At 72.9% G+C, this 55873-nt stretch carries 51 protein-coding genes and 1 tRNA gene (1 of these 52 cut by a window edge); 22 read left to right on the forward strand and 30 right to left on the reverse strand.

From position 1 onward, the window contains the following. The coding region (locus ABT160_RS29000) for a polysaccharide deacetylase family protein (protein ID WP_351650825.1) at positions 1 to 572 on the reverse strand (572 nt) is incomplete at its 3' end. A gap of 205 nt (positions 573 to 777) precedes the next feature. Between ABT160_RS29000 and ABT160_RS29005 the strand changes: the two genes are divergently transcribed. Continuing rightward, the gene (locus ABT160_RS29005) at positions 778 to 975 is read left to right on the forward strand and encodes a hypothetical protein (RefSeq protein ID WP_351650826.1); all 198 of its coding nucleotides are present in this window, start codon (positions 778 to 780) and stop codon (positions 973 to 975) included. Between the two features lie 50 nt (positions 976 to 1025). Here the strand turns inward: ABT160_RS29005 and ABT160_RS29010 are convergent, their stop codons facing one another. Beyond that, positions 1026 to 2075: an aldo/keto reductase gene (locus ABT160_RS29010; RefSeq protein ID WP_351650828.1), complete on the reverse strand. Its 1050-nt coding sequence runs from the start codon at positions 2073 to 2075 to the stop codon at positions 1026 to 1028. Positions 2076 to 2289: 214 nt separating this feature from the next. On the opposite strand from ABT160_RS29010, the gene ABT160_RS29015 reads away from it, so the two are divergent. Then, positions 2290 to 2841 (forward strand): TetR/AcrR family transcriptional regulator, encoded by a 552-nt coding sequence (locus tag ABT160_RS29015; RefSeq protein ID WP_351650829.1) that lies wholly within the window; start codon positions 2290 to 2292, stop codon positions 2839 to 2841. Between the two features lie 73 nt (positions 2842 to 2914). Here ABT160_RS29015 and ABT160_RS29020 read toward each other — a convergent pair whose 3' ends face one another. Both ABT160_RS29020 and ABT160_RS29025 read right to left on the reverse strand, forming a co-directional pair. Continuing rightward, positions 2915 to 3418 (reverse strand): DUF4232 domain-containing protein, encoded by a 504-nt coding sequence (locus ABT160_RS29020; protein ID WP_351650831.1) that lies wholly within the window; start codon positions 3416 to 3418, stop codon positions 2915 to 2917. Between the two features lie 208 nt (positions 3419 to 3626). Beyond that, positions 3627 to 4955, reverse strand: a complete 1329-nt coding sequence (locus tag ABT160_RS29025) for an alpha/beta fold hydrolase (RefSeq protein ID WP_351650832.1) — start codon at positions 4953 to 4955, stop codon at positions 3627 to 3629. A gap of 231 nt (positions 4956 to 5186) precedes the next feature. Here ABT160_RS29025 and paaI point away from each other — a divergent pair, with 231 nt between their 5' ends. The 8 genes from paaI (at position 5187) to tatC (ending at position 10694) form a co-directional block, all read left to right on the forward strand. Beyond that, positions 5187 to 5564 (forward strand): hydroxyphenylacetyl-CoA thioesterase PaaI, encoded by a 378-nt coding sequence (gene paaI, locus ABT160_RS29030; protein ID WP_351650885.1) that lies wholly within the window; start codon positions 5187 to 5189, stop codon positions 5562 to 5564. A gap of 582 nt (positions 5565 to 6146) precedes the next feature. Beyond that, positions 6147 to 6977, forward strand: coding sequence for a tat (twin-arginine translocation) pathway signal sequence (locus ABT160_RS29035; protein ID WP_351650833.1), 831 nt, complete (start codon positions 6147 to 6149; stop codon positions 6975 to 6977). Between the two features lie 152 nt (positions 6978 to 7129). Further along, positions 7130 to 7819: a ferritin-like domain-containing protein gene (locus ABT160_RS29040; protein WP_351650886.1), complete on the forward strand. Its 690-nt coding sequence runs from the start codon at positions 7130 to 7132 to the stop codon at positions 7817 to 7819. After that, entirely contained in the window at positions 7816 to 8592 is a 777-nt protein-coding gene (locus ABT160_RS29045; protein WP_351650834.1) for a ferritin-like domain-containing protein, read from the forward strand. The genes ABT160_RS29040 and ABT160_RS29045 overlap by 4 nt, the downstream gene beginning before the upstream one ends. Before the next feature lie 106 nt (positions 8593 to 8698). Further along, positions 8699 to 9058, forward strand: a complete 360-nt coding sequence (locus tag ABT160_RS29050; RefSeq protein WP_351650835.1) for a cupredoxin domain-containing protein — start codon at positions 8699 to 8701, stop codon at positions 9056 to 9058. After that, the gene (locus tag ABT160_RS29055) at positions 9048 to 9458 is read left to right on the forward strand and encodes a DoxX family protein (protein ID WP_351650836.1); all 411 of its coding nucleotides are present in this window, start codon (positions 9048 to 9050) and stop codon (positions 9456 to 9458) included. Before ABT160_RS29050 ends, ABT160_RS29055 begins: the two co-directional genes overlap by 11 nt. Before the next feature lie 76 nt (positions 9459 to 9534). Further along, positions 9535 to 9843 (forward strand): Sec-independent protein translocase subunit TatA, encoded by a 309-nt coding sequence (tatA, locus tag ABT160_RS29060; protein ID WP_351650837.1) that lies wholly within the window; start codon positions 9535 to 9537, stop codon positions 9841 to 9843. 29 nt (positions 9844 to 9872) lie between these two features. Then, positions 9873 to 10694 carry a twin-arginine translocase subunit TatC gene (gene tatC, locus ABT160_RS29065; protein ID WP_351650839.1) on the forward strand — a complete coding sequence of 274 codons (822 nt, stop codon included), beginning with the start codon at positions 9873 to 9875 and terminating at the stop codon, positions 10692 to 10694. A 26-nt stretch (positions 10695 to 10720) separates the two neighbouring features. Here tatC and ABT160_RS29070 read toward each other — a convergent pair whose 3' ends face one another. Then, positions 10721 to 11575: an NPP1 family protein gene (locus tag ABT160_RS29070; protein WP_351650840.1), complete on the reverse strand. Its 855-nt coding sequence runs from the start codon at positions 11573 to 11575 to the stop codon at positions 10721 to 10723. Positions 11576 to 11758: 183 nt separating this feature from the next. Beyond that, a complete protein-coding gene (locus tag ABT160_RS29075) occupies positions 11759 to 13054 on the reverse strand; it encodes an alpha/beta hydrolase family protein (protein ID WP_351650841.1) in 1296 nt (431 codons plus the stop codon). Between the two features lie 242 nt (positions 13055 to 13296). Between ABT160_RS29075 and ABT160_RS29080 the strand changes: the two genes are divergently transcribed. Then, a complete protein-coding gene (locus ABT160_RS29080) occupies positions 13297 to 13824 on the forward strand; it encodes a TetR/AcrR family transcriptional regulator (protein ID WP_351650888.1) in 528 nt (175 codons plus the stop codon). A gap of 125 nt (positions 13825 to 13949) precedes the next feature. Here ABT160_RS29080 and ABT160_RS29085 read toward each other — a convergent pair whose 3' ends face one another. The 3 genes from ABT160_RS29085 to ABT160_RS29095 form a co-directional block, all read right to left on the reverse strand. After that, entirely contained in the window at positions 13950 to 14663 is a 714-nt protein-coding gene (locus ABT160_RS29085) for a M15 family metallopeptidase (RefSeq protein WP_351650842.1), read from the reverse strand. Positions 14664 to 14824: 161 nt separating this feature from the next. Continuing rightward, positions 14825 to 16906, reverse strand: coding sequence for an NAD-dependent DNA ligase LigA (gene ligA / locus ABT160_RS29090; protein ID WP_351650843.1), 2082 nt, complete (start codon positions 16904 to 16906; stop codon positions 14825 to 14827). Between the two features lie 98 nt (positions 16907 to 17004). Continuing rightward, positions 17005 to 17853, reverse strand: coding sequence for a helix-turn-helix transcriptional regulator (locus ABT160_RS29095; protein ID WP_351650844.1), 849 nt, complete (start codon positions 17851 to 17853; stop codon positions 17005 to 17007). A gap of 190 nt (positions 17854 to 18043) precedes the next feature. Between ABT160_RS29095 and ABT160_RS29100 the strand changes: the two genes are divergently transcribed. Further along, positions 18044 to 18847 (forward strand): alpha/beta fold hydrolase, encoded by an 804-nt coding sequence (locus tag ABT160_RS29100; protein WP_351650845.1) that lies wholly within the window; start codon positions 18044 to 18046, stop codon positions 18845 to 18847. Positions 18848 to 18897: 50 nt separating this feature from the next. On the opposite strand, the gene ABT160_RS29105 is transcribed toward ABT160_RS29100, so the two are convergent. Beyond that, complete coding sequence (locus ABT160_RS29105) at positions 18898 to 19701, reverse strand: NAD(P)H-dependent oxidoreductase (protein WP_351650846.1); 804 nt, start codon at positions 19699 to 19701, stop codon at positions 18898 to 18900. 309 nt (positions 19702 to 20010) lie between these two features. Between ABT160_RS29105 and ABT160_RS29110 the strand changes: the two genes are divergently transcribed. The 3 genes from ABT160_RS29110 (at position 20011) to ABT160_RS29120 (ending at position 21397) form a co-directional block, all read left to right on the forward strand. Further along, positions 20011 to 20922, forward strand: coding sequence for a helix-turn-helix transcriptional regulator (locus tag ABT160_RS29110; protein ID WP_351650847.1), 912 nt, complete (start codon positions 20011 to 20013; stop codon positions 20920 to 20922). A gap of 116 nt (positions 20923 to 21038) precedes the next feature. Continuing rightward, positions 21039 to 21221 (forward strand): hypothetical protein, encoded by a 183-nt coding sequence (locus ABT160_RS29115; RefSeq protein WP_351650848.1) that lies wholly within the window; start codon positions 21039 to 21041, stop codon positions 21219 to 21221. A 101-nt stretch (positions 21222 to 21322) separates the two neighbouring features. After that, a tRNA-Trp gene (locus ABT160_RS29120) sits at positions 21323 to 21397 on the forward strand. A 53-nt stretch (positions 21398 to 21450) separates the two neighbouring features. On the opposite strand, the gene ABT160_RS29125 is transcribed toward ABT160_RS29120, so the two are convergent. The 3 genes from ABT160_RS29125 to ABT160_RS29135 all read right to left on the reverse strand — a co-directional run bounded on the left by ABT160_RS29125 (position 21451) and on the right by ABT160_RS29135 (position 24121). Further along, positions 21451 to 22869 carry an aminotransferase class V-fold PLP-dependent enzyme gene (locus ABT160_RS29125; RefSeq protein ID WP_351650849.1) on the reverse strand — a complete coding sequence of 473 codons (1419 nt, stop codon included), beginning with the start codon at positions 22867 to 22869 and terminating at the stop codon, positions 21451 to 21453. A 156-nt stretch (positions 22870 to 23025) separates the two neighbouring features. Next, complete coding sequence (locus ABT160_RS29130) at positions 23026 to 23250, reverse strand: DUF7489 domain-containing protein (protein WP_351650850.1); 225 nt, start codon at positions 23248 to 23250, stop codon at positions 23026 to 23028. 118 nt (positions 23251 to 23368) lie between these two features. After that, complete coding sequence (locus ABT160_RS29135; protein ID WP_351650851.1) at positions 23369 to 24121, reverse strand: SDR family oxidoreductase; 753 nt, start codon at positions 24119 to 24121, stop codon at positions 23369 to 23371. A 129-nt stretch (positions 24122 to 24250) separates the two neighbouring features. On the opposite strand from ABT160_RS29135, the gene ABT160_RS29140 reads away from it, so the two are divergent. Further along, positions 24251 to 25240, forward strand: a complete 990-nt coding sequence (locus tag ABT160_RS29140; protein WP_351650852.1) for an ADP-ribosylglycohydrolase family protein — start codon at positions 24251 to 24253, stop codon at positions 25238 to 25240. Between the two features lie 33 nt (positions 25241 to 25273). Here the strand turns inward: ABT160_RS29140 and ABT160_RS29145 are convergent, their stop codons facing one another. From ABT160_RS29145 to ABT160_RS29160, 4 genes are all read right to left on the reverse strand, one after another. After that, positions 25274 to 27079, reverse strand: coding sequence for a cytochrome c biogenesis protein DipZ (locus ABT160_RS29145; protein WP_351650853.1), 1806 nt, complete (start codon positions 27077 to 27079; stop codon positions 25274 to 25276). Positions 27080 to 27216: 137 nt separating this feature from the next. Next, positions 27217 to 27603, reverse strand: a complete 387-nt coding sequence (locus ABT160_RS29150) for a cupin domain-containing protein (RefSeq protein WP_351650854.1) — start codon at positions 27601 to 27603, stop codon at positions 27217 to 27219. Positions 27604 to 27685: 82 nt separating this feature from the next. Then, positions 27686 to 28084 (reverse strand): cupin domain-containing protein, encoded by a 399-nt coding sequence (locus ABT160_RS29155; RefSeq protein ID WP_351650855.1) that lies wholly within the window; start codon positions 28082 to 28084, stop codon positions 27686 to 27688. A gap of 7 nt (positions 28085 to 28091) precedes the next feature. Next, positions 28092 to 28805 carry a helix-turn-helix transcriptional regulator gene (locus ABT160_RS29160; protein WP_351650856.1) on the reverse strand — a complete coding sequence of 238 codons (714 nt, stop codon included), beginning with the start codon at positions 28803 to 28805 and terminating at the stop codon, positions 28092 to 28094. 295 nt (positions 28806 to 29100) lie between these two features. Here ABT160_RS29160 and ABT160_RS29165 point away from each other — a divergent pair, with 295 nt between their 5' ends. From ABT160_RS29165 to ABT160_RS29180, 4 genes are all read left to right on the forward strand, one after another. Next, positions 29101 to 29745, forward strand: a complete 645-nt coding sequence (locus ABT160_RS29165) for a dihydrofolate reductase family protein (protein WP_351650857.1) — start codon at positions 29101 to 29103, stop codon at positions 29743 to 29745. A 476-nt stretch (positions 29746 to 30221) separates the two neighbouring features. Further along, complete coding sequence (locus ABT160_RS29170) at positions 30222 to 31736, forward strand: amidase family protein (protein ID WP_502984323.1); 1515 nt, start codon at positions 30222 to 30224, stop codon at positions 31734 to 31736. 124 nt (positions 31737 to 31860) lie between these two features. Continuing rightward, positions 31861 to 32601, forward strand: a complete 741-nt coding sequence (locus ABT160_RS29175) for a TetR/AcrR family transcriptional regulator (RefSeq protein ID WP_351650858.1) — start codon at positions 31861 to 31863, stop codon at positions 32599 to 32601. Between the two features lie 164 nt (positions 32602 to 32765). Next, a complete protein-coding gene (locus tag ABT160_RS29180) occupies positions 32766 to 33947 on the forward strand; it encodes a helix-turn-helix domain-containing protein (protein ID WP_351650859.1) in 1182 nt (393 codons plus the stop codon). On the opposite strand, the gene ABT160_RS29185 is transcribed toward ABT160_RS29180, so the two are convergent. Next, positions 33934 to 34539: a peptidase inhibitor family I36 protein gene (locus ABT160_RS29185; RefSeq protein ID WP_351650860.1), complete on the reverse strand. Its 606-nt coding sequence runs from the start codon at positions 34537 to 34539 to the stop codon at positions 33934 to 33936. The two genes, ABT160_RS29180 and ABT160_RS29185, sit on opposite strands and share 14 nt — an antisense overlap. Before the next feature lie 182 nt (positions 34540 to 34721). On the opposite strand from ABT160_RS29185, the gene ABT160_RS29190 reads away from it, so the two are divergent. Further along, positions 34722 to 35363: a class I SAM-dependent methyltransferase gene (locus ABT160_RS29190; protein ID WP_351650861.1), complete on the forward strand. Its 642-nt coding sequence runs from the start codon at positions 34722 to 34724 to the stop codon at positions 35361 to 35363. A 106-nt stretch (positions 35364 to 35469) separates the two neighbouring features. Here the strand turns inward: ABT160_RS29190 and ABT160_RS29195 are convergent, their stop codons facing one another. Further along, the gene (locus ABT160_RS29195) at positions 35470 to 42069 is read right to left on the reverse strand and encodes a DUF7927 domain-containing protein (protein WP_351650862.1); all 6600 of its coding nucleotides are present in this window, start codon (positions 42067 to 42069) and stop codon (positions 35470 to 35472) included. A gap of 108 nt (positions 42070 to 42177) precedes the next feature. Beyond that, positions 42178 to 42426, reverse strand: a complete 249-nt coding sequence (locus ABT160_RS29200; protein WP_351650863.1) for a hypothetical protein — start codon at positions 42424 to 42426, stop codon at positions 42178 to 42180. Between the two features lie 304 nt (positions 42427 to 42730). Here ABT160_RS29200 and ABT160_RS29205 point away from each other — a divergent pair, with 304 nt between their 5' ends. Further along, the gene (locus ABT160_RS29205; RefSeq protein ID WP_351650864.1) at positions 42731 to 43078 is read left to right on the forward strand and encodes an STAS domain-containing protein; all 348 of its coding nucleotides are present in this window, start codon (positions 42731 to 42733) and stop codon (positions 43076 to 43078) included. A gap of 16 nt (positions 43079 to 43094) precedes the next feature. On the opposite strand, the gene ABT160_RS29210 is transcribed toward ABT160_RS29205, so the two are convergent. From ABT160_RS29210 to ABT160_RS29255, 10 genes are all read right to left on the reverse strand, one after another. After that, positions 43095 to 43814 (reverse strand): hypothetical protein, encoded by a 720-nt coding sequence (locus ABT160_RS29210; RefSeq protein ID WP_502984321.1) that lies wholly within the window; start codon positions 43812 to 43814, stop codon positions 43095 to 43097. A gap of 135 nt (positions 43815 to 43949) precedes the next feature. After that, positions 43950 to 44438, reverse strand: coding sequence for a GNAT family N-acetyltransferase (locus ABT160_RS29215; RefSeq protein ID WP_351650865.1), 489 nt, complete (start codon positions 44436 to 44438; stop codon positions 43950 to 43952). 124 nt (positions 44439 to 44562) lie between these two features. Next, positions 44563 to 45834 carry an MFS transporter gene (locus ABT160_RS29220; RefSeq protein WP_351650866.1) on the reverse strand — a complete coding sequence of 424 codons (1272 nt, stop codon included), beginning with the start codon at positions 45832 to 45834 and terminating at the stop codon, positions 44563 to 44565. Positions 45835 to 45923: 89 nt separating this feature from the next. Continuing rightward, positions 45924 to 49031 (reverse strand): S41 family peptidase, encoded by a 3108-nt coding sequence (locus ABT160_RS29225; RefSeq protein ID WP_351650867.1) that lies wholly within the window; start codon positions 49029 to 49031, stop codon positions 45924 to 45926. After that, positions 49031 to 50986, reverse strand: a complete 1956-nt coding sequence (locus ABT160_RS29230; protein WP_351650868.1) for a phenylacetate--CoA ligase family protein — start codon at positions 50984 to 50986, stop codon at positions 49031 to 49033. The genes ABT160_RS29225 and ABT160_RS29230 overlap by 1 nt, the downstream gene beginning before the upstream one ends. Beyond that, positions 50983 to 52188, reverse strand: coding sequence for an ATP-grasp domain-containing protein (locus ABT160_RS29235; RefSeq protein ID WP_351650869.1), 1206 nt, complete (start codon positions 52186 to 52188; stop codon positions 50983 to 50985). Before ABT160_RS29235 ends, ABT160_RS29230 begins: the two co-directional genes overlap by 4 nt. Then, a complete protein-coding gene (locus tag ABT160_RS29240; RefSeq protein WP_351650870.1) occupies positions 52185 to 53141 on the reverse strand; it encodes a 3-oxoacyl-ACP synthase III family protein in 957 nt (318 codons plus the stop codon). Before ABT160_RS29240 ends, ABT160_RS29235 begins: the two co-directional genes overlap by 4 nt. Next, on the reverse strand, positions 53141 to 53983 hold the full coding sequence (locus ABT160_RS29245; RefSeq protein WP_351650871.1) for a TauD/TfdA dioxygenase family protein: 843 nt from the start codon (positions 53981 to 53983) through the stop codon (positions 53141 to 53143). Before ABT160_RS29245 ends, ABT160_RS29240 begins: the two co-directional genes overlap by 1 nt. 125 nt (positions 53984 to 54108) lie before the next feature. Then, on the reverse strand, positions 54109 to 55323 hold the full coding sequence (hemA, locus tag ABT160_RS29250) for a 5-aminolevulinate synthase (protein ID WP_351650872.1): 1215 nt from the start codon (positions 55321 to 55323) through the stop codon (positions 54109 to 54111). Between the two features lie 365 nt (positions 55324 to 55688). Further along, positions 55689 to 55873, reverse strand: partial view of a hypothetical protein gene (locus ABT160_RS29255; protein WP_351650873.1) — the 3' portion only. It continues 64 nt past the right edge of the window; only the last 185 of its 249 coding nucleotides appear in the window; its start codon lies beyond the right edge, outside the window — the gene reads right to left on this strand; its stop codon occupies positions 55689 to 55691.

Below are 55873 nucleotides of genomic sequence, written 5' to 3' on the forward strand. Positions count from 1 at the left end.
TTCCAGCCCAGCGGGCGCATCCCGCGCGAGGCCGCGAGCTTGCGGCTGTACGGGGTGAACGCGCCGCCCGGGGCCCGGTAGTACATCGGCCGCACCCCACCGGACGCCTCGGTGATCATCCGCTCCGCGTCCAGGATCTGGCGCCGCTGGTAGTCCTGCGACTGCTTGTCCATGGCCGTGTCGTGCGACACCGAGTGGTCGCACAGCCGGTGACCCTCGGCCACGACCCGCTTCACGAGGTCGGGGTGCGCCCGGGCCTGCGTACCGACCATGCAGAACGTCGCCTTCACACCGAACTGGTCGAGCAGTTCGAGCATCCGGGGCGTCCAGCGCGGGTCGGGACCGTCGTCGATGGTGATGTTCACGCCGCGCGGGCCCGCCTCCGACGCGTGCGCGATCGACTCCGCCACCGGCACCGCCTTCACCACGGGCTTCCTGGCCGCCGGCGCGGCGGACTCCGCGTCACCGGCCTGTGCCGTCCACACCGACGCACCCGTCGCGAGCAGCGCGACGCCCAGCGCGGACCCCAGCACCTTGCCGTACCAACCCCGCCCACCGCTGTGCCGTGCCATGTCCGCCCCTTTACGCGTCTTCACTCAACTCCGGTCACTGTGCGACCACCTGAGTGGACAGGGAACGGACGCCGTTGGATGCCTCCGTTACGGATCACGGACAATTCCGGGGGAGTTCGCGGACATCTCGCGCCGGCCGGTTCAACCACCCCGCGGCTGGAAAGCCTCCAACTGGCCAAATGGGGAGGTATCTGTGCTATCCGTCATGATCGACGTGATGTGGGGACTCATCGCCCTGTTCGTACTGGCGTCGGTCACCGACTACGTCTTCCAGGTGCGCAAGTCCCGCACCGGCGGCCCCGACGCGCCGCGCCCGAGCCTGCGGGACGTGAGGGAGACGGTTGCCCTCGCCGTCGTCGCGGTGCTCGGCGTGCTCGCGACGCGTTACCTCTGGAGCCAGTGAGCGGGAGCCAGTGAGCCGCGCCCTGTGGACGCTGGGCGCCGGACGCGGCGTCACACGTTCGCGTAACCCGGGATGCTCGCCTTGATGCGCTCCAGCTCGCGCTCGTCGGAGACGCCCTGGAAGTCGTGGCGGGGGGTGTACGGGGCCTCCAGGCGGCGGGCCTCCTCGTCCGTGAGGTCCAGGTCGAGCGAGGCGACGGCGTCGTCGATCTGCTGGATCGTGCGGGCCCCGACGAGGGGCGCGGCGACGACGGGGTTGCGGCGCAGCCAGGCGAGGGCGACCTGGGCGCGGCCGACGCCGCGGGCCTCGGCGACCGCGCCGACCTCGTCGATGATCAGACGGTCGCTGTCGGCGTTCGCCTTGTAGAGCAGGTCGGCGAAACCACCGTCGGTGGCCGCGCGCGCCCCGGAGTTGGCCTCGTCGAAGGGGCGGGCGAGCCGGCCGCGGGCGAGCGGGCTCCAGACCATGGTGGCGACGCCCTCGTCGGCGCAGAGCGGGAGCATCTCGCGCTCCTCCTCGCGGGCCAGGAGGTTGTAGTGGTCCTGCATGGTGACGAACCGGGCCCAGCCGTTGCGCTCCTGGAGGTGGAGTGCCTTGGCGAACTGCCAGGCGTGCATGGAGGAGGCGCCCAGGTAGCGCGCCTTTCCGGCCTTGACCACGTCGTGCAGGGCCTCCAGGGTCTCCTCCAGGGGCGTGTCCGGGTCGAAGCGGTGGATCATGTAGACGTCGACGTGGTCGGTGCCGAGGCGGCGCAGGCTGGCGTCGATCTCGGCCATGATCGCCTTGCGCGAGAGGCCGCCGCCGTTGGGGCGGCCCGGGCGCATGGCGTGGCGGACCTTGGTGGTGATGACCACGTCGTCGCGGCCCGCGAAGTCCTTGAGGGCGCGCCCCAGGATCTCCTCGCTGGAGCCGTAGGAGTACATGTTCGCGGTGTCGAAGAAGTTGACGCCCGCTTCGAGGGCGTGCTTGATCAGGGGGCGGCTCGACTCCTCGTCCAGGGACCAGACGGGGTGGCCGCGGTCGGGCTCCCCGTAGGTCATGGCGCCGATGGCGATCGGGGACACGTCGAGGCCGGTGCGGCCGAGCTTGATGTAGCGCACGGGAAACTCCTGGGGCTCCTACAATGGGGACCGAGAGCAAGTGGAGAGCTCTCCGATTGACTCTTCGAAGGTAACGGAGAACTCTCCACTTCGCAATCGGACGCCCGCGCGCACGACCGGACCCGCAGTACCGAGGGATCCGCGTACGCACCACCGACCCCGCCCGCCCGCACCTGTACGCACGACCGGACCCGCCCGCACCACCGGAGGACCCATGCCCGACGCCGCCCGCCAGCGCTCCGACGCGCTCAAGAACCGGGAGGCGATCCTGCGGGTCGCCCACGACGCGCTCGCCGAGTCCCCGGACGCCTCGCTGAACTCGATCGCCAAGCGCGCGGGGGTCGGCCCCGGCACGCTCTACCGGCACTTCCCCACCCGCGAGGCGCTGATCCTGGAGGTCTACCGCAGCGACGTGGACCGCCTGGTCGCGTCCGTGCCCGACGTCCTGGCCGCGCACGCGCCGCTGGACGCGCTGCGGCACTGGTTCACCGCGCTCACCGGTTACGTACGGATCAAGCACGGCATGGGCGAGGCGCTGCACTCGGCGGCCGCCGCGGAGGTCATCAGCGCCTCCTGGCCGCCGGTGACCGAGGCCGTGCGCCGCCTCCTCGACGCGTGCGAGGAGGCCGGGGAGGTACGGGCCGGGATCGACCCGGTGGACGTGATCATGCTGCTGAGCTGCCTGTGGCGGACGCCCGGCACTCCGGAGGGCGCGGCCCAGGCGGACCGGCTGCTCGACCTGGCGATCGCTGGCTTGCGGCCGTAGGCCGAGGCCGGGTCGCCGACCCCCGCTCTCACTGCGGGGCGGGGGCCGCCCGGCCGGGCCCGGGCGGGCGAGGTCAGGCGCCGGGCTGGACCGGGCCGACGAGGGTGCCCCTGGCGACGGCGAAGCCTCCGTCCACCGACGACTGGCCGGGGACGGTGCCGCCGGGCGTCCTGAGCGTGAAGGACGCCCCGTCGGCCCGCGTGGTGCGGCCCAGGTCGGGGACCTGGATATCGAAGTGGACCGGGTGGCCCGGGCGGAGGACCGCCTTGGCGCGCTGGTCGCCGTAGTGGCCGGCGGTGACGTCGATCCGCTTGCCGTGCGCGAAGAACGCCACTCCGGTCGGGGAGCCGGACAGCGTGCAGGACGCGTACCCCTTGGGCGTGCTGAGCGTGACCCGGTAGTGCTGGTGTCCCGCGCTGGGGTGGTCGGCCTTGATCGTCGCCGTGTGGTTGGCCGGCCTGCACGCGGACGGAGCCGGTGCGGCGGACGGAGCCGACGCCTGGGCGGCTCCCGCACCGAGCGTGCCCACCAGGGCGGCGGCGGCGAGGGCGGCGACGGTCTTGCGGGTGGTGCGCATGGACTCTCCTTGTTTCGTTGCCAGGTGCGCAGGTGCGGGTGTGCACCGCTCAGGGATGTGCGGTGTGTGCGGGTGTGACGATTCGACGTCTTCCCGTACGGAGATCAACCACACCACCGTTCGAGGCAAATGTCCGGTAAACGCCGTCGGCTTCCGCGGGCGAACAAGGCATCCACCAAGGCATTTACCGCGGCGTCCACCACGGCATCTACGCCTGCTCGCCGAGCAGTTCGAGGAGGCGCTCCAGGACGCGCCCGTTGCTCGTGCGCAGCCCGTCGTGCTGGTACTCGTCGGTCAGCCAGGGCCGCAGGCCGCGGATGGTCCGGGCGGTCCCGAGCGACAGGTCACGGTCGACGTACATGTCACCGTCGTAGATCGCCGCGGCGACGGGCACGGTGTTCTCCCGCAGGCGGCCGGTGTCGTAGAGCGCGGGCCAGACCGGGCGTTCGGCGATCAGAGCGGCGGCGTCGCGGAACGGCCGCAGCGCCGGGTCCGTCTCGAACATCCAGGGGTAGGTCATCTCCCCGGTGAACAGCACGGGCGCGCCCGAGTCGAGCGCGGTCGCGGCGTCGAAGGCGGGGAACGCGCCCCGGACCCGCTGGGCCGACCAGCGCGTGGCCCCCGGCCCCTGCGCGTACGTGGCCTCGTGCAGCAGGTGGAACAGTGGCCCGCCGGCCGCGTCGGACAGTGCGTGGTCCGCCTGGAGCAGGAACGCGTCCGACAGTTCGGTCCCGCCGGTGAAGGGGTCTTCGAGCAGGTGGTGCAGGCGGAGGCTGCCGTCGGTGCCGCCCAGCACGTTCCCCAGGGACTGGAAGGCCTCGACGGTCAGGCGCCTGCCGCTCGGCAGCGTCACCCGCCGGTCGCGCAGGTGCCGGGCCACCGCCCGGGCCCGCTCCACGTCGCCCGGGAGCCGGTCGTAGTGCTCGGCGTTCCTGGCCGCGACCCTGGGGTACAGGGCGCGGTACACCTCGTCCGCGGTCGCGCCGACGCCCGGGAGTCCTCCGGCGATGAGGACCCGGGCGAGGCCGTGCGGGGCGAAGGACAAGTAGGTGGTCGCGCACAGGCCGCCGAAGCTCTGGCCCAGGACGCTCCAGGGCCGGTCCGCGGCGAGGACCCGGCGGATCGCCTCCGCGTCCCGCACGATCGCGTCGGCGCGGAAGTGCGACAGGTACTCCGCCTGGGCCCCGGGGTCCGGCAGCCGGGTCAGGACGCGCCGGTCGACGGGCGTGGAACGGCCGGTGCCGCGCTGGTCGAGGAGCAGCACGCGGTGGTCGCGGAGGGCACGCGCCAGCCAGCCCCCGGTGGCGTACGGGCGCGGACTCGCCGCGCCGGGGCCGCCCCCGAGGAAGAGCAGCCAGGGCAGCTCCCGCGCCGCCCGGCCCGCCGCCCGCACCTCGCGCGCGTACACCCGGATCCGCGGGCCGCCGGGCCGGTCGTGGTCGAGGGGGACGGTGAACTCGTGGTCGACGTGCACGGTGTCGGCGTCGCGGTACTCGATCGCTTCCCGGTGGTGGGCCGTCTCCTGGTGCTGGGTCATGCCGTCATCCTCGGGTCCCCGCGCCCGGTGGCCCAGCGGTTTTCGCGGCGGCGGGGTACGGGTGCGGTGCGCGCTCCTTGACAGGCGGCGCGGTGGCTTGGTTACGTGATCGCCACGCGCCGGACCGAATGGTCGGTCGGCACACGGGCGGTCGAACCCGGCGCCCGACGACCGGACAAGGTGGTGGTACCCGTGCCGGAATCCCCGGCGGAAGCCTCCCCGGCGGAGCGGATGTTCGCCGCGGACGAGGCGTCCCGGGCCCTGGGCATCGAGCTCGTCGAGCAGGGCCCCGGCTCCGCGACCCTCCGCATGGCCGTGACGGCCGCCATGGTCAACGGCCACGGCATCGGTCACGGCGGGTACGTGTTCCTGCTCGCGGACACCGCGTTCGCCTGCGCCTGCAACAGCCACGGGCCCGTCACGGTCGCCTCCGGCGCCGACATCACCTTCGTCACCCCCGCCCGCGAGGGCGACGTCCTGACCGCCACCGCCCACGAGCTGACCCGCTTCGGCCGCAGCGGACTGTACGACGTGACCGTCACCCGCGGGGACGAGGTGATCGCCCAGTTCCGCGGGCGCAGCCGCAGCATGCGGGGCACGGACGGCTGACTCTCCCGGGGGCCTCAGGTGCGGAAGTACGCGGAGGTACCACGAAGGCCCGGCACTCCCGTGCCGGGCCTTCTCCGCGCGAGTCCACCCCCGTGGGTCTCGCTCTGGTGGTGCCGTAGTCGTCAGGTGACCGCGCATCCCGAGACGGGCGCGACGCACCGCGCGTCCAGTGGACGGTCCGTACGCGACTCGCCGGCCGGTCCGTCCTCGTACGCCCTCTCGGTCGGCACAGGACGACGCTACGGTCGCGCGGGCCGGTGGGCGGAGGACCTGACGCGCCACGTGGGGGACCGAAGGCGCCACGTGTACGTCATCCGTCGCACGCGCCCCGCGTGACATGTCTCCTCGGGGTCGCCGCCCGTCGTACGCGACCCACCGCACGGCACCTGGCAAGCAGCCTGGGCGGGGTGGGGTTCTCCCCACCCCGAATTGACCGGCGGCCACCAGGGCCGTGCCCCGGGACCGCGGGATACGTTGCGTCGGCGGGCCTTCGGAACCGACGGCCGTGCGCGAGGGCGGGCGTGCGCCGACGGCTCCTCGTGCGCACCGCGCACGGGAACCGCTCACGGGACAGGGGAATCCATGCATCGCGCCGTCGGCGTTCCGGGACCGGGCGACCACGCGGAACGCCGGTTCCTCCTCCCGCTCGCCGGGCTGACCGGGCTGCTCCTCGCGGCGTTCTTCTTCGTGCCTGACGTGCTCGTCCGCACCCCGGTGGACTCGGACAGCGTCGGCGGGGCGTTCCGCCGGGCCTTCGTCCGCTACTGGGAGTCCGGCAGCGCCGACTTCGCGCGGGACCTCGACGGCATCGTGGACTTCTGGTTCCGCTACCACCTGGTGAAGGCGGTGGTCTCGGCGCTCCTGCTGGGGAGTGCGGTGGCCCTCGGCACGGTGATGCGGCGCCGCGGCCGGGCCGTGCCCCGCTCCCGTCCCCTGCGCGCGGCGTCGTGGACGGCCGTGGGACTGGTGGGGGCCTTCGCCCTGGTGGCCCTGATGGCCAACGTGCAGGGCGCGGCCGCTCCGTTCGCCTCGCTCCTGCCCATGCTGACGGGCGGGCACCAGGACCCGGCGCTCGCGAGCACCCTGGCCGACGTACGGTCCCGCTTCGACGGCGCACCGGGCTCGGGCGCCGGAACGCCCCCCGCCCTGGCGGTGATGACCGAAGACTTCGCCCTGTACCACGTGGTCCTGGCCGGCCTCGCCGCCGTCGTCACGCTGGTCCTCGGCGCGCTGACCGTCGTCCTCCTGCGGCGGCTTCGCCGACGCGCGCCCGGCACGTCACCCCGGGCCCTGGCCTTCGCCGCGGCGGGCTCCGCCGTCGCGGCGGCGCTGACGGCCGTGCTCGCCGTCGCCAACACCACCAACGCGGTCCACGCGCACCAGGGGCTCGCACTGTTCTTCAACGGCGGCTGAGCGCGCGTTCAACGCCCCGCGCCCGGGCGCCGGGACCCGCACGCGACCATTCGGGTGACATCCGGACTTCCGGGCAATCCTTCGCGAACCGCGCCCCGAATCCCCCGCAGATCGCCCGCGACGGTGCGGGCGCGAGGAAGAGATGGGGCGTGATGGGCGTACAGCGCATCGATACCCGGCTGCTGGACCAACTGAGCGAACAGTCACAGGACTTGAACAGCGACGCCATGCGCCTGACGCACGGCGGGCTGACCGGTGTGGACCGGTCCGTGTCCCGGGACGACATCAGGGCGCTCCAGACCGCCGCGTCCCTGGAGAACCTGGCCGTCAGCGTCTACCGGACCGCTGCCGGGCTGCCGTTCATCAAGAACGGCAACAAGACCGTCGCGGCGTTCATCGCCACGACCATCACCCAGCACTCGGCCCACGCGCGGGCCTTCAACGCCGCCGCGGTCAACGCGGGCGGCGCCGCGCAGATGTCGGTCAACCCGAAGTACGCGGCGGTCGTGAAGAAGGCGCTGCCCGGCATCAAGGGCCCCGCCGACGTGGTCGCGCTCGCCGTCACGCTGGAGGACGTCGCCACCCAGACGTACGTCAAGAACACCGGCGAGGTCCGCGACGTGCAGCTGCGCAAGCTGTTCGCGAGCGTCGCCCCCGTGGAGGCCCAGCACCGGGCGACCCTGCTCGCGGTGCAGGCGCTGCTCGGCGCGGGCCGGCCGGAGCTGATCGCGATCCCGACCGACGCCGCCGCGCTGCCCGCCGCGGCCGGTGCCGTCGCCTTCCCCCACGCGTTCTACCCGAGCCGGAACGCCTCTCCGGTCACCGAAGGAGCCGTCAAGTGAGCACCCGCCGCCAGGACGAGGACCTGCACATCAGCGAGCACGACCTGCTGCGGCTGACCCGCGACATGGAGGACGCCCACCAGTCGACGCTGCCCGCCATGCACGCGGGCACCGCGGACCTGGTCGAGGAGGTGCGCGCGACGGACGTGCGGCGCCGCGGGTTCCTCGTCGGCATCGGTGCCGCCGCCGCCGCGTTCGCGCTGGCCGGACGCTCCGGTACGGCTCCGGCGTACGCGGCCGAGTCGTCGCCGCTCGCCGCGCCGAGCCCGTACGTCGGGGACCTGAAGGTCGTGGCGCTCGCGGTGGCCCTGGAGAACCAGGCCGTCTGCGCCTACGGGGCCGCGCTCAAGGCGGCGAAGGCCGGCAAGCTCGGCAAGGTGCCGCCCGCCGTGGCGACCTTCGCGGTGACCGCGATGAACCAGCACGCCGCCCACGCCAAGGCCTGGAACGCGGTGCTCACCGGCGCCGGGCGCCCGGCGATCAAGGGCGTGCCGCTGTCCAACCAGGCCGCCACGCTCAAGGCGCTCGGCAAGGTCGACAGCGTCGCGGGCGTGGCCCGTCTGGCGCTCTCCCTCGAGGAGCAGGCGGCGCAGACCTACAGCTTCGCCACCACCCACGTCACCAGCCCGGCCGGGATCCGGACGGCCGCGTCCATCGCGCCGGTGGAGGCGCAGCACGCGGCGATCCTGCACTTCGTGCTGGGTGAGTACCCGGTGCAGGACACCTTCCTGCCGCTGGACAAGGCGGCGAGCCCGGCCCTGCTCACGGTCTGATCCGGGCCGACACCGTGCGGGCGGGCCCGCAGCGCCACTGCGGGCCCGCCCGTTCCCCCTCCTGGTCCCCGTCCCTCGTTCCTCTGCGCCGAAAGGCAGTTCAGCCATGCCCTTCCCGATCCGCAGGGCCGCGCTGGTCCTCGCGTCCTCGCTCGCCGTCCTCGCCCCCGGCGCCGCGAGCGCCGCCGGTCCCACTCCCCCGCCGCACCGCGCCCCGGCCCGCCTGGTGGTCGAGAACTTCGGCTTCAGCCCGGCCGTGCTCAAGGTCTCCCCCGGCCAGCAGGTGACCGTCGTCAACCACGACGACGCCCCGCACACCGTCACGTCCGACGGCCCCGCCGCCTTCGACACCGGCAGGATCGCCCCCGGTGGCACGGCCACGTTCACCGCGCCGGTGCGCCGCGGCAGCCACCCGTACGTCTGCGACATCCACCAGTTCATGTCGGGCCGCCTCGATGTCCGCTGACCGTACGGGACTTCGGCCACGCGTCGATCCGGCGGTCCTGCTCGGGCTGTTCCGCGTCGTCATCGGCCTGCTCTTCGCCTGCCACGGCGTGGCCAAGCTGTTCGGCGTGCTGGGGCACGACACCGTACCGGCCGGGCAGTGGCCCTACTGGTGGGCCGGACTGATCGAACTCGCCGGCGGCTCCCTGGTGGCCCTGGGGCTGTTCACCCGCCCCGCCGCGCTGCTGTGTTCGGGGGCCATGGCGTTCGCGTACTTCACCGAGCACCAGTCCCGCGGCCTGCTGCCCCTGCAGAACGACGGCGAGAGCGCGGTCCTCTTCTGCTGGTCCTTCCTGGCGCTGGCCGTCCTCGCACCCAGGGCGCTGTCCGTGCGCGCGGGCCGCGGTGCGCCTTCGAACTGACCGCGTGCCGGTCTTGGTCGCCCCCCTCCCACCCCCTGCTCCCCCTTCGCCCCGAACCCCAAGGAGTGGCCCGTCCATGCTGCGTCAGCTCGGACCCACCGAAATCCTCCTGGTCGTCCTCGCCCTCGTCCTCCTCTTCGGCGCCAAGAAGCTTCCCGACATGGCCCGTTCGCTCGGGAAGTCGGCCCGGATCCTCAGGAGCGAGGCGCGGGAGCTCAAGGGCGAGGCACAGGCCCCGAAGGGCGAGTCACAGGTCTCGAAGGGCGAGTCACAGGTCTCGAAGAACGGGGCACAGGCCCCGACGAGTGAGGCACAGGCCGTCGCCTCGCCGGAGCAGCGGCCCGGCCGTACGGGCGTGGCGCCCGGCGGGCTCGCCGGCCGGTGAGGGGGGCGGGCGCGGACCCGGAGGGCCGCATGCCGCTCGCCGGCCACCTGCGGGAACTGCGCGACCGGCTGGCGAAGGCTCTGCTGGCCGTCACCGCGTGCACCGTCGTCGCGGCCTGCTACAGCGAGCGGTTGGTGTCCCTGCTGCTCGGTCCGGTTCCCCGGTGCGCGCAGGGACGGCTCGGGCGGGGCGGCGCGTGTGCCGTGGTCGCCTTCCAGGACCTGATGTCACCCTTCGGCACGACGGTGAAGGTCTCGGTGGCCGCCGGGGTCGTGGCCGCCTCCCCGGTGTGGCTCTACCAGCTCTGGGCGTTCGTGGCCCCGGGCCTGCACCGGCGGGAGCGGCGGTACGCGTACGGGTTCGTCGCACTCGCCGCGCCGCTCTTCGCCGGGGGCGCCGTCCTGGCCTGGCTGATGCTGCCGGTGAGCATCCGGGTGCTGCTGAGCATCACCCCCGAAGCGGCGTCCAACATCCTCGCCCTCGACGACGTCCTGGACTTCGCCACCCGCATGGTGCTGGTCTTCGGACTCTCCTTCCAACTCCCCGTGCTGCTGCTGATGTTGAACGTCGCGGGCGTGGTGTCCGGGCGCCGCATGGCCGGTTGGTGGCGGGGCGTGGTGATGGGGATCCTGCTGTTCGGGGCCCTGGTGACCCCCACCACCGACCCGGTGGGCATGTGCGTGATGGCGGGCCCGGTGATCCTGCTGTACTTCCTGGTGGTGTGGGTGGCCCGCGCCAACGACCGGAGGCGCGCGAACCGGGACGGGCGGGACGGGGCGGACCTCGACCCGACGGCGTACGACGACGAGATCGCGGCGCTGCTCGACCCGGTCCCGGTCGTCGGTGCCTGAGCCCGCTCGCTCCGGCGCCCGGCGGCTCAGGCCCAGGGGTCGAAGGGGATCCCGCCGGGCTTGGAGTTGTTGAGGAGCTGGCGGAAGCGGTCGTCCTTGTCCGTGATCTTGATCGTGGCCGATCCGAAGTCCGCGTTCATCAGCCGGTCGCGCAGGGCGGTGCTCGGGTAGCCGTTCCAGTCGACCAGCGGGGGGTAGCGCCACGTGTGGTAGTGGTTCTCCGGCGGCTCGTCGTTGCCGTTGGCCAGCCGGAAGAAGTGGGTGCTCGCACCGTCCTTGTGGTAGACGGCCTTGGGGTGCGAGCCGTCGAAGCGGACCTGGGAGCGCGGGTAGGTCTTCACGGTGGAGTGCTGGGTCGTGGAGACGTAGTCCACCTGGTTGGACGCCTGGTTGACCCAGGAGATCACGTGCTCCCAGTCGTGGCGGTGGCCGCCGAGCCCGCTGCCGTGGACGGCCTGGTCCTTCTCGAAGTAGCTCGCGTAGACGATCCCGCACCAGCCGTTGTTGCACTTGGCGCGTGCGTACGTCTGGGAGTTGTCGAGGTCGGACTGGTCCCGGCAGCTGCCGTTGATCGCGCCCGTCGTGTTGAGGCCGGGGGCGAGGGTGCCGTCGGGGCCGATGGCGGGCGTGGCGTAGCAGCCGTCGCCGTCGTAGTCGTACGCGGGCGAGAAGGACTGCTCGTAACCCCCCGCGTTCTGCGGCAGGTTGTGCGGCGGCTCGGCGTGGGCGGTCGCGGCCGGGACGAGTATCGCCAGGGACGTGGCCGCCAGGAGTACCGAGACGCGGGAGGCCCGCTGGGCCAGGGAGGGGCGTTGCGGGGAGGGGCGCCGGGTGGGGTGTTGCGGGGTGGGGCCTTGCGGGGCGGGGGACTTGTTCGCCATGGTTCCTCGTCCTCACGGTGCGGCGGTGCGCGAAGGGGGGAGACGGAGCGGTGCGTTCCGAGCCTGCCGAAGCCTAGGGGACGGTGCCCGAGTGCGGTACCGGGCCGGCTGAGGCGGAGGTGAACGTTGGCGGACGGGTACCGGTCGTCGTGGTGGGCGCCGCCGTGACGGCGCCCGTCGGGGTCAGTGCGCGGCCGTCGGACCCACGGCGGCCGGACGCTCGGCCAGTACGTCGTCGAGCCAGTCGTGGACGCGCGCCATGGCCAGTCGCTGGGCGCCGGACTGGCAGTGCTCGGCGGCCCCTTCGGCCGCGGTGAAGACCATCAGGGTCTTCTCGCACTCCAGGTGGTCGTACAGCTTCTCCGGCTGCCCCTTGAAGAAGCCGTCGTCGTCGCCAGCGCAGACCAGCACGGGGCACTCGATCCGCTCCGCGAGGCCGTCGCGCAGGTGGTAGTCGAGGTAGGACGCGGCGAACGCGCGCGGGGTGGCGGCGCCCATGACGAACATGCCGTGCTCCATGGCCCACTTGACGGTCGGGCTGGCGGCCATGGCGGCCTCCAGCATCGCGTCCAGCTCCGGGTCCTGGGGCGCGCGCAGCCTCCGCTCGGCCTCCTCGCGGGGCATCGGGAGGTTGGCGGTGCTGATGTCCCCGAGGTCGTACACGCCGTCGAGGGCGACGACGGCGGCGATGCGGGAGTCGAAGGCGGCGGCGCGGGGGGCGAGGTAGCCGCCCATGCTGACGCCGAGGACGGCGATCCGCCGGGGGTCGACCTCGGGCAGGGCCGACGCGAAGTCGAGCACGGGCGTGACGACGTTCTCCCAGTCGGGGCGGAAGGTGAGGCCCTGGTGGTGGCGGGTGCCGGGCTGGCCGGGGCCGTCGAAGGCGAGGACGGTGTAGCCGCGCTCGACGGCGGCGGCCGCGCCGAAGAAGTACAGCTCCTCGGCCGTGCCGTCGAAGCCGTTGAACATGACGACGGTCGGGCGGCGGGTCGCCTGCGTCCCGGCTGCTCCCGCGTCGTCGGCGGCCGGTGCCGGGCGGTAGAGGTAGCCGGGCAGGGTCGTCCCCTCGTACGGGATGCGGACCGGCTCGACGGAGGGCGTGAGCAGCGCGGCGGCTTGGCGGAAGCAGTCGACCGAGGCGTCGTACGCGTGCAGGATCCGCGGGTCCTCGCTGTCGCCGTGCAGGAAGAACTCGGCGCTGCGGTAGTAGTTCGAGGCGCGCAGGAACCCGTCACGGGCGCTGACGCGGTGGCCGCCGGCCAGGGAGTCGCGCGCCTGGCCCGCGACGCGGTCGGCGGTGGCCAGCCACTCGTCGTGCCAGCTGTCGTAGTCGCCGGGGGTGATGCGCTGGGCGGTGGTGGCGACCTCGGCGAAGTCGGCGCCGCCGTAGGCGATGTGTCCGAGGACGCGCAGCGTCTCGTACCAGAAGGAGGGGTTGCCGGGGAAGAAGAGCGGCTCCATGACGGACTCCTGACTCATGCGACTCATGTGACCCACTGAGCTCACTGGGCTCACTGAACCCGCTGGCCCTAACGCAGTGGATTACTGCGTTAGGAATACGGTAGACCCGCGCCGCCGCAAACGCAATCGAGCACTGCTTTAAGGTGGTGGGTGTGAACGAGAACGAGACACCTCCGGCCCCGCGTACGACTCCGGCCGCGACCGCGGATCCGGCTGCGGCTCCGCCCGTCGCCCGGCGGCCCGGCGGGCGGAGCGCCCGGGTGCGCGCCGCCGTCCACCGCGCGGTCACCGAGCTGATCGCCGAGCGCGGCTACGGCTCCTTCGCGGTCGCCGACGTGGCGGCCCGCGCCGAGGTCGCCGACAGCAGCGTCTACCGCCGCTGGGGCAACCTGGAGGCGCTGCTGATGGACGTGGTGGTCAGCCGGCTCACCGAGGAGTCGCCGATGCCCGACACCGGCACGCTCGAAGGGGACCTGCGCGCGTACGCCGCCAAGGCCGCGGCCGACGTGTCCGGGGCCGACGGCCTGGCGCTGCTGCGCACCGTCGTCACGGTGCTGGCCGCCGGGGAGTCCGGCACGGAAGCCCGCGACCGGTTCCTGGCGGCCCGCTCCGAGCAGATCGAGTCCATGCTCGACCGGGCCCGCGCACGGGGCGAGTCGGCACCGGACGTGCTGGAGGTGGTGGACGTGGTGCTCGCGCCGATGTACGTCCGGGTGCTGTTCGGCGCCCAGACCCTCACGGCGGAGTACGTCGACGTCCTGGTGCGGCGGCTGCTGCGCAGGGGGTGAGACGCGGCACCGGGCCGGTCACGGGCGCCCGACGACCCGTGCGCCCGGTACCGCCCGTCACCCGCTGACGGCCGGTGCCGCCTGCCGACCCGTCACCCCTGCCACCGCCCGTCTCCCGGTGCCGCTCAGCGGCCGTTCGCGGAGAAGTGCTGGTAGTCCGGCATCCACCAGCGGCCACCCCACTCCCAGCCGACCTCCCGCATCGCCCGGCTGATCACGTCGCCCCGCTTGATCATGCCGGGCGCCTTCCGGCTACGGTCCAGGAAGCGGTGGCCCGCCGCGGGGTGGACCCGGCCGTGCACGTCCACGTACGGGTTCTCCAGGGTGTTGATGTCCACCGCGTCGCCGTACGCGTGCTGCGAGATGCGACCGGGATCGCCCGTCACGTCACGGCAGTTGAAGGCAGAGGTGTTGTCCGCCGCCATCGCCTTCTCGTCGTCCCCGCCGAACTCCGCGAGCACCCGCATCTGCCGGATCGGGAACTTCGCCGCGAACGCCTTGCCGAAGACGTGCAGCATCGGCCGCACCGCGGAGTCCCGCACCACCATCTCGCCCGTGTGGCGGCGCCCGTCGAAGCCCCAGTGGTCCATCGTGATCAGACGGAGCCGGCGCAGTGCCACCGGGCACCCCGGATGCCAGCTGCGGCCCAGCTTCGCCATGGGCACGGCACCGACCCGGGCCCGGAAGGCCGGAGCCGGAGCGGGAGCCGGGGCGGGAGCCGCGACGGGCGGGGGAACGGGACGGGCGGTCGCGGCGGCGGCCGGGCCCCCGGGCGCGCAGAACACCTGGAGCGCGGCGGTCGCCGCGAGGGCGGTGGCGTACGTACGAAGTGAGGTCACCGCACCTACCAAACCCGGTACCACCGCACCGACCGGTATGAAGAGCCGACCGCACGGCCAGGTTCACCCGATCGTCGGGCCCCGCCCGGACCGCGCGGGTGTCACGGTCACGCGGCAGCCCTTCGGACCGTTCGGGTGCGACCGGCCCGGTCCGGCCACCGTCACTCCAGGTACTCGGCGACCAGCGCCGCGAAGTCCTCCGGGGTCAGCACCTTCACGCCCAGCTGCTCCGCCTTGGCCGCCTTGCTGCTGAGCTTGCCGCCCGTGGCGGGGGCCGACACCAGGTAGGCGGTGTGCGCGGTGACGCTGTCGCTCGCCTTGCCGCCCGCCCGCTCGATCAGGTCCTTCACGCCGGTACGGCTCAGCTCGGCGAGCGGGCCGCTCATCTTGCCCGTCACCACCACCTTCATCGGCTTCCCTTCCTCGTCGACCAGCGGACCCTCCCCGGCGGCCGTGGTGTCGACGGGCTCGGTCATGGTGGCGCCCGCGGCGATCATCTTGTCGATGACGGGAGCGAGTTCGGCCAGGGCGGCGACGATGCCGGGGGCCTTCTCGGGGCCGATGCCCTCCACCTCCAGCATGGCCTCGACGTCCGCGGCCCGCACCGCCTCCATCGTCCGGAAGTGCGCGGCGATGCGCTGGCTCAGGCGGCGGCCGGTGTTGAGGATGCCCAGGGCGCACAGCTGGCGGCTGAGCGGCTTGCCCCGGGCGGCCCCGATCTGCTCGACGAGCTTGACCCCGCGCTTCTCGCTGCCCGCCGCGGTGGTGAGCGTGTCCAGGTCGAGGGTGTAGAGGTCGGCGATGTCGGTGACGGCCCCGGAGGCCACGAGCGCGTTGACGTACGTCTGGCCGAGGCCGTCGATGTCGAGGCAGTCGCGCTGCGCGGCGTACGTGATGAGGGCGGGCAGGCGGCAGGCCGCGCCCTTGACGCACCGCCAGCGCTCCTGGCTCTTGTCGATGTCGCTGCCGCAGTTGGGGCAGACCTCGGGGAAGGGCACCTCGACCGCGTCGGCCGGGCGCAGGCCGACGACCGGCGCCTGGACGCGCGGAATGATGTCACCGGCCTTGTAGACGGTCACGGTGTCGCCGAGGTGCAGGTCGCGGCGGCGGATGTCGGCGGGGTTGTGCAGCGTGGCGTACTCCACGGTGCTGCCGTCCACCTCGACCGGCTCCAGCTGCGCGCGCGGCGCGATCACCCCCGTACGCCCCACGTTCCACTCCACGGCGAGCAGCCGGGTGGTGCGCTCGACGGCGGGCAGCTTGTACGCGATCGCCCAGTGCGGGTAGCGCGAACCGAAGCCGGCCTTCTGCTGCTCGGCGGCGCTGTTGGCCTTGATGACCACGCCGTCGATGCCGAACGGCAGGGCCGGGCGCACCGCCTGGATCGCGTCGACCCGCGCCTGCGCCTCCTCCAGGGTGGCGACCACGCTCATGCCGTCGGCCTGGTCCAGGGTGGTGCGCACCCCGGCGGCGGAGACGGCGGCCAGGACCTCGGAGTGGAGGGCGTCGTCGGGCACGAACACCTCGCCCGGCAGGTTGACCGCGCCGTACGCCCAGAAGGTGAGCTCCAGCTTGTACGGGCGGTTCTTGGCCCGCAGCGTGCCGGAGGTGCCGTTGCGCGGGTTGGAGAACACCTTCTCGTTGTGCTCGGCGCGGATCACGTTGGCCCGCTCGAACTGCTCCTGGGTGAAGAGGACTTCGCCCCGGACCTCGAAGGTGTGCGGCGCCTCCAGGCGCTCGGGCAGGCCGACGACCTGGCCCGCCACGTGACTGATGTCCTCGCCGAAGCGGCCGTCGCCCCGGGTGATGACCCGCACCAGGCGGCCCTGCTCGTAGCGCCCGGCGATCGCCGCGCCGTCGAGCTTGAACTCGGTGGTGAAGCCGCCCTCGACGGGGCCGCCGAGCCGGCGCTGCAGCCCGGTGCCCCACTCGACGAGCTCCTCCGGCGAGAAGACGTTGTCCAGGGACAGCAGCGGCGTGGTGTGCGCGACGTCACCGACCGGAGCGCCACCGGCCGCGACCTTCTCCGTCGGGGAGTCGGGCGACAGCTCGTCGGGGTGCGCCCGCTCCCACTCGGCGATGCGCCGCAGCAACTGGTCGTACGTGGCGTCGTCCAGGACGCTCTCGGTCGCGAAGTCCCCGTCACCGCCGTAGTAGGCACGGGCCGCCTCGCCCACGCGCACGATGGCTTCCTGGTACTGGGCAGGGGTCGTCAACGCCGCAACGGCGGGAGTCGTGGTCATGGAGACCATCCTTGCCCATGGGTCTGACAATGCCCGGGAGGCGAGATGGGGGTGCCACTCGCCCGCGGTGCGCACCCCGCCGCGCACGGCCCCGCACGTCAGAGCGCCGGGCTGAACCGCCCCGTCCCCGCCACCTGGAGCAGGCCCAGTCGTTCCGCGGTGTCGCTGCCCGCCGGTGGCGTGTGCAGCACCACCCGCTGGTCGCCCTCCGGGGCCAGCAGTACCTGGCAGTCCAGTTCGACCGCGCCGATCAGCGGGTGCAGCACCCGCATGCGCGAGGCGCGGCGCACGGACACCTCGTGCAGCTCCCACAGGGCGGTGAACTCATCGCCGAGGCCCAGCAGGCGCTCCACCAGGCGCGTCGAAGCCGGGTCACCGCCGCGCCGGGCCACCGCGGCCCGCAGGTCGGCGACGTGCACCCGGCTGTGGTGCGCGTGCTCCTCCGGCGGGTACGCGGCGCGCTGGGCCGGGTCGGCGAACCACCGCCAGACGACGTTGCGCCCGTGCTCGGAGACCGTGCACACGCCCCCGAGGAGCGCTTCGGCCATCGCGTTCTGCGCCAGGACGTCACCGAGGTCGCCGAGCACCTGCACCGGCGTGCCCGGCATCTGGTCGAGCAGGTGCAGCAGTCCGGGGCTGACGTGATCCCCCGGCGCGCCCAGCGGCGGGCGGCGGCCCGCCAGGAGGTACAGGTGGTCGCGCTCGTCGTCGGACAGGCGCAGGGCGCGTGCCAGGGCCGCCAGCATCTCGGGCGAGGGGTGCGGGCCGCGCGCCTGCTCCAGGCGGATGTAGTAGTCGGCGGACATGCCGGCGAGCTGGGCGACCTCCTCGCGGCGCAGGCCGGGGGTGCGCCGCCGGGGTCCGGCGGGCAGGCCCGCGTCCTGCGGGCGCACCCGGTCGCGGCGGCGGCGCAGGAAGTCGGCGAGGGCGACGCGGTCGATCTTCATGCGGCCATTGTGCAGGGGGTGGTACCGCACGCTGACCGGGGCCCAGGGAGGGACTGCCGATCCCAGGGTGAGGAGGTCTCTCCCGGCGGTCGCGGCGCGGCGGCAGAGTTGCTCTGGCCGGGGCGGTGAAGCCCCCGGCGCCACCGGGGAAGCGTCCCCGGACCGTCCTCGACCACGCAGGGAGCACACCATGGCCACCGTCACCGTCGGCAGCGCGCAGGTCCACTACGACACGACCGGTTCGGGCCCCGCGCTCGTCCTGGTGCACGGCACCGGTTCGGGCGGGGCGGGCGTCAACTGGGGGCAGACGCTCCCGAAGTTCACGCCGCACCGCACCGTCATCACCCCCGACCTCTCCGGCGCCGACGCGACCGTCGACGACGGCGCACCGCTGACCGCCGAGGGCCTGGCCGCACAGGTCATCGCGGTCATCGAGGAAGCGGCCGACGGCCCGGTGGACCTGCTGGGCTTCTCGATGGGCTCGACCGTCGCCGCGACGGTGGCCGCCCTGCGCCCCGACCTGGTGCGCCGGCTGGTCCTGGTCGCGGGCTGGGCCCACACCGACGGCGACGAGTACCTGCGCAGCCTGTTCGCCCTCTGGCGGGACCTGGGCGCGAGCGACCCGGCCTCCTTCGGCAGGTCCGTCGCGATGACCGGGTTCAGCCGCGGCTTCCTCAACGCGATCGGCCGCGAGCAGTTCGAGGCGCTGATCCCCAACATGCCGCCCACCCCCGGGACCCTGCGCCACGTCGACTACGACCTCACCGTCGACATCCGGGACCTGCTCCCGCGCATCGAGGCGCCCACGCTCGTCGTCGGCGGCACCCAGGACATCACCGTCCCGGTCGAGCACAGCCGCGCGCTGCACGCGGCGATCGCGCACAGTGCGTACGCCGAGATCGACGCGGGGCACGTGATGTTCTTCGAGAAGGAGGACGAGTTCGTGAAGCTGGTGACCGACTTCACGGACGGGGAGTTCACGGACGGGGAGTGACGTGGCCGACCGGCGGCACGCCCGTCCCCCGCTCCCGCGCCACCGCCCCGTCAGGCGTCCACGTGCAGCGCGAAGCCGGAGCGACCCGTGCGCTCCAGGCCCGGCTTGAGGTGCAGGGAAGGGATCTCGTAGTCGCCGAAGTTCTGGCGGCGGAACGGGATCGGCGCCGTCTCGTCCAGCGTCCGCAGGCGCTCCTGCCAGGCCGCCGCCACCGCCGGGTACTCCTCGGCGGTCATCCGGTCGGTGCCGTACAGGACGAATGGCGGGAGCACCTCGATGCCCGGGTAGTAGAGGATGCCGTGCTGGATCGGGAACAGCAGGTCGTCGATCGGCCCGTTGATGCCGCGCGCCGAGTAGTGCGACTCCGGGCCGCCCGTGGTGACCGAGAGCAGCGCACGCTTGCCCGCGAGGGTGCCCTCGCCGAAGCGCTCGCCGTACTTGGTGTCGCTGTGCTCGCCGACCCCGTACGCGAAGTGGAAGGTGAACACCCGGTCCACCCAGCCCTTCAGGATCGCGGGCATCGAGTACCACCACAGCGGGAACTGGAAGATGACCGTGTCCGCCCACAGCAGCTTCTCCTGCTCGGCGCGCACGTCCGCGCCCAGCGTGCCGGCGTCGAAGGCGCGGCCCGAGTCCCGGGCGACCTGGAGGGGGCTGGAGGCGTCGGGGCCGTAGTCGTCGGCGTCGACGGCCGCCTTCCACTTCATGGCGTACAAGTCGCTCACCCGCACCTCGTGCCCGGCCTCCTCCAGCGTGGAGACGGCGAGGTCCTTCAGCGAGCCGTTGAGGGACTCGGGCTCGGGGTGGGCGTGGACGATCAGGATCTTCTTCGGCGACTGCGGGGTGGAGGACATCAGGATTCTTCCCATCGGGTGTCGGGACCATCGGGCGTGAGGGCCACCGGGCGTCGGGACCATCGGGTGACGGCCACCGGGTGTGAGGGCCACCGGCTGTCGGGACCATCGGGTGTCGTGCGTGCGGTGCGCGGCCGGGGAGCCGGGGCTCCGCCGCCGGGCTCCGCGTCCCGGACCGGCCGACACCGATTCTTCGCCGCGCGGCCCGCGCTGTTCAGGGACGCCTCGACCATCGGTCCGGACTTCCTGGTACCGGCAGGACCACCCTCACCCGCTCCCGGCGGCGGGCCCGCGCCCATACTGGGAGCCATGGACGATCTCGCGGGCTTCCTGCGCACCCGGCGTTCCCGGGTGGACCCGGCCGCCGCCGGCATACCCACCGACAGCCGCCGCAGGGTGGCGGGGCTGCGCCGCGAAGAGGTGGCGCACCTGTCCGGTGTCAGCGTCGACTACTACGTACGCCTCGAACAGGGCCGCGCCACCCAGCCGTCCGAGCAGGTCCTCGACGCGCTCGCCCGCGTCCTGCGCCTGGACGGCACCGAGCGCGAGCACCTGTCCCGGCTCGCCGGGCAGCGCCGCCACCGCGCGAGGACCCCGGGCAACCGGGTCAGGCCCGAGCTGCTGCGCGTGCTCGAACTCACCGTCGGCGCACCCGCGCTGATCACGAACCACCGCATGGACGTGCTCGCGGGCAACCGCCTCGCCGGGCTCCTCTACGGACGCGCGCTGCCGGGCCTCAACACCGCGCGGCACATCTTCCTCGAAGGGGAGGAGCGGGGGCTGTACGCGGCCTGGGAGTCGTGCACCCTCGACGTGGTCGGTCACCTGCGCCTGTCGGCGGGCAAGTACCCCGACGACCCCGGACTCGCCTCGCTCATCGGCGAGTTGTCGATGGGCAGCGAGCGGTTCCGCCGTCTGTGGGCGCGCGCGGAGGTACGGGCCCGCACCCACGGCCGCAAGTGCTACCAGCACCCGCTGGTGGGGCTGCTCGAACTGCACCAGGAGAACTTCTCGCTGCCCGACGACTCCGGCATGGAGCTGATCGTGCTGTCGGCGCCTCCCGGCAGCGCCACCGAGGACGGGCTGCGCCTGCTCGCGTCGCTCGGCGCCGACGCCGACGACGCGCGTACGACGGCGGAGGGCGCCTGTAAGGCGGCGGACGGTGCACGTCCCGCAGTGGACGGTGCGCGTACGGAAGCGGACGGCCCCGCGCGGAGGTGACGGCCGACGGCGCGCGGCCCCTGCTCACTCCGCAGGCCGGCCGACGGACCGTCAGGAGTCCGTCAAGACTCCGCCGGAGGCCGTCCACGGCCGCGGTGGCCGACTAGGGTCGCCGCATGAGCCGACCCGTCGGACGGATGGCCGCCGACCACCGGGTGCGCCGCGCTTGCGTGACGCTCGCGGTCGGTGCCGTGGCCCTGTGCGCCGCGGGCACGGCGGACGCCAACATCTGGCTGCTCGGCGCCGGGGCGTGGCTCCTGATCGCGGCGGTCCTCCTTGAGCTGGTGTACCGGCCCTGAGCGCCTGCCGCGGCCGCCGGTCCCGGCGTCCGTGTCCGCGTCCGCGTTCGCGCGGAATGCACTCGGCCCGTCGCGGTCGGATCGGTACGATCGCCACGGCGGCGGGTGTAGCGCAGAGGTCGACGCGCGCGGTCTCCACAACTGCGAGGACGCCGGTTCGAATCCGGCCACCCGCCCCCGGGCGCACGGGTCGTGTGATCCCGTACGCCACCGGTTCCCCGACCGGCCCTCAGCACCCCGTCCGCGGCGCCGTGGGGTCCGCCGGGGCGCGGCTGAGCAGGTCGGCGCAGGCGTCCACCAGGCGGTCGACGTCCCGGGCGTCGGTGGCCGCGCCGACCGAGGCGCGCACGGAGCCCTGGGCGTGGCTGCCGAGCAGCCTCACGTACTCGTCGACGTCCGCGGGATTGCCCCGGGCCAGTGCGCGCCGGACCTCGTCCGGGCCGAGCGCGTTGACCTGCTCGGCGACCCCGGGGTTGCAGAAGCAGCCGGTGCGCACGCTGACGCCCGCGGCGGCCGTGGCCTCCTGGCAGAGCCGTTCGTCGAAGCGGGTGCCGTCGGGGCGCAGCAGGTCGAAGGCGACGGTGGGGCCGCGCCGGGCGGCGCCGGAGGGGCCGAGGACGCGGACCGCGGGCGTGCCGTCGCGGTGCCGCAGGGTGGCGAGCCCGGCCAGGAGCCGCTCGGTGAGGGCGGTGGTGTGGCGGTGCAGGGCGTCGTGGCCGATGCGGGTGTGCCACCGCACGGCGGCCGTGACGTCGGGGAGGCTGAGGAAGGGCGGCGTACCGTCCTCGAAGCCCTCGGGGGGCGGGGCGGGGATGTACCAGTTCTGGTGGGAGGTGGCGGCGCGTACCGTACCGCCCGCGAACCAGGGGCGCCTGAGCTCCGCGAGGGCGTCGTGCCGGGCGATCAGGGAGCCGACGCCCGAGGGGTATCCGGTGATCTTGTACCAGGACAGCGCGACGAAGTCGGCCGGTACCCGGGCCAGGTCGAGGCGGCCCGTGGGGAGGTGGGCGGCGGCGTCGAGCAGGGTGCGCCAGCCGCGTCGGTGCGCCAGGGACACCCAGTCCAGCGGATGGCGCACGCCGGTGGTGTTGGACTGCGCCGGGTAGCAGAACAGGCCGGGCCCGGCGCTCCGTTCGGCGTCGTCCAGGCAGCCGGTCACCCGCTCGGTGCGCGTGGTGAGGTCGGCGTCGAGCGGTACGACGGAGGTGCGGGCCCCGGCCCGCTCGGCGTAACTGCGCGCGCCCAGTACGGAGTTGTGGTCGTCGCCGAGCAGGACCAGCGGGCGGTCGGCCGCGAACGGGAACGCCTCGGCCACCAGCCTGATCGCGGCGGTGGCGTTGGGCGTGAAGACGACCGTGTACGCGTCGGGCGGCGCGCCGCAGAAGGCGAGGACCGCCTGGCGCGCCTCCTCGACCAGCCGGGTCGACGCCATGGAGGTCGGGCTCGCGCTGTGCGGGTTGCCGAACGCGCCGCCGCCCAGCCGCTCGGCGTGCCCCCGCACGAGCGACAGCGGGGGCAGCGCGGCGCCGGTGTAGTCGAGGTACGCCTGTCCCGTGGCGTCCAGGTAGGGGAATTCGGCGGCCCGCAGGCCGTCGACGGTACAGGGGCCGGTGTCGTCGGCCGAGCGGGTTAACGAGTCCTGGGGCATCGCAGTGGTCCTTGGTGTCCTCTTCGGTGCGGGCGTCGCGCACGGCAGCGCAACGTCCTGACCTGCCAGAGTACGTCCAACGGACCTGCGGGCACCGCCCCTTGCGCGAGCCGCCGGACCCCCGCCCGGACGGCCCGGGGCACGGGGCCGGGACGGTCAGGCCTTGACCGGGGCCTTGGTGCCCGCTTCCTTGACCAGGCGGTCGCCTTCGGAGAGGGACTCCCAGAGGGTCCCGTCGATGCGGGCCTTCTTGGTGGTGCCGTCCTGGAGGCGCACCTCCACGTAGTGGTAGAGGCTGGAGCCGTCGGTCATGCCGCGGGACTTGTCGACGACGACACCGTCCCAGACGTCTCTTTCACGCACTTTGTGGGATTTGAACATGCTTCCACGGTAGCCCCGGCCCCGATCCCGCGACCATCCTCCGCCGGGACGAAAACGGGATGAGTCGGCCTCCACCCTGCGGTGCACCGGCTCCTCGGGGCCATCCCCGGGACCGCCCTCAGGCCAGCGAACCGCCCGTGGCGTCGATCCACTGCCCCGTGACCCAGCGCCCGTCGTCCGAGGCCAGGAAGGCCACGACGTCCGCGATGTCCTCGGGGGTGCCGACCCTGCCCAGCGCCGACATCGCGGCGGCGCCCGCCCACGCCTCGGCGTCGTCACGCAGCCAGTCCGCGTTGACGTCCGTGTCGACGATGCCGGGCGCCACCGCGTTCACGGTGATCCCGCGCGGGCCCAGGACCTTGGAGAGGTAGCGGGTGAAGACGTCGAGGGCGCTCTTGCTCATGGCGTACGCGATCGCGTCGGGCATCATCGCCGCGCGCGAGAGGCCCGTCGAGACGTTGACGACGCGTCCGCCGTCGCGCAGCCGGTCCGCGCCCGACTGGGCCAGGAAGAAGGGCGCCTTGGTGTTGACCGCGAAGATCCGGTCGTACTCCTCCTCGCCGATGCCCGCGAAGGAGTTGGCCGCGCCGATGCCGGCGTTGTTGACCAGGACGTCGAGCCCTTCGGCGTGGGCGTCGAAGGCGCGCCAGAGCGCTTCGGCGTCCCCGGGGACGCCGAGTTCCTGCCGCAGCGCGAAGGCGGAGCCGCCCGCCTCCTCGACGGCGGCGACGGTGCGCGCGGCCGCCCCGGCGTCGCTGCCGTAGTGCACGGCGACGCGGGCGCCCTCGCGCCCGAGCCGTTCGGCGATGGCGCGTCCGATGCCCCGGCTGCCGCCCGTGACCAGTGCCGTCTTGCCCGTGAGCGTGCCCATGGCGATGTCCCCCGCTTTTCTGTAGTGCTTGTTACGGAACTGATGACGACCCTAGCCCATGTTCTTTATCGCTCGCTACAGAAATGGTGAAGGGTGCCGCGCGCGACCGGTCTGCCACACTGCTCCGCCATGGACACGTCTGCGCGCACCGGCCGCCACGGCCACCAGGACGCCCGTACCGACCGGGCCGTCGGGGCCGTCCTGGGCTCCGCCGTCGGCGACGCCCTCGGCGCCCCCTTCGAGTTCGGACGGCCCGGCGGCTACCGCGCGCGCTTCCCGGACGGCTCGGGCGAGATGTGCGGGGGCGGCGGCTGGGACCCGGGCGAGGCCACCGACGACACGCAGATGGCCGTGCTCGTCGGGGAGTCACTGCTCGAACGCGGCGGCCTCGACCTGCCGGACGTCTTCGACCGGTTCCGGCGCTGGGCCGCCGCGGAGCCGAAGGACATCGGGCTGCAGACCGAGGCCGTCCTGGGCAGCGGCGACCCCTGGGACCTGGCGGCCGCGCTGCACTTCCAGGTCAACTCCCGTGCGGCGGGGAACGGTTCGCTGATGCGCGCGGCCACGTCCGCCGTGTACTGCGCGGGCGCGGGGCGCTCCGCCACCATGGACGCCGCCCGCCGCCTCGCCGCGCTCACGCACGGGGACCGCGCCGCCTGGGAGGGCACGGCGGTCCTGCACGAACTGGTCCGGGTCGCGCTCGACGGTGACGACCCCCTGGCGGCGGTGCCCGCGACGCTGGACGCGGTCCACGAGGACCACCGGGCGCGCTGGGCGGTGGTCCTCGCCCCGGACTGGCACCCTGACCTGGCCACGGAGTTCAACGGCGCCGTCTGGCCGTGCCTGGGCTCGGCGCTGTGGGCGGTGCGCACGACCGGTTCGTTCGAGGCGGCGCTGGGCGCGGCGGTCGACCTGGGCGGTGACACCGACACCGTGGCCGCGGTGACGGGCGCGCTCGCGGGCGCGGTGTACGGCGCGGGGGCGGTCCCTCACCGCTGGACCGCCCCGCTGCACGTACCGCTCCCGGGCTTCGGCGACCGGGTGCTCGACGCGATCGCCCTTGCGGAGCTGGGGAGTTCACTGCTCGCCGCCGGGGACCCCGGGCGGGACGCGCCGTGACGTCCGCCCGGATCTCCGGACCGGCCTGTCGGCCTACCCGAAGGTGAAGGCGTACGCCTGGAGTCCCGGGTCGAGTCGCAGCTCCAGGCGCGCGGTGCGCTCCTGCGCGTCGTCCGTCAGGCGGTACAGGGTCGGGGCGCCGGACACCGTGAGGGTGCGCTGCGGACGGCCGTCGACGAGGACGGTCACCCGGCCCGTGCCGGCGAGCACCAGGTTGGCGTTCTTGGCGCGGTACGTGAAGGCGAGGCGGGCGTCCGGCCCTGCGGTGAAGTACTCGTACCCGGCCGTCCAGGTGCCCGACAAGGAGAGCCGGTTGAGCGGGAGTTCACCCTCGGGGAAGCGGTAGACGGCCGGCTCGTAGTCCACCAGGGGGGTGCCGACGTAGCCCCGGACGCGGAGGTTGCTCAGGTACGTCTCCGGGGTGCGGTCCGCCGCCAGCTCGTCCATCGCCCGGCCGGTCGGCGCGGGCAGCGTCACACCCGGGTCGGCCTGGCGCAGCAGCTCGCGGATCATCTGCTCGGTGCGGTCGTACTGGCCCTCGCCGAACTTGAGGTAGCGGACCGTGCCCTGGGCGTCCACCAGGTACTTCGCGGGCCAGAAGCGGTTGCGGTAGTTGTCCCAGGTGGTCAGGTCGTTGTCGAGGGCGACCGGCCAGTCGACGCCCAGCTTGCGGGCCCCGGCGATCACGTTGGAGCGCTTCTTCTCGAAGGCGAACTCCGGTGAGTGCACGCCGATCACGCGCAGCCCCGCGTCGCGGTAGGCCCGGTCCCAGTCCTTCAGGTGCGGCACCGCGCGCTGGCAGTTGATGCAGGAGTACGTCCAGAAGTCGACCAGGACGACCTTCCCGCGCAGCGACTTCAGGTCGACGGGCCGGTCCCCCGGGGTGTTGAACCACGACGCGATGCCCTCGATGGCCGGGGCAGCGCCGCACGAGGCGAGTTCGGCGGCACCGTCCTCGCAGCGGGAGAGCTCCTTGTTGGAGTCGTCGTAGAGCCCGGAGAGCTGTTGCCGGGCCGCGTCGCTGTCCTCGATCCGCTTCTGCACGCCCGCGGTGTAGTCGGGCAGCGTGCGCTGGATGGCCGCGGTGACGTCGAGGGCGAGCCCGGCCGCCAGCGCGATCATCAGGCACCCGGCCGCGATGCGCAGGCCCCGCGCGCGCCTGCGGAAGGCGGCGACCCGCTCGGCGACCCGGCGCCCGGCGAGGGCGAACACCAGGAGCGGGGCGGCCGTGCCGAGGGCGAAGGAGAGGGTGAGTACGACGATGTCGGCACTGATCTCGCCCCGGGCGCCCGCCACGGTGATGGCCGCGAGGACGGGCCCCGCGCACGGCACGTACAGCAGGCCGAGCCCCAGGCCGAGGGCGAAGGCGCTGCCCTCCTTGTTGACCTGCCGCTGCGGCAGCCGGGCGAAGGGCTTCTCGATGAGGCGCTCGACGGGCGGGAAGATCAGCCCGAGGCCGATCAGGACGAGCAGCCCGAGGCCGATGTAGCGCAGGATGTCGTCGGGCAGGCCGAGCGCCGAGATGAGGGTGACGCCGAGCAGGGTGAAGAAGGCGAAGCTGACGACGAGCCCGGCGACGACGGCGTAGGGACGCCGGTTGCGCCGGCGCGGGGCGGCCGGGGGCGGGGCGGCCGATTGCGGGGATGCCGGAGGCGCGGCGGCTGCGGGCGATGTGGCTGAGGGCGGGGCGCCTGCGGACGGGGCGGCTGAGGGCGGTGTCCGGTCCTCGCCCTCGCCCGTTCCTCCCGCCAGGAAGACCACGGGGAGGACGGGCAGGATGCAGGGTGACACCGCCGTGATCAGCCCTCCGAGCACCCCGATCAGTGCCAATGTGAGCATGGCCCGTCACCCTTCGGTATCGCGGTGCGGTGGACCGCACGCGCTCCAGCGACTATTCGTCGCAAAACGGGTGTCCGGATTGGGTGGTTCCGGGGCTGACGGCTCCGGGGCCGGCGGTTCCGGCCGGGCGATCGGGCTCAGTGCGCGGCGTGGCCCTGGCAGCCGCAGCCGGCCGCCCCGGCGCGCGGGAGGCCTTCGGTGAAGGCGCTCTGCGAGAACACGGCGAGCAGCGTCGCGTCCTCGGCGCCCTCGTTGGTGAGGGTGATCTCCTTGCCCGCCGGGAGCATGGCGAACGCACCGGGCTCGACGGTCTTGGCGCCGCACCCGCAGGCCGCCTGGACCACGCCGGAGACGCCGGTGAGCAGCAGCTCGGAGTCGCCGTGCGCGTGGGCCGGTATCCGGCCGCCCGCGGGCACCTGGATGCGCACGGCGGCGAGGTGCCGGAAGGGGCCGCCCTCGGGGTCGAGCCGGAGGGCGTGGCGGCCCTGGTCCCGTACGGCGTCGGACGCGGTGTCGATGGTCATGCCGAACATGCTGGTTCTCCTGGGGGAGTTGGGGATGGGGAGGATGGTGGCGCGTACGGAGGGACCGCTACGGAGGAGCCGCTCACGCCACCGCGTGCAGCGCGCGTCCCGTGCGGCGGCGGGCCCGGGTGGGACGCGGGCGCGGGAGTCCGTCGACGACGGCGCCGCGCGAGAAGACGGCGAGGGCGGTCGCGGGGAGGTCGGTGCGGTTCTCCAGGGTGAACAGCTCTCCCCGGGGCACCATCACGCAGGCGCTCGGCGTGAGGGTGACCCGTTCGCGGCCGGGACAGCCGACCTCCAGGGCGCCGACGACGCCGGTGAGGACGAGTTCGGAGTCGCCGTAGGCGTGGGCCTGCATGGCGCTGTTGCCGGGGAGCTGCACGCGCGCGGTGGCGAGGTCTTCGAGCGCGCCCGCGGGGTCGATGCGTACGACGGGCATGTCGCCCCGGACGTGGTGCGGGTCGATGGAGGTGGCGAACACGGTTCTCCTAGCGGGGCTGTACGGGGTCGGGCCGGGTGAGGCGTACGGGCGCGCCGCCGGGGTGGATGTCGGCGCGGCACAGGTCGGGGGCGGCGAAGGGGGTGAGCACGGCGGCCGACCCGGTGCCGTCGAGGAGTCCGTCGAGGACCCCCTGGTGGACGGCGCAGACCACGTCCGGGCGGGCGCGGGCCAGTGCGCGGTACGGGCAGGCGTGCAGCAGCAGGCGTCGTCCGCCGTCGGGCCGGTGCGGGGCCTGTTCGGGGCCGAAGCCCATCCGGGTGGCGTGGGCGAGCACCCGGTCGGCGGGGGACGCGTCCGGGTCCTGCGCGGCCAGGGTGCGGCCCCACTGCCGTCCGGCGGTGCGGGCGTCGGCCCCGGCCGTGGTGACCGCGTCGACGAGCACGGCCGCGAGGTCGCGGTAGGCGGCGTCGGCGGCCCGGGCGTCCTCGTCCGCGGTGCCGCGCGCGGCGGCGTACCGCAGGCGCGGGCGCCCGCGTCCGGGCCCGGCGGTGGTGGTGGCGCGCACGAGTCCGGCCTCGGCGAGGACGGCCAGGTGGTGGCGGACGGTGGCGACCGAAAGGCCCGCCCCGGCGGCCAGCTCGTCGACCCCGAGCGGGCCGTCCGCTTCCCGCAGCTGGGACATCAGACGCCGCCTGGACGGAACGGCCAGCGCTCGGTGCAGGTCGTCGGCGGGGTCCGCCTGGGCGGGCATTTCGGTCATATGGCGAATATAGATGATCGGGGTCGCGTTAAAAGGAGAGGCGAAGGTCCTGGAAGGGCGGTGCTTTGGTCGCGAGGTTGCTGCACTCTCGTGGTCACGGGGTGGGTGGGCCCTCGTGGTCGCGGGGTGGGATCGTGGCGCGGGACGGGCGCGCCGTCGCGGTGACGGGGTTCCGTCGCGGTCAGAGGGTTCCGTCGTGGTGCGGGACGGGCGAACCACCACCGCCACCGATGAGTACGCGCGCGGCCACGGGTCTACCGTGGTGACCGGACCACCTCCTCACCGGGAGCACGCCATGGGCCAGATCCACATCGAAGTCTTCGCCACCCTCGACCTGGTCGGGCAGGCGCCCGGCGGGCCCGAGGAGGACCCCGAGGGGTTCCCCTTCGGCGGCTGGCAGGTGCCCCTGCTGCACGAGGTCTCGGGGGCGCAGGTCGCCGCGGCGTACGAGGGCACGGACGCGCTGCTGCTGGGCCGCCGTACGTACGACATCTTCGCGGCCTACTGGCCGCACCAGAAGGGCGGCCCGGACGACGCGTTCGCGGACCTGTTCAACAGCATCCCGAAGTACGTCGCCTCGCGCGGCACGCCCGACCTGCCCTGGGCCGGGTCGACGCACCTCGGCCCCGACCTGCCCGCCGCGGTGCGCGAGGTGCGCGACCGGCACGAGCGCGTGAAGGTGGTCGGCAGCCTGGACCTGGTGCAGACCCTCCTGCAGGAGAAGCTCTTCGACCGGCTGGACCTCTGGGTGCACCCGATCGTGCTCGGCGTCGGCAAGAAGGTGTTCGACGGCGGCGCGGTGCCCACCAACCTCACGCTCCTCGAACCCCCGGCCACCAGCCCGAAGGGCACGGTCCACCTCCGCTACGGCCTCGCCGACGGCACCCCCGCCACCGGCGACATGGGCGCCCCGGACCGGGGCCTGGGCGACACCGCCTGAGCCGGGGCCCGAAGCGACCGGGCCCGGCGGGACGGGGTCGGGCCGGCGGGACAGGGTCGGGCCCCGGCGGGACAGGGGTTCCGGCGCGTGGGACGGGGTCCGGGCGCGGCCGGGTCAGCGTGTCCAACGTGGCCCCCTTGCGTGCGACTTGGCGCTGTAGTCGCATGAAGCCCATGCGGCACACCGAGACCTCCCGGGGCAGCGCGTCCCCGTCCCCCTCGTCCCCGAATCCCCTCACGCCCCACACCCCCGTACCCTCCCTCCACTCCGCGCCTTCCGTACGTCGGACCGGCCCCGGCGCCCGTCGACGGCGCACCGCGGCCCTCGCCGTGGCCTTGGTCGCCACCTCCCTCTGCGCGGCCTCCCCGCTCGCGTTCTCGCCCGGCCGGGCCTCCGCGCAGGAGCGGTACGGATCCGGAACGGCGACGGGCGGCGGCAGCAAGCCCCACGACCTCGACCGCCTCGACCTCGACACCGTGACGATCCCCCAGCTCCAGCTCCGCATGGCGTCCGGCTCGCTCACCGCGACCGGGCTGACGCGCGCGTACCTGCGGCGGATCGCGGACATCGACCCGAAGATCCACGCCGTACTGCGCACCGACCCCACCGCACTGGCCCAGGCCGCCGCGAGCGACGCACGGCACCGCCGCGGCACCACGCGCGGCCCGCTCGACGGCATCCCGGTCCTCATCAAGGACAACGTCGACACCAAGGGCTTCCTCTCGACCGCCGGATCGCTCGCGCTCGCGGGGAGCCCGCCCAGGAGCGACGCCGCCCTGGTGACGCGGCTGCGCCGGGCCGGTGCCGTCGTCCTGGGCAAGACCAATCTCTCCGAATGGGCCAACTTCCGCGCGGCGAAGCCCACTTCCGGCTGGTCCGGGGTGGGCGGGCAGACGAACAACCCGTACGTCCTCGACCGCAACCCGTGCGGTTCGTCGGCGGGTTCGGGCGCCGCGCTCGCCGCCTCGCTCGCGCAGGTGGCCATCGGCACCGAGACCGACGGCTCGATCGTGTGCCCGGCCGGCATGAACGGCGTGGTCGGGCTCAAGCCGACGCTGGGCCTCGTCAGCGGGGCGGGCGTGGTGCCGATCTCGGCCGAGCAGGACACGGCCGGGCCGATGGCCCGCAACGTCGTGGACGTGGCCCTGACCATGTCCGTACTGATGGAACCACCGGCGGAACGGCCGTCGACGTCAGCACGGGCGGATGCGTCCTCGCACGCCGCCGTACCGGCCGCTCCCCCTGGGCCGACGGTCGACGCGGCCGCGGTCGAGTCGGCCGCGCGGGGCCACGGCGGCGGGCTGCGCGGCAAGCGCATCGGCCTGTGGCGACTGCCGTCCCTGGGCGAGGACACCGACGCGGTCATGACCCGCGCCGCCCAGCGGCTGCGCGCGGCCGGGGCCGTGGTGGTCGAGGTGACCCCGCCGTACCAGGACCGGCTGGCCGAGCTGGAGTTCCCCGCGCTGCTCAGCGAGTTCCACCGGGACATCGACGCGTACCTGGCCGCGCGCGGGGCCGGGCCGCGCGACCTGGCCGACCTGATCGCGTTCAACCGGAGCCACCCGGCGGAGCGGACCTGCTTCGCCGGGCAGGAGCTGTTCGAGCAGGCGCTCGCGGCCCCGCCCACGACGGACCCGGAGTACCGCGCGGCACGGGCGGAACTGCGTGACCTGTCGCGCCGCTCGATCGACGAGACCATCGCCGCCCACCACCTGGACGCGATCGCCTCGCCGACCAATCCGCCCGCCTGGACGACGGACTGCGCGCGCGGCGACAACGACGTGATCCCGTCGTCCACCCCGGCCGCCGTCGCCGGCTACCCCTCGCTCTCGGTCCCCGCGGGCAGCGTGGGCGAGCTGCCCGTGGGCCTGCTGCTGATGGCGGGCGGCCACCAGGACGCACGGCTGCTCGCCCTGGGGGCGGCGGTGGAGCAGCGGCTCGCCGCGTGGCGCGCGCCGCGCTACCTGCCGACGGCGGGGAGCGCGCGGTAGCGGGACCGCACGGGGCGGCGGGGTGGGGAGCAGTCGCCCGGTGCGGGTCCTCCCGCACCCCGCCGCTTCGACGCCTCCTGCCGTCACGGAACGTTTCGTAACGTCAGCCAGTAGGCTGGCGGCCATGACTCCGGCGTCCAGCACTCCCGTCCCCGCTCCCGGGCCCGCCCCCACCCCCGTCGCGGGCGGTCCCGTGGCGGGCAGTCCCGTGGCCGGCGGTCCCGTGGCGGGCAGGCCGGTCGCGGGCAGCCGCAGCGAGCGGGTGCGCCGGGCCATCCTGGACGCCGCCTTCGACCTCATCGCCGAGCGCGGCTACGGCAAGGTCACCATCGAGGCCATCGCCGCGGCCGCCGGTACGGGCAAGCCCACCATCTACCGGCGCTGGACCTCGCGGGGCGAGATCGCGCTGGCCGCCATCAGCGACCGCGTCGGCGACGTCCTGGCCTTCCCCGACACCGGGGACGTCACGGCCGACCTCACCGCCCAGATGACCCGGGTGGCGGACCTGCTCGACGGGGACGTCGGAGCCGTGTTCCGCTGCGTCATCGCCGAGGCGCAGGCCGACCCGGCCGTCTCCGCGGGCCTGCGCGCCGCCGTCATCGAGCCCCACACCCGCGCCTGCCAGCAGCGCCTCGAACGCGCCGTCGCGGCGCGCCAGCTGCGCGACGACGTCCCCGCGCGGCTGATGGTCGAGATGATCTACGCGCCGCTCTACTACCGCTTCCTGCTGCACACCGACCCGATCGGGCCCGGCCTGGTCCGGGAGGGCGTCGTCCGCGCCCTGGACGGCCTGCGCCCTTCAAGACCGCCCGTCCCCGCCCCCGCCCCCGTCGCAGCCCCGGCCCCAGCCCCAGCCACGAACTGAGCCCCCGGAGTTTTCCGCGGACAACTCCCCTTGTCCGGCCTCCTCCACCCCGCTGACCTGTGCGGACGCACATCAGCGCGCGCGGTCAATCCCGCGCCGTGGCCAGGATGACCTCCAGCCGGGCGGCATCGCGCCGACCCGCCGACACCCATCGGAGGCTGCTCATGGCGCATGAGAACGGCGGAAACGGCCTCGGGGACCGCAAACGGACCGACCACGGACGAACTGACCACGAACAGACCGGCCACGAACAGACCGGCCACGGACGAACCGACCGCGGACGGACCCGGCCGACGCAGCCCCCGGACGACCGCACCGCGTCCCGCGGGCCGACCGTGCACTCCGTCTTCCGCAGCGACGTCGCGCCGCCCGCGGACCGCTACGAGCTCTGCCGGACCGTCGTGGCCGAGGGCGCCGCCCCCACCCGGTTCCTCGCCGAAGCCACCCATGACTTCCCCGTAGTCGCATCGCGCACCGGAATGGGATCCTCCCATCTGGTGGCAATGGATTTTCCGCGCGTACGGATGGTGCGCACCGGCGCTCTCATCCGACGATCCGACCCAGAACTTTTCCAGATCGCCTACGTACGAGGAGGGGAACTGCGGGTGAGCCAGGGAGACAACGACGCGGTCGTACGCCGGGGCCAACTGGCCTTCTGGAGCACGTCACGGCCCTTCGACACCGAGTGCGTCCCCGAGGGCCCGGACCGCTCCTCGCGCGTCCTGATGCTGCACGTGCCGATGGCCGGGCTGCCCCTGTCGGCGGCCGGCACGGACCGCCTCGTGGCCCGGGCCATCCCCGCGGACGAGGGACTGCCGGCGGTGCTGCGCACCGTGCTGCGCGGCATCTCAGCGCAGGCCCCGACCCTGACCGAGTCCGAGGCCACCCGGCTCGGACGCGTGGTGACGGACCTGGCGGGGGCCTTCCTCACGGACGGCCCGGACGCGCGCCGCCCGGAGGCCCCCACGGCCGTACGGCGCAGGGCGCTGCTCGCCAGCATCGACGGCTTCATCGACGGCAACCTCGCCGACCAGGACCTGACCCCCGGCGTCATCGCCGGGCACCACCACATATCGCTGCGGACCCTGCACAACCTCTTCGAAGGGCGCGAACGCGGCGTCGCCGCCACCGTGAGGCAGCGGCGACTCGAGCGGTGCCGGGCGGACCTCGTCGCGTACCCCGAGGCCACCGTTCAGTCGGTGGCGGCCCGTTGGGGCTTCCCCGACCCCGCCGCGTTCAGCCGGGCGTTCCGCAGCGCGTACGGGACGACCGCGACGGACTTCCGGCGCGCGGCGGCCGAGGAGCGCCGCCGGGCGCCGGCGCTGCGCGGGATCAGCAGGGGCTGAGGTTGTACACCCAGCCCCACGGCGCGTTCGGGTCCTTGGAGCCGCCGGGCGCCGAGTAGCCGACGTTGCCGTTCCCGTCGTAGAACCTGGCGATGAGGTCGGCCCGCTGGTTGCTGAACCACGACCCCGTCCCGCTCCAGGGGATCGGGGTCTTCACCCCGCAGTCGAAGAGCATGAAGATGTCGCCGGTGTAGTTGGGCTTGGAGTAGGCGCAGAGGTACGTGTACGGGCAGGCCACGGCCGCCAGCTTCGCGCTGCCGCCGGTCAGTTCGCGCGCCCGCTGCTCCCCGGGCAGGGCGAGCAGCAACTCGGCGTTGCCCAGGTCGATCTTGTTCGCGGCCACCTGCCGGCCGCCCCGCCCGGCCAGGTAGCCGTCGACCCTGGCCTGGAGGGACTTGGCCTGCGCGGCGGTGAGGCCCGCGCCTCTGGCCTGGGCCGTGAAGTCACGCTGTGCACGGCCGTCCTGGACGGCCCGGGCGCCCTGAGCGGCGTGGGCGTCGCCCACGGCACTGCCCACGAGCACGAGGAGCATCATGGTCAGGGCGGCCAGCGCCTTGCCCCACGCGGTCGACCTGAAGGTTGCATTGCCCATCTCGGAGTGTCGCCTCTCTGGTCGTCGTCACTCATGTGTGCGTTGCGCGACGACTATCGCGTGGGGAACCGCTGATCGGGTTGGCCCTGCGCGCGGGGTTCCTTGGCGCGTGGCGCAGGCGGCGGGCGCTGTGCCTCACCCCCTGATGAGCCGGGCGACGAGGTCCCCTACGGTGGTGCCGCATGAGTGACCTGTCTTCGCAGCACCGCACGACCGCAGCCGCCTACGACGCCATGGCCGTCCTGTACAACGGGCTCGCCCGCGGTGAGCTCAGCGGAGCCCTCCCCCTGGACCGCGCGGTCCTGGAGGCGTTCGCCGCGTGCGTACGGGCGGCGGGGCCCGGGCCCGTGGCCGAGCTGGGGTGCGGGCCCGGACACCTGACCGCGTTCCTGCGGGACCTGGGCCTGGACGCCTTCGGTGTCGACCTGTCCCCGGTGATGGTCGGGCTCGCCCGCGAGGCGTACCCGGACCTGCGCTTCGAGGTCGGGTCGATGGACGCGCTGGAGGTGGCCGCCGGCGCGTTGCGGGGCGTCCTGTCCTGGTACTCGGTCATTCACGCCGAACCGAACCAAGTCCCCGTATACCTCGCGGAGTTCGCGCGCGTGCTCGCCCCCGGCGGCCATCTGCTGCTCGGCTTCTTCGAGTCGGAGGGCGGTCCGGTCACCCCGTTCGACCACAAGGTGACGACCGCGTACCGCTGGCCGGTCGACGAGGTCGCCGCACTGGCGCGCGCGGCCGGTTTCGCCGAGGTCGGGCGGATGCTGCGGGAACCGCTCGAAGGGGAGCGGTTCCGGCGCGGGCACCTGCTGATGCGGCGGGAGTAGGGACGGCTCACCCGCCCGGACGCGCGGCGAGAACGGCCGGTGCCCGGCCGCCCCTCGCGGGACGGCCGGGCACCGGCACGTGCACGTCTCGTGCACCCCTCGGTCGCTACTTCTTCCTCGGCTCCCCCTTCCGGTTGGTGAGGCGGACGTCGAGCGCCGTGGTCTTCCCGGTCACCCGGTAGGGGCCGAAGATGCGGCCGCGCGGGAGGACGTAGCCCTCGGGCACCGCGAGCTCACGGAGGTGGTACGTGCCGACGGCCAGGCCCGCGAAGGTGCACAGGCCGCGCCGGTCGGTCGCGCAGGAGGCGCCGACACGTCGGCCGTCCTTCAGCAGGGCGAACACGGCGCCGCGCAGCGGACGTCCGGTCCCGGCGTCCGTCTTGCGGAGCACGAGCCTGCCGCCGACGACCTCGGTGCCGATCGAACAGGGCAGCGGCGTCCGGTCCTTGCAGCGCGCGCCCGGGTCGGTGGAGGTGACGGCGTTGACCAGGCGCTTGCCTGCGGCGTTCGCGTTGACCTTCACGGAGTACGTGATGGTCGCGCGCGCGCCGGGGGCGAGCGGGCCGGTCCAGGTCAGGCGGTTGCCGCTGACGCGGGCCGTCCCCGAGGTGGCGCGTACGTCCCTGTTGTAGCGGGCGTCGGCCAGGACCCGGGTCAGGTCGTCGGTGACGGTGGCCGGGGTGTAGGGGGCCTTGCCGGTGTTGGTGACGGTCAGGGTGTAGACGACCGCGTCACCCGGCTTGACCGTCTTCCGGGACGAGGTCTTGGCGAGCACGAGGGACCGTACGGGGGTGACCGTCTCGCATTCCTCGGGCCTGACCTCGCAGGTGGTGCCCGGGCCGGTCGCCGCGTTGCGCAGGACCTGGTCGCCGCGCGGCGGGTCGTACACCGTCACCGTGTAGGTGAGGGTGGCCGTGCCCCGGGCGGGGAGCCTGACCTGCCAGTCCAGCTTCGGCCGCGCGTAGCGGACGGTGCCGGACGTGGCGCGGGCGTCGCCGTCGTAGCGCGCGTCGTCGAGGACCCCGGTGAGGTCGTCGGTGATCAGGACCGAGCTGCTCATCGGCTGGGCGGAGGGGTTGCGGGCGGTGAGCGTGAAGGTCACCCTGCCGCCCGGGGCGACCCTGGCCGGGGTCGCCTTCTTGGTGACGTCGAGCGCGTCCTGGGCCTGCGGGGTGATGGGCTGCTCGGTGTGGCAGCCGTCCTCCCTGCCGGTGACGCAGTTGCCGCCGGGGGTGGGGCTGGTCACCCGGTTGTAGAGGTCGCCGTTGGCCGCGTCCTCGGACGGGTCGGCGGCTCCCACGGTGACGGTGTAGCGCAGGGTCACCGTGCCGCCGACGGGCAGCGGGCCGTTCCACCTGACGGTCTCGCCCTCGCGGCGGATCGTCCCGGCGGTGGCGGTGGCGTCGTCGTTCCACTGGGCGTCGTCGAGGACCTCGGAGATGTCGTCGACGAGCTCCACGTCGTCGTAGGGTGCGGTGCCCGTGTTGGTGACGGTCACCGTGTAGCTGATCTTGTCGCCCTGCTCGACCCGGGTTCCGGGCACGGGGTCGGAGGTCTTCTCGACCCGGAAGGTACGGATGGGGGTCGTCTCGCTGCAGGACGGGTCGTTGGAGTCCGGCGGGCAGGTGGAGTCGGTCGGTCCGACCACCGCGTTGCGCAGGACCCGGTCGCCCGTGGGCGGCTTGCTGACGGTCACGGAGTACGTGATCGTGACGGTCTGGCCCTTGGCAACGTCACCGGTCCACGTCAGCTTCTTGGAGACGGGATCGAAGACGACGGAGGCGGGCCGCTGGTCGTTGTTGAACACCGCGTCGTCCAGCACCCCCGCCAGGTCGTCGACCACACGGGCGCCCTTGTAGTCGGCCTCCGTGCTCTCGTTGCGGACGGTGAGGGTGTAGGTGACCGTGTCGCCCGGGCCGACGGCACCGGCCGGCGCGGCGGTCTTCTTGATCTCGAGCGAGGGCTTGGGCAGGACCGTACGACAGTCGGGGTCGTCGGAGCCCGGCGGGCAGTTGGAGTCCTCGGGCCCGACCACCAGGTTGCCCAGGCGCTTGTTGCCCTGGCCGGTGACGGTCACGGTGTAGGTGATGGTGGCCTTGGCCCCGACGGCGAGGTCACCGGTCCAGGTGAGCGTCGGCCCGGCGGCGTCGAAGTCGGTGCCACCGAGGTCAGCGCGGGCCGTGTCGTCCCAGGTGGAGTCGTCGAGGACGTCGCGGAGGTCGTCGGTGACGGTCACGTCCTTGAGCGCCAGGCCGCCGGTGTTCTCGACGGTGACGGTGTACGTGACGGTGTCGCCGTTCTTCGGGTCCTGGGGGGCCGCGGTCTTCTTGATCCGCAGGTCCGTGACGGGGGTGACGGTCGCGCAGTCGTCGACGCAGGTGGAGTCATCGGGCCCGGTGACGGCGTTGCGCAGCACCTTGTCGCCCGCGGGCGGCTTGTTGACGGTCACGGAGTACGTGATCGTGACGGTCTGCCCGGCGGGCACGTCGCCCTTCCAGGTCAGCTTCTTCGCGGACGCGTCGAAGACGGCGGAGGCGGGCTGCTGGTCGGAGTTGAAGCGGGCGTCGTCGAGGAGCCCGGAGAGGTCGTCCTCGACCGTGGCGCCCCGGTAGACGGCGCGGCCGGTGTTCCTGACGGTGATCGTGTACGTCACCTTGTCACCAGGTCGTACGGTCGTCTTGCTGGCGACCTTCCTGATCTCAAGGGCGGCGACGGGCGTGACGGTCTCGCAATCGTCGACGCAGGTGGAGTCGTCCGGACCGGTGACCGCGTTCTTGAGCTGCTTGTCACCCGTCACCGGCTTGTTGACGGTCACGGAGTACGTGATCGTGACGGTCTGGCCCTTCACGACGTCCCCGGTCCACGTGAGCTTCTTCGTGGCGGCGTCGAACACGGCGGTCGCCGGGCTGGCGTCGCCGTTGTACGTCGCGTCGTCCAGCACACCGGTCAGGTCGTCCACGACGGTCGCGCCGGCGTAGTCGGTCGTCCCGGTGTTCCTGACCGTCAGGGTGTAGGTGATCTTCTCGCCGGGCTTGGCGTTCGCCTTGTCCGCGGCCTTCTTGATCTCCAGGCCGGAGATGGGGGTGACGGTCTCGCAGTCATCGACACAGGTGGAGTCATCCGGACCGACCACCTTGTTCTTCAACTGCTTGTCGCCGGTGGGCGGCTTGCTGACGGTCACCGAATACGTGATCGTCACCGTCGCACCCTTCGCGACGTTCCCCGTCCACGTCAGCTTCTTCGACGCAGCGTCGAACACCGCAGCCGCAGGACTCGCGTCATTGTTGAACCGCGCGTCGTCCAGCACACCCGCCAGGTCGTCGACCACACGAGCGTTCGCGTAGTCGGCCGTACCGGTGTTCTTCACAGTGATCGTGTACGTCACCTTGTCACCGGGCTTGGCATTGGCCGGAGCGGAGCTCTTCTTGATCTCAAGAGCCGCGATCGGCGTCACCGTCTCGCAGTCGTCAGCACAGGTGGAATCATCCGGACCCGTCACCGCGTTCTTCAACTGCTTGTCACCCGTAGGCGGCTTGTTGACGGTCACGGAATACGTGACCGTCACCGTCGCACCCTTCGCGACAGTCCCCGTCCACGTCAGCTTCTTCGACCCCGCGTCGAACACCGCAGTCGCCGGACTCGCGTCATTGTTGAACCGCGCGTCGTCCAACACGCCGGTCAGGTCGTCCTCGACCTTCGCGCCCTTGTAGTCGGCCGAGCCGGTGTTCTTCACCGTCAGCGTGTACGTGATCTTCTCGCCCGGCTTGGCGCTGGCCTTGTCGGCGACCTTCTTGATCTCAAGCGCGGCGAGCGGGGTGACGGTCTCGCAGTCGTCGACACAGGTGGAGTCATCCGGACCGACCACCTTGTTCTTCAACTGCTTGTCACCGGTCGGCGGCTTGTTCACCGTCACCGAGTAGGTGATGGTCACCGTCGCGCCCTTCGCGACGTCACCGGTCCACGTCAGCTTCTTCGCCCCGGCATCGAACACGGCAGTCGCAGGACTCGCGTCGTCGTTGAACCGCGCGTCATCCAGCACACCGGTCAGGTCGTCCTCAACCTTGGCACCCTTGTAGTCCGCCGTGCCGGTGTTCTTCACGGTGATCGTGTACGTCACCTTGTCACCGGGCTTGGCATTCGCCGGAGCAGAACTCTTCTTGATCTCAAGGACGGCAACGGGCGTGACGGTCTCACAGTCGTCAGCGCACGTGGAGTCATCCGGACCCGTCACCGCGTTCCTCAGCTGCTTGTCACCCGTAGGCGGCTTGTTGACGGTCACGGAATACGTGATCGTCACCGTCGCGCCCTTCGCGACAGTCCCCGTCCACGTCAGCTTCTTCGACGCAGCGTCGAACACCGCAGTCGCCGGACTCGCGTCATTGTTGAACCGCGCGTCGTCCAGCACACCCGCCAGGTCGTCGACCACACGAGCGTTCGCGTAGTCGGCCGTACCGGTGTTCTTCACAGTGATCGTGTACGTCACCTTGTCACCCGGCTTGGCATTCGCCGGAGCAGAACTCTTCTTGATCTCAAGAGCCGCGATCGGCGTCACCGTCTCGCAGTCGTCCACACACGTGGAGTCATCCGGACCCGTCACCGCATTCTTCAGCTGCTTGTCGCCCGTCGGCAGCTTGTTGACGGTCACGGAGTACGTGATCGTGACGGTCGCGCCCTTCGCGACGTCACCGGTCCACGTCAGCTTCTTCGCCCCGGCGTCGAACACGGCCGTCGCAGGACTGGCGTCGTCGTTGAACCGCGCGTCATCCAGCACACCGGTCAGGTCGTCCTCGACCTTGGCGCCCTTGTAGTCCGCCGAGCCCGTGTTCTTCACCGTCAGCGTGTACGTGATCTTCTCGCCCGGCTTGGCACTGGCCTTGTCCGCGACCTTCTTGATCTCCAGGTTCGGCAGCGGCGTCACGTTGGTGCAGTCCGGGTCGGTCGAGCCCGGTGGGCAGTTGGAGCCCGGTGGGCCGACGACCGCGTTGGAGAGCCGGTGGTCGCCGGTCGGCGGCTTGTTCACCCGTACCGTGTAGGTGATCGTGACCGTCGTGCCCTTGGCGACGTCGCCGGTCCAGCTGAGCTTCTTCGTGGCGGCGTCGTACGTCGGCCGGGGCACCGTGCCGCCCGTCGACGAGGTCGCCCGGGCGTCGGCGTTGTACGTCGCGTCGTCGACGACGGATGTGAGGTCGTCCACCATGGACGCGCCCTTCCAGTCCGCCTCGCCGTCGTTCGTGTAGGTGACGGTGTACGTCACCGTGTCACCCGGCTTCGGGTCGCCCGGGGTCGACGACTTCTTGATCTTCAGCGTGGCGACCGGGGTCACGGTCTTGCAGTCCGGGTCGGTGGAGCCCGGCTCGCAGTTGGAGTCCTCGCTGGTGGCCGCGTTGCGCAGCACCTTGTTGCCGCCCGGAGGGCTGTTCACGGTGGCCGTGTACGTCAGGGTCACCGTCTCGCCCGGGGCGAGGTCGCCCGTCCACGACAGCTTCTTCGTCGTCGCGTCGTACGTCGGCGCCGGAGGGCTGGTCCCGGAGGCGCTGGAGGTGGCGCGGGCGTCATTGCCGTACGTGGCGTCGTCCACCACGTCGGTGAGGTCGTCGTCGACCTTCACGCCGGTCGCCCGTCCCGTACCGGTGTTCTTGACGACCAGGCGGTACGTCACCTTCTCGCCCGGCTTGGCGTTCGCCGGGGTCGCCGTCTTCTTGAGCTCGACCTTCGCGTTCAGGTTGGGCGCGATGTCGCAGCTGGCCAGGTCCGTGATGGGCCAGGTGCCGCCGCCCTCGGACTGCACGGTGCCCGCCTGGTTGCCCTGCGCGGTCCCGCCGGCGAGCGTGGTGGAGGCACCGGTGCGCGGGTCCACCTTGTACACGTAGCCGTCGTAGCGGCCCATGTAGATCGCCCCGTTGTGCCAGGCCATGCCGTAGTTGTTGAAGCCGTTGTCGGCCGGGCCCGTGACGGTGACCGACTTCTCGACCGTCCCGGTCCCCGGGTCGAGCCGGTACACGTGCGTGCCGCTGTTCTGGATGCCGAAGTAGACACCGCCCTTGTCGTCCACGAACAGGTCGGGCACGAGCGTGCCGCTGTTGAAGGTGGCGTCGTTGGCGGGGACGGGCTTGAGGGTGGCGGGGCGCTCCCAGATCTTGGTGGCGCCGGTCTTCAGGTCCATCTGGAAGATCTTCGGCGTGCTGCCGTTCTGCGCGCCGTAGAGCAGGCCCCGGGTGGGGTCCATGGTGAGGCCGCCCCAGTTGGTGCCGGCCGGGAGGTTGCGCTGCTCACCGCCCGCGATCTCGTCGGTGACCGTGTTGGTGCCGGAGACGTGCTTGTAGAGCTTGAGGCTCGCGGTGGTGTAGTTGGCGTAGAACGCGGCCGGGCGCCCGGTGTCGGGGTCCATGCCCATCGCCATGCTGGTGGACCAGTAGTCCGGCGGCCCCGCCGCCGGTGGATTGCGCTTGGTGATCACCTCGTTCTGGATGACCGCGTCACCGTTCGCACCGTTGCGGAACTGCATTCCGGAGCGGAAGTTCGAGTAGTAGAGGTGGTCGCAGTCGAAGGTGGAGGGGTCGCGCTCGCCCTCCACGGTCCAGGACGCGGCGGCGGCGGGTGTCGCCGTGGTCATCAGCAGGGCGGGCACGGTGAGCGTGGTGCTGAGGACCTGCGTCAGCAGGACGCGCCAGGCCCGCCTGGAGCGGGCCGGTGGAGGGGCTGCCATGATTCTCCGCATTGTCGTACTAATCGGTCATGACTGAGCGTCACATCGCCCGTCACCCCGACCGCGGAGCCGAAGATCATTTCCGTACGATTCCACCCGTCTGCCGCGTCACCCACCCGGACGCGCGGCGGTTCGCACCCCGCGCCGCCGCTTGTGCCATCGGCGCACGCCGTCCCCGATCTCACCGAGCGCGACCAGCAGGGCGGCGGAACCGGCGCACGCGAGCAGGGAGGCCGAGTGGTCCCGGGCGAAGTCGAGCAGCCAGAACACCAGGCTGAGGGCGCCCCACCAGGCGATCAGGGACCACAGCAGCCGACGGGAGACCTGGCGGGGCGTCAGGGGGCTCTGCTCTTCCACGTTCTGCACCTCGTCGTCCTGTACCGGCGGGAGGGCGCGCACGCCCCTGCGACCGCCGACCAGACTTCCCGGCACACCGCGCGCCACGGGTACGACGCGTTGCGAACACCCTATCGATCACGTCGCGGGCTGTCGTCTTCGAGGGGGGTTGGAGGCGAAACCGTTCGTCGAACGTCCACTCGCCGTACACCCCTCTCCGCCATCACCGGTTCGGAGGAACACGCGGGAGGTCCTCCCAGCTCGGCCGCCTCCTACGGGAATGTTGGCTCAGCACACCGGCATATGCTGGGCGCTCACGATGGCCATGAAGAGAAGGCCGGGGCTCCTGATGCTTCCTTCCGTCGTCGTCGCGTCGCATCGATTAGAGAACGCGTGGCTGATCGAACTTCGCGGCCGCTTCACCCACTTCGACCTCTCCGACGTCACCGCCGCCACGGCCCGGGGCCTGGGCATACAGGAGGGCCCCATCGTCTTCGAGCTGGGCGGCCTCCTCTTCTGCGACTCCTCGCTCCTCAACCACTTCCTGGCGACCCGGCGCCTGCGGCGCGTGGTCCTCACCCACGTCCCCGACCTGTTGCACAGGATGCTGGACATCACCGGGACGCTGGACGTCTTCGAGTTCGGCGGTGACGCGGAGTCCACGGTGGCCTGACCACGGCGAAGGCGACCTATGGCACGTCCCGCTCGTCCGCCGGGGCGCTGTACCACCGCCACCGGGTGAGCCGGTCGCGGCCCGGCAGTTCGCCCCGGCCCGTCGCCCACAGCAGTGTCGCCCAGGGGTCGGTGCCGGTCGGCGCGGCGGGGAAGAGGCGCGCCAGGACCCGGGCGCAGATCTCCCCGGGAGCCTCCCAGTCGAGGCCGATTCCGAGCGCCAAGTCCCTTGCGTGGACGAAGAGTTCGACCAGGCCCATGGCCGCCGAGCCCTCGGGGTCGGCCGTCCCGAGGCCGTGGTACGCCCGCGCACCGGGCGGCGCCGTGCGCACCATCGCCACGTGCAGCGCCCCGCACGCCTCCAGGACCTGCGCCATGCCCTCCGGACCCGCCTCGCGGTCGGCGAAGACCACGCTGAGCGGTTTGCCGGGGGCATGACGGCGCAGCACGAAGGGCACGTCCCCGGCCGGCGGAGGCGTCTGTGGGCCCAGTTGGGCTGCGTAGGCGAAGAGGTCGTCGGCCAGGTGCTCCGCCGTGTCCCAGCAGCTCCACTCCAGGTCGCCGGCGGGCCGGTCCCAGTCCGCGGTGAGCGCGGCGGGCCGCCGCACCAGCGTCACCACGAGCCGGACGCCCTCGGCGAGGTCGTCGGCCGTCACCGGGCCGACGGAACCCAAGGGCGGTACGGGGACGGGCTGTTCGGGGACCTGCCGTGCGGGGGCGTGCGCGTGTTCGGACATGTGCCGAGCGTACGGGGACGGTTCGGGAGGGGATCCAGGGGCGGGAGGGAGCCCAGGGGCGGGAGGGGGCCAGGGGCGGGAGGGAGCCCAGGGGCGGGACCCGCGACCGGCGTCCCCGGGCGGCGGGGCGCCGGCTCACCGTTGCCCGGGCCCCAGCCGCCGCGCGAAGCACAGCGACCGCTCCGCGTCCACGTACGCGCCGAAGGGCTGTACCGGCTCGTAGCCGCAGCGCGTGTAGAAGCGGACCGCGTCGGGCTGGGCGTCGCCGGTCTCCAGGCGCAGGAGCGTCCAGCCCTGCTCCAGCGCCCACTCCTCCAGGGCGCTCAGGACCAGCCGGGCGGCGCCGGTGCCGCGCCAGGCCGGCTCGACGTACATCCGCTTGACCTCGCCGGCCTCCTCGGCGGCGCCGTCGACGTCCTCCTTCCCGAGGTGGCGCAGACCGCCGCAGCCGACGGCGGTCCCGCCGGGCTCGTACGCCACGAAGAACGCGGCGATGTCGTCCGCCGAGGGGGGCACGCCGGGTTCGCTGTCCGGGGTGCCGTAGCGCTCGGCGATCTCGGCCCGCTGGCGGGCGCGCAGGGCGGCGGCGTGCGGGTGCGTCCAGTCGACTCTCTCGATCCTCACGTACGCGGATTCTGCCGGGCGGACGTTGCGCGCGCGTGAACCGGACCCCGGACCGGTACGGCCCCGGGCCCCGGACCAGTGCGGTCCGGGGCCCGGGGCGGGTGGTGCGTGGCCCGTGTCGGGGTCAGTCCTTCGGCACGTCGCGCAGCTTGCGCAGCGGGGAGAAGACGATGAACAGGACCGCGAGCCAGTCGCCCAGGGCCGAGACCGTCAGCATCGGACGGACGCCGAAGTACGTGCCGAGCGCACCGCCCGCGAGGGCGCCGAGCGGCATGGTGCCCCACATGATCCAGCGGACCGAGGCGTTCATGCGGCCGAGCAGCTCCGGCGGGGTGATGCTCTGGCGGTAGGAGACCTGGGAGCTGTTGTAGAGGACGAAGATGACCATCAGGATGGTCATGCCGACCGCGACCAGGATCGTCGACCAGCCCGGCTGGGCGGCGGGGATCAGCAGGCCGGCCCAGCCGAGCAGCAGCGCGGGCAGCCAGATCATGCGGGCCGTGCCGATCTTCTTGCCGACCCAGTTGGCGATCAGGCCGCCGGCCAGGCCGCCGATCGCGGAGCCGCCCATGACCAGGCCGATCACCCAGGGCTCGGCGTGCAGTTCGCGGACCAGGTAGACGGTCTGGAGGCTGAGCACGATGGTGCCGAAGAAGTTGGACACCGCGGTGGAGGCGACGAGCTTGCGCAGGACGGGGTGGCCGACGACGAAGCGCAGGCCCTCGGCGATCTCGGCGCGCAGGTTGCGCTTGTCACCGGAGCGGGTCGGGGCGGGCTCGGGGGTGCGGATCAGGAACAGGGTGAGCGCGGAGGCGCCGAAGGACACCGCGTCGGCCGCCAGGGCACGGGCCGCGCCGAGGAAGGTCACCAGCGCGCCGCCGAAGCTGGCGCCGGTGAGCTGGGCGAAGGACTGGGTGGCGCCGAGCTTGCCGTTGGCGTCGACCAACTGGTCCTTCTCGACCAGCGAGGGCAGGTAGCTCTGGTAGGCGATGGCGAAGAAGACCGAGAGCACGCCCATCACCAGGGCGACGACGTAGAGCTGGACCATGGTGAGCACGCCGAGCACCGCGGCGATCGGGATGGACGCGGCGAGCACCATGCGGCCGAGGTCGCACCAGAGCATCAGGGGGCGCTTGAGGACGCGGTCGACGACCGGTCCGGCGGGGAGCGCGACGAGCAGGAACGGCAGCGTGGTGGCGGCGGTGAGCAGGCCGACCTGGAAGGTGCTGGCGTTCAGGGTGAGCAGCGCGACGAGCGGGAGCGTGATCTGGGTGATGTTGGAGCCGATCTCGCTGACGGTCTGGCCGCTCCACAGGAGCAGGAAGTCGCGGTGGCGCCAGAGGCTCTTCGCGGCGGCAGGGGTCTCCTGCTCGGGTGCCGACACTGTGGTGGTCATGGGGTTCGTCCTCTTTCGGGGGTGGTGTGGTCCGGGTTCGGGGTGTGCGAGAAGTGCGGGGGTCCGGGGGCGGCCTGCCCCCGGCCCGTTCAGGCCGTACGGTCCGGGCGTTCGGGCGGGGTCGCCGGGCGGGTCCGCTCCAGGGCGGCCAGTGCCTCCCGTACGGCGGCTTCCAGTTGCGGGTCGTGGTCCTCGGCCCAGTCGTGCGGGGCGATGGTGACCTCGGTGTCGGGGTCGACGCCCCGGTTCTCCAGGCCCCAGCCGACGCCCTCGAACCAGAAGGCGTGCCGTGGCTGGGTGACCCGGGTGCCGTCGACGAGGACCGCCGGGTCGTCCATGCCGAGCGCGCCGCCCCAGGTGCGGGTGCCGACGATCCGGGCGGTGCCGTGCAGGCGCAGGGCGTGGACGGCCATCTCGGCGTCGGAGCCGGTGCGTTCGTCGGCGAGGACGACGACCGGGCCCCGGGGCGCGCCCGGCGGGTAGGCGGCCGGGCCGCTGCCGCGGGAGACGTCCCAGCCGATGGTGCGGCGGCCGAGGATCTCCAGGAGCAGCGGGGAGACGTGCCCGCCGGTGTTGCCGCGAAGGTCCAGGAGGAGTCCGTCGTGGGCGAGTTCGGCGTTCAGGTCGCGGTGCAGGGCCGCCCAGCCCGTGGACATCATGTCCGGCAGGTGGAGGTAGCCCAGGCGTCCGCCGGAGCGCTCGGCGACGCGGGTCCGGCGGGTGCGGACCAGGTCGTGGTGGCGCAGTTCGGCCTCCGAGGGCAGGGGCACCACGGTGACGTCGTGGGGGCGGCCGTCCCGGTCCAGGGTCAGCACCACCGGCTCGCCCGCCCTGCCGGACAGGGCGGCGGCGGGGCCGTGGACCGGGTCGACCGGCTGTCCGTCGACCGCGGTGACGCGGTCGCCCGCGCGGGCATCCACGCCGGGTTCGGCCAGCGGGGAGCGGGCCCCGGGGGCCGAGGTCTCCCCCGGCACGACGCGGTCGACGCGCCAGTGGCCCTCGCCGTCGGGCGAGAGGTCGGCGCCGAGCAGCCCCGGCCCGGCCGGGAAGCGGGGGGCGGGCGGCTTGACGTAGGCGTGGGAGGCACCCAGTTCGCCGTGCAACTCCCAGAGGACGTCAGCCAGTTCGCCGTACGTACTGACACGCTCGGCCAGGGCCGCGTACCGCTCGCGCTGCCGGGTCCAGTCGGTGCCGCCGAGGTCGGCGCGCCAGAAGCCGTCGCGGGCCAGCCGCCAGGTCTCGGCGAGCATCTGCCGCCGCTCGGCGACCGGGTCGACGGTGACCCGTACCTGGTCGAGCGGCAGGGGCGTGAGGCTTCCGGTGGGCGTGGCGGGCCTGGTGCTCAGGCCGCCGGGGGTGCGCACGGCGAGGCGGGTGCCGTCGCCGGAGACCGCGTACTCTTCGGCGCCAGTGGCCAGGACGGCATGCTGGCGGGTCGTCAGGTCGTAGTGCTCCAGGGTGGTTTCGGCCCGGGGAGCCGTTCCGAGGTTGCCCGTGAGCGGGTGCGCCAGCCAGGCCAGGCCGTCGGCGACGGCCGTCAGGGCGGTACGGAGCGCGGGGGCGACCGGCACCGCGACGACGCGGTCGGCCAGGCCGTCCAGGTCGATGCCGGCGCCCGTCCCGGTGCCGGCCGACGGGCCGAACGGCGAGGGGGTACCGACCGCGAGGACGGCCAGGTAGGGGCGGACTCCGGGCAGGAAGCCCAGGTCGAAGGCGTGCTGGTCGTAGACCGGGTCGAAGGTGCGGCTGGAGAGGAAGGCCAGGTACCTGCCGTCCCGGGTGAAGACCGGGTCGGTGTCGTCGAAGCGCGGCGCGGTGACGTCGGTGACCAGGCCGTCGGACAGCCGGGCCAGGCGGATGTGGGAGCCCTGGGCCGGGGTGGAGCCGTCGGTGGGGCGGTGGAACTGGGACCAGGCCAGGTGGCCGGAGTCCGGGGAGAAGACCGGGCCGCGCACCTCGCGGTGGGTGGCGCGGGCGATTTCGGTGACCTCGCCGGTCTCCAGGGCGACCACGAGCAGGCGCCCGTCGTCGGAGGCGACCGCGCAGGCGGCGCCGTCGGGGGACACGGCGAGGGAGGTGACCCGGCCGAGCTTGCCGGTGGCGAAGCGGCGCGGGGCGTGCGGGCCGGGGGCGGTGAGCTCCAGGCCGTCCTCGCCCTCGGCGTCGCTGACGCAGAGGACGGCGTCCCCGCCGGGCACGGCCACCGGCAGGCGGCGGCGTACGCCGGGGGTGTCGAGCAGTGTGCGGGCCGCGCCGTTCGCGGTCAACTGCTGTACGGTGCCGCGCACTTCGAGTGTGACTGTACGGCCGTCGGCGTCGAGGGCGACGTCGCCGGGGGCCTCGGCCGCGGTGACCGTGAAGGGCTGCCGTCCGGCGAGCTGGCCGCCCAGGGTGAGGCGCAGCCGCACCGGCTCGGCGTCCAGCGCGGGCAGCAGCCACAGGTCACCGCCGCTCTGGTAGACGACCCGGGTGCCGTCCGTGGTGGCGTGCCGGGCGTAGTGGCCGCCCAGCGGGGTGTGGCGGCGCGGTCCGGAGCCGTCGGGGGCGGCCGAGTACAGGGCGCCGGTGCCCTCGTGGTCGGAGAGGAAGGCGATCCGGTCGCCCACCGGGAGCGGGTCGACCAGGTGGTCGCCGACCTCGGCGAGCACGCGTTCGTACGTCGCCCCGGACGAGCGCCAGATCGTGCCGCCCATGCCCCCGCCGTACCGCTTCCAGGACGCCGGGTCGCGGAACACCGGCGTACCGAGCAGCAGTTCGCCGTCCGCCGTGCGCTGGACGTCGCGCACCGGTCCGTACGGCAGCCGGCGTGCCGGGCCGTCCAGCGGGACCGCCCAGGCCCAGGTGCGCCAGGGGCCCTGCCCGGGGGCGGAGCGCAGCGCGAGGACCTCGGTGGGCGAGAGCCAGCCGCGCACGGCGCACTCGGCGTCGGCCCAGTGGGTGAGGCGCCGGGCGGTGCCGCCGTCCACCGCGGCCGTGTGGACCTCGTGTCCGGCCGTCCAGGCCAGCTGCCGGGCGTCGGGGCTCAGGCGCGGGTGGGCGGCCGGTGCGTCGCCGGCGGTGGCGCGGCGCGCGACGGCGCCGTCGGTGGCCGCCTCGCCCAGCGGGGCCAGCCAGACGTCGTCGTCGGCGACGAAGGCCAGCAGGTCGTGCGCGAGGTGCGGCTGGAAGAGGTAGGGGGCGGGGCGGGCGGTGTCCATCAGGCGGCCGTCACTCGGCGGTCGATGACCGGCTTGATCTTGCCGCTGGTGGCGTTGCGGGCGAGGCCGCCCTCGGGCAGGCACTCCACGACCAGCTCGAAGACGTCGAGCGAGGCGTCGAAGAGGTGGTCCTGGCCGAGCGTCTTGAACTCGCGGACCAGGAAGTCCTTCACCTCGGCCGGGTCGAGGTCGAGCGGCGACTCGACGCGGGCGACGACGACCTCCTTGCTGTCCTGGGAGAGGATCTCGATCTGGAGCTGGGAGGCGCGGAAGGCCTCCAGGGCCGCGAGCATCTCGCCGTGGGTGACGGTGGCGCCCTTGACCTTGATCTGTCCGTCGGCGCGGCCCAGGTACTCCAGGACGGGTCCGGAGACGCCGCAGGCGCAGTCGTGCTGGTAGACGCGGCCGACGTCGCCGATGCGGTAGCGGATGAGGGGGCCCTCGAACTTCTGCAGGCTGGTGATGAGCAGCTCGCCGCTCTCGCCCGCCGGGACGGGGCGCAGGTCCTCGTCGACGACCTCGATCAGGTTGTAGTCGGGGCAGACGTGGTGCAGGGTGCCGCCCATCTCCGCGCACTGGTAACCCAGTTGGGCGCCGTCGTTGGCGGCGAGGATGCTGGTGACCACGCGGGCGCCGAGTTCGCTGCGCAGCCACCGCTTGTCGGCCTCGGTCATGGGCGTGCCGCCGTAGATGACCTTCTCCAGGCGCAGGTCGGGGCGGCGCTCCTTGGCCTCGCGCAGCAGCGGCATGATCAGCACGGGCAGCCCGAGCAGGGCGTTGGCGCCGAAGCTGTCGCAGAGCATGAGCAGGGTGTCGACGGTGACGGCCTGGGCGGTGGAGTAGCACTCCACGGGCATCCGGGACAGCTCGCACAGGGTGGTGCTCAGACCGCCGTAGAGGCCGCCGCCGTACAGGGTGTTGATGAGCCGGTCGCCGTTCTCCAGGCCCAGGGTGCGGAAGAGCGGGATGGCCTCGCTGATCATGTTCTCCCAGTCGGTGCGGGAGTAGACGATGTAGCGGGCCGCGCCGGTGCTGGCACCGCTGCGCAGCACCTCGCCGGTGGCGGGGCGGTCGCTGGACAGGCCCCGGCTGCCGGGCAGGGAGTTGGCTTCGAGGGCGGCCTTGTCCAGGACGGGCAGGCGGGTGAGGTCGTCGAGCGTGTGCACGGGCGGCAGGTCGCGGTAGTGCGCGGTGCGGCGGGCCTGGCCGGTGAGGTAGCGCAGCCGGGCGCCGATGCGGGCGTCCTGCTGGTCGGCGTCGGCGCTGCGGGCGGCGGCGAGGGTGGTGCCGAGCAGGTGCTCGCGCAGGAGCAGCCGGGCGGCCCAGGGGGCGCGGCAGTCCTCGCCGGTGAGGGTGGCGACGAGCGCGGCGGGGTCCTGGTGCGACAGGCGCAGGGCGATGGTGTCGGGGTCGCGCGGGGCGGGGCCGGGGGCGGCGAGGACGGCGTCCAGGTCGGGCCGGGGCTCCGCGCCGTCGGCCGCGGACACCAGGGGTACGACGTCGGGTACGGTCACCGGTCGTGCCCCGGACGGGAGTTCGGCGTCGGTGGCGAGGACGAAGAGCCGCGGGAGCGGGTGGCCGGGGTGGCGCAGCTGCTCGCCCAGGGCGGTCCAGAAGGCGGCCCGCCCGGTGCGTACGACCACGTCGTTGCCGGCGGCCCAGGCCAGGAGCAGGCCGCGCAGCGTGTTGCCGGGGCGGTGGTCGTCCAGGGCGACCGTGCCGACGGGGGTGAGCAGGTAGACGTCGTCGGTGTCGACGACCGGCTGCCACGGGTACTGGTTGAGGCCGCCGAGCAGCCGGTCGAGGCCGTCGGTGAGCGTGCTGGAGGCGAACAGGCCGCCGAGCGCGGTCAGTCCGTCCCGGGCGAGGAGCCGGGCCAGGTCCGACTCCGGGTCGGCCAGGCGCCGTTCGGCGTCCTCGACCGCCAGGAGCAGGTCGGTGGGGTAGTACCTCATGCGGCGTTCCTCGGCTCGGCGGGGCTGGTGGGTACGACGGTGATGGTGCGGGCGCACTCGCGCAGGAAGTCGGCCAGCACCTCGGGGTCCTCGTGGGAGGCCTCGATGAACGCGGGGACCAGCCACTCCTGGTAGGTGACGTGGTCGGGCAGCGGCTGGTCGGGCGCCAGGCGGTGCAGGCGGTCCACGCAGGGGTGGTCGGCCAGGTGGTCGGGGACGGTGACCCGGACCGTGGTGCCCGCCGGGAGGTGGTGCCCGGGGAAGACCAGCCAGGCGTGGTGGCGCCCGGTGGCCTTCTCGGGCTCCGGCCGGGGCAACCCGAGCCGGATGGCGATCTCGTGGGTGGGCAGGTGGACGCCGGTGTGCCGCTCGTGGGCGGTGATGACGCCCGCGCCGCCGACCCGGTTGGCGACCTCCAGGAAGACCAGTTCGCCCCCGCCGGTCTCGAACATCTCCAGGTGCAGGCAGCCCTCGGCGATGCCGAGCTCCTCGACCACCCGGGCGGCGAAAGCGAAGTGCGCGTCGCTGTGCGGGAGTTGGTAGGAGCCGAGCGGGCTGCCCGCCACGAAGTCGACCGGCTTGGTGATGTAGCGGCTGACCACGAGGTGGACCAGCTCGCCGTCGCTGACCAGTCCGTCGGCGTGCAGGATCTCCCCGTCGACGTACTCCTCCAGCTGGAAGTCCCTGGGGTCCGCCAGGCGGCGGTAGGCGGAGAGGGCCTCGCGGGCGGTGTCGTACACGCCGACGCCCTCGCTGGAGGCTCCCTGGCGGGGCTTGAGGACGGTGCGCCCGCTCCAGGGGAGCGGACCGCAGGAGGGCGGCGCGGCGACGAAGCGCGGGTGGCGGATCGTGGAGCCGGCCAGGGCCGCCTTCATGGCGACCTTGTCCCGGACCTGCTCGACCTGGAGCAGGTCCGGTCCCGGCAGGCCCAGGTGCCGCCGCACGTGCCAGGCCTCCATCATCGCGAACTCCGACAGGGACAGGACCTTGTCGTAGCCGTCCTCGCGGGAGGTGCGGGCGAGGATGCCGTCCAGGAAGGGCTCGCCCTCGTCCAGGACGAGGCGGCGGCAGCGCAGTCCGTCCGGTACGTCGGCCATCCGGTGCGGCTGGCCGACGTAGGTGACGTCGTGCAGCTCGTGGTCGATGCCGCGGTCGTAGTCGATCTTGCGGTAGGGAACCTGGTGCAGTACGAGGATCTTCATCCGTGGAACTCCAAGGCCGTGATGCCCCAGCTGAACCCCATCGCGCTGGTCGCCAGCACGACCAGGTCCCCCGTGCGCAGCCGCTCCTCGTCCACCAGGTCGCGCAGGGCGATGAAGGTGTCCGCGCCTCCCATGTGGGCGAGGCGGTCGTAGTTGAAGACGCTGCGCTCGGCGGGCAGTCCGATGGTGTCCAGGAGCTTCCTGTGCATGCGCTGGTCACCGTGGTTGATCAGGAAGAACGCGATGTCGTCGACGGTCCGGCCGATCGCGGTCAGGGTCTCGTCCAGGAGGGCGGTGAAGTGGGTGACGTACGCCTCGGAGAGGCCCTTGCGGCGCTCCTCGCGGCGGATCGTCACCCCGCGCTCCTCCAGGTGGCCGGCGTAGTAGTCGGCCCAGCTGCCGTCCGTCCGCATCGCGGAGTGCAGCAGCCGGAACATCCAGGGGGCGTCGGCGGCCAGCAGCAGCGCCGCCGACGCGTCCCCGAAGTTGAACAGGTCCTTCGACCCCGGGTCGGTGTGGTCGACCATCTTGCTGAGGCGGTCACCGATGAGGACGAGGGCGTGCTCGCCCGGGCCGATGCCCTTGAGGGCCACCTGCAGCGCGGTGGTGCCCGCGTTGCAGAAGTTGGCGACCTCGAAGCAGTGGGCCCGGTCGATGCCCAGTTCGTGGGCGATCTTCGCGGCGGGGGACCAGAACGGGCGGTCCCACTCCCCCGATCCCGCGTAGATCACCTTGCGGATGTCGGCCGTCGGCACCGGCGTACGGCGCAGGACGGTGGTGGCCGCCCGCAGCGCCAGTTCCCAGGCGCGCTCGTCCTCGCCGAGCGCCGGGAACTCCTTGGTGTGGGTGATCCGCAGGATGTCGGTGACGGGCACGCCCGAGGAGGCGTGCACGTCGTCCACGCGGATCGTCGACACCGGGAAGGTCACGTCGAAGTCGACTATCCCGCCCACTACTCGGCCGTTTCGATGCTGACCCGGTGCACGGTGCGGTTGACGCCGGGCTCCACGTCGGTGGCCGCGTGGTAGGTCGTCTTCGTCTTCCACACCAGCAGGTCGTTGGTGGTCCAGCGGTGGGTGTAGACGTGCGCGGGGTCGGTGATGAGGTCGTCGACGAGGCGGAAGAACTCCTCGTTCTCGTTGTGGTCGAAGCCGACCACGCCCTCCATGTACTCGCGCGAGCCGTACAGGTACGGGCGTCCGGTGACCTCGTCGAAGCGGATCATCGGATGCTTGACCGGCGGGTGCTCGACCTCGGCCTGCGCCTTGAACTCGGCGGCGGACAGGCCGACGTGCTCGGGGCGGATGCGCAGCCGCTTGGAGACGGTGTGCACGCCGATCGCGTCGGCGAGCTTGCGCTGCCACTCCTGCGGCAGGCGCTGGTAGACGCTCTCGGCGCTGGCGAACAGGGTGTGGCCGCTGGTGCTGGGCACGTTGACGCCGTGCAGCATGGTGAACGGGGCGGGGTCGGACACGAAGGTGGAGTCCTGGTGCCAGAAGTTGCCCACCCGGGCCACGCCGATCGGCTTGTCGTTGCGCACCTCGTTGGAGGAGATCATGAGCTCCTCGTGGTCGGGGTGGCGGTACTTGCTGATCACGAACGGCACCGGGCGGCCCATCCGCCGCGCCAGGTCGATCTGCTGAGTGGGCGTCAGTTCCACGGCGCGTACCACCACGAGCTGGCGCTCGTGCACGTTGCGTACGAGCTGCTCGAACACCTCGGGACGGATCAGGTCGTCGTAGGTCGCGCCGACCAGCTCGGAGCCGATGGACGGGATGATGTCGGTGAACTGCACTGCTTTCTCCTTGGGTGGGACTCGGGTGGGACTCGGGTGGAAGGTGCTGCTGAGTGGTCCCGGACGGTGCCGGGTGGTTCCGGACGGTTCCGGGTGGTTCCGGGTGGGGACGACGGCCGGGGCCGTCACTGGAAGTCGTCGGCCAGGCAGACGGTCAGCGCCTGGACGAAGGCGTCGATCTGGTCCCGGGTGCGGTACGGCGGGCAGGTGACCCGGAAGCGCTCGCCGCCCTTGGGCACGGACGGGAAGTTGATGGGCTGGACGTAGATGCCGTACTCGTCCAGGAGCCGCCGGGCCACCCGGCGTACGAAGTCGCCGCCGGGCACCATGACGGGCACGAGGTGGCTGTCCGCGTCGAGGAAGTCGATGCGGGCCGCGCGCAGCGCCTGCTTGAGGTAGCGGGTGCCCGCGTCCAGGGCGAGGCGCAGCTCGCCGTCGCGCTGCACCAGGTCGAGGCCCTTGAGGGTGGCGTCGACGCTGGCCTGCGGCAGGGCGGTGGTGAAGATGAAGCCGGGGGCGAAGGAACGTACGTAGTCCAGCGCGGTGTCGGGTCCCGCCACGTAGCCGCCGACGGTGCCGATCGCCTTGCCGAACACGCCCTGGATGAAGGTGGCGCGGTGGTCGCCGAGTTCGGCGCAGAGTCCGGCGCCGGCCGGGCCGCGTACGCCGATGGCGTGCGTCTCGTCCACGAAGGTCAGCGCGTTGTAGCGCTCGGCCAGGTCGAAGAAGGCGCTGACCGGGGAGGTGTCCCCGTCCATCGAGTACACCGTCTCGAAGACGATGAGCTTCGGCTGCTCCAGCGGGTACTGGGCGAGCGCCTCTTCGAGCGCGGCCACGTCGTTGTGCGGGAAGACGTGCTTGCGGCAGCCGGTGCGGACGATGCCCTCGATCAGGGAGCGGTGGTTGAGGGAGTCCGAGAAGACCACGGTGTCCGGGTGCGCCGCGATCATGGTGCTGAGCGTCTCGAAGTTCGCGACGTAGCCGCTGGAGAAGACGAGCGCCCGCTCCATGCCGTGCCAGGCGGCGAGCCGGGTCTCCAGCTCCACGTGGCTGACGCTGGTGCCGGCGATGTTGCGGGAGCCGCCGTTGCCGGTGCCGTGCCGGAAGGTGGAGTCGATCTGGGCAAGGATGACCTCGGGGTTCTGGCTCAGGCCGAGGTAGTCGTTGCTGCACCAGACCTGCAGCCGCCGGTCGCCGTACTGCGTCTGGCCCCGGTCGTCGGCCCGGTGGGCGCCGGCGACGAACTCGCGGTAGAGGCCGTTCGTCTTCAACTCGTCGAGCTTGAGCCGGAACTGGTCGAGCAGGAGCGATCCCTGCGTCTCGTTCGCCAGGACGGTCATTGCGGGAAACCCCATATCTGTGTGTGGAAAGGGCAGTGCGAAGGCGCACGAGGGCGAGAGGTGAGGTGAAGTGAAGTGATGCGGTGAAGTGGTGCGGAGGGACGCGCCGTTCGGGGGCGCGCCGGATGCCGGGCGCAGGGTTCGGTCACCTGGGCCGTGCGTCGGCGGCGGCGGGAGGCCGCGGGCCGGACGTCGGGGCATCGGGAGGGTACGGGCCACGGAGGTACGGCGTGTGCCGCACTCCGGGCCGCGTGGGGGCCCGTCGGGTCGAGGGCGTGGTGTCAGTTCACGTACGTCGTGTCACGTACGCCAGTTCAGGTACGTCAGTTCAGGTACGTCGTGTCACGAAGGTCGTGTCACGTACGTCAGGTCGTCCGCGGTGCGCGGGTCCAGCCCCGCAGGGCGGAGTGGGACAGTATCTCGTCCACGGTGGCGTTCACTCCGGACGGCTCCATGCCGTCGGGCACCGTGAGGATGATCGCCGCGGTCGGGCCGGAACAGCCGATGAGATCGGCCTTCCAGCCCTGCGGGAGTAACGCGATCAGCCGGA

Source organism: Streptomyces sp. NPDC001941 (genome assembly GCF_040296945.1).
In the GTDB taxonomy this organism is placed as follows: domain Bacteria; phylum Actinomycetota; class Actinomycetes; order Streptomycetales; family Streptomycetaceae; genus Streptomyces.

Coding starts and splice junctions, on each gene's coding strand:
- ABT160_RS29055 (WP_351650836.1), top strand. CDS start 9,048: ATGTCCGCTGACCGTACGGGACTTCGGCCACGCGTCGATCCGGCGGTC.
- ABT160_RS29145 (WP_351650853.1), bottom strand. CDS start 27,079: ATGCTCACATTGGCACTGATCGGGGTGCTCGGAGGGCTGATCACGGCG.
- ABT160_RS29210 (WP_502984321.1), bottom strand. CDS start 43,814: ATGTCCGAACACGCGCACGCCCCCGCACGGCAGGTCCCCGAACAGCCC.
- ABT160_RS29005 (WP_351650826.1), top strand. CDS start 778: ATGATCGACGTGATGTGGGGACTCATCGCCCTGTTCGTACTGGCGTCG.
- ABT160_RS29165 (WP_351650857.1), top strand. CDS start 29,101: ATGGGCCAGATCCACATCGAAGTCTTCGCCACCCTCGACCTGGTCGGG.
- ABT160_RS29230 (WP_351650868.1), bottom strand. CDS start 50,986: ATGAGGTACTACCCCACCGACCTGCTCCTGGCGGTCGAGGACGCCGAA.
- ABT160_RS29040 (WP_351650886.1), top strand. CDS start 7,130: ATGGGCGTACAGCGCATCGATACCCGGCTGCTGGACCAACTGAGCGAA.
- ABT160_RS29015 (WP_351650829.1), top strand. CDS start 2,290: ATGCCCGACGCCGCCCGCCAGCGCTCCGACGCGCTCAAGAACCGGGAG.
- ABT160_RS29190 (WP_351650861.1), top strand. CDS start 34,722: ATGAGTGACCTGTCTTCGCAGCACCGCACGACCGCAGCCGCCTACGAC.
- ABT160_RS29205 (WP_351650864.1), top strand. CDS start 42,731: ATGAAGAGAAGGCCGGGGCTCCTGATGCTTCCTTCCGTCGTCGTCGCG.
- ABT160_RS29150 (WP_351650854.1), bottom strand. CDS start 27,603: ATGACCATCGACACCGCGTCCGACGCCGTACGGGACCAGGGCCGCCAC.
- tatA (WP_351650837.1), top strand. CDS start 9,535: ATGCTGCGTCAGCTCGGACCCACCGAAATCCTCCTGGTCGTCCTCGCC.
- ABT160_RS29095 (WP_351650844.1), bottom strand. CDS start 17,853: ATGAAGATCGACCGCGTCGCCCTCGCCGACTTCCTGCGCCGCCGCCGC.
- ABT160_RS29130 (WP_351650850.1), bottom strand. CDS start 23,250: ATGTTCAAATCCCACAAAGTGCGTGAAAGAGACGTCTGGGACGGTGTC.
- ABT160_RS29225 (WP_351650867.1), bottom strand. CDS start 49,031: ATGGACACCGCCCGCCCCGCCCCCTACCTCTTCCAGCCGCACCTCGCG.
- ABT160_RS29050 (WP_351650835.1), top strand. CDS start 8,699: ATGCCCTTCCCGATCCGCAGGGCCGCGCTGGTCCTCGCGTCCTCGCTC.
- ABT160_RS29070 (WP_351650840.1), bottom strand. CDS start 11,575: ATGGCGAACAAGTCCCCCGCCCCGCAAGGCCCCACCCCGCAACACCCC.
- ABT160_RS29035 (WP_351650833.1), top strand. CDS start 6,147: ATGCATCGCGCCGTCGGCGTTCCGGGACCGGGCGACCACGCGGAACGC.
- tatC (WP_351650839.1), top strand. CDS start 9,873: ATGCCGCTCGCCGGCCACCTGCGGGAACTGCGCGACCGGCTGGCGAAG.
- ABT160_RS29175 (WP_351650858.1), top strand. CDS start 31,861: ATGACTCCGGCGTCCAGCACTCCCGTCCCCGCTCCCGGGCCCGCCCCC.
- ABT160_RS29235 (WP_351650869.1), bottom strand. CDS start 52,188: ATGAAGATCCTCGTACTGCACCAGGTTCCCTACCGCAAGATCGACTAC.
- ABT160_RS29160 (WP_351650856.1), bottom strand. CDS start 28,805: ATGACCGAAATGCCCGCCCAGGCGGACCCCGCCGACGACCTGCACCGA.
- ABT160_RS29140 (WP_351650852.1), top strand. CDS start 24,251: ATGGACACGTCTGCGCGCACCGGCCGCCACGGCCACCAGGACGCCCGT.
- ABT160_RS29100 (WP_351650845.1), top strand. CDS start 18,044: ATGGCCACCGTCACCGTCGGCAGCGCGCAGGTCCACTACGACACGACC.
- ABT160_RS29125 (WP_351650849.1), bottom strand. CDS start 22,869: ATGCCCCAGGACTCGTTAACCCGCTCGGCCGACGACACCGGCCCCTGT.
- paaI (WP_351650885.1), top strand. CDS start 5,187: ATGTTCGCCGCGGACGAGGCGTCCCGGGCCCTGGGCATCGAGCTCGTC.
- ligA (WP_351650843.1), bottom strand. CDS start 16,906: ATGACCACGACTCCCGCCGTTGCGGCGTTGACGACCCCTGCCCAGTAC.
- ABT160_RS29195 (WP_351650862.1), bottom strand. CDS start 42,069: ATGGCAGCCCCTCCACCGGCCCGCTCCAGGCGGGCCTGGCGCGTCCTG.
- hemA (WP_351650872.1), bottom strand. CDS start 55,323: ATGACCGTCCTGGCGAACGAGACGCAGGGATCGCTCCTGCTCGACCAG.
- ABT160_RS29115 (WP_351650848.1), top strand. CDS start 21,039: ATGAGCCGACCCGTCGGACGGATGGCCGCCGACCACCGGGTGCGCCGC.
- ABT160_RS29220 (WP_351650866.1), bottom strand. CDS start 45,834: ATGACCACCACAGTGTCGGCACCCGAGCAGGAGACCCCTGCCGCCGCG.
- ABT160_RS29135 (WP_351650851.1), bottom strand. CDS start 24,121: ATGGGCACGCTCACGGGCAAGACGGCACTGGTCACGGGCGGCAGCCGG.
- ABT160_RS29110 (WP_351650847.1), top strand. CDS start 20,011: ATGGACGATCTCGCGGGCTTCCTGCGCACCCGGCGTTCCCGGGTGGAC.
- ABT160_RS29105 (WP_351650846.1), bottom strand. CDS start 19,701: ATGTCCTCCACCCCGCAGTCGCCGAAGAAGATCCTGATCGTCCACGCC.
- ABT160_RS29180 (WP_351650859.1), top strand. CDS start 32,766: ATGGCGCATGAGAACGGCGGAAACGGCCTCGGGGACCGCAAACGGACC.
- ABT160_RS29025 (WP_351650832.1), bottom strand. CDS start 4,955: ATGACCCAGCACCAGGAGACGGCCCACCACCGGGAAGCGATCGAGTAC.
- ABT160_RS29020 (WP_351650831.1), bottom strand. CDS start 3,418: ATGCGCACCACCCGCAAGACCGTCGCCGCCCTCGCCGCCGCCGCCCTG.
- ABT160_RS29185 (WP_351650860.1), bottom strand. CDS start 34,539: ATGGGCAATGCAACCTTCAGGTCGACCGCGTGGGGCAAGGCGCTGGCC.
- ABT160_RS29075 (WP_351650841.1), bottom strand. CDS start 13,054: ATGAGTCAGGAGTCCGTCATGGAGCCGCTCTTCTTCCCCGGCAACCCC.